The organism is Nocardia terrae (genome assembly GCF_009760405.1).
Taxonomy (GTDB): Bacteria; Actinomycetota; Actinomycetes; order Mycobacteriales; family Mycobacteriaceae; genus Nocardia; species Nocardia terrae.
On record NZ_WRPP01000013.1, the window covers coordinates 115,344 to 171,445 of the forward strand.

57 protein-coding genes and 1 pseudogene (1 of these 58 only partly in view) are annotated in these 56,102 nt (G+C 67.2%); 27 read left to right on the forward strand and 31 right to left on the reverse strand.

All coding sequences use genetic code 11. From position 1 onward, the window contains the following. Positions 1-115 precede the first annotated feature (115 nt). Positions 116-1,453 carry a MocR-like pyridoxine biosynthesis transcription factor PdxR gene (pdxR, locus tag GPX89_RS40065; RefSeq protein WP_328602881.1) on the forward strand — a complete coding sequence of 446 codons (1,338 nt, stop codon included), beginning with the start codon at positions 116-118 and terminating at the stop codon, positions 1,451-1,453. Here the strand turns inward: pdxR and GPX89_RS40070 are convergent. After that, positions 1,445-1,858, reverse strand: coding sequence for a cupin domain-containing protein (locus GPX89_RS40070; protein WP_157393092.1), 414 nt, complete (start codon positions 1,856-1,858; stop codon positions 1,445-1,447). The two genes, pdxR and GPX89_RS40070, sit on opposite strands and share 9 nt — an antisense overlap. A gap of 365 nt (positions 1,859-2,223) precedes the next feature. On the opposite strand from GPX89_RS40070, the gene GPX89_RS40075 reads away from it, so the two are divergent. Next, positions 2,224-3,081, forward strand: coding sequence for an NAD-dependent epimerase/dehydratase family protein (locus tag GPX89_RS40075; RefSeq protein ID WP_157392999.1), 858 nt, complete (start codon positions 2,224-2,226; stop codon positions 3,079-3,081). 28 nt (positions 3,082-3,109) lie between these two features. On the opposite strand, the gene GPX89_RS40080 is transcribed toward GPX89_RS40075, so the two are convergent. Continuing rightward, positions 3,110-3,814: a hypothetical protein gene (locus tag GPX89_RS40080; RefSeq protein ID WP_157393000.1), complete on the reverse strand. Its 705-nt coding sequence runs from the start codon at positions 3,812-3,814 to the stop codon at positions 3,110-3,112. A gap of 154 nt (positions 3,815-3,968) precedes the next feature. Further along, positions 3,969-5,342, reverse strand: a complete 1,374-nt coding sequence (locus tag GPX89_RS40085) for an aspartate aminotransferase family protein (RefSeq protein WP_157393001.1) — start codon at positions 5,340-5,342, stop codon at positions 3,969-3,971. Positions 5,343-5,389: 47 nt separating this feature from the next. Here GPX89_RS40085 and GPX89_RS40090 point away from each other — a divergent pair, with 47 nt between their 5' ends. Then, positions 5,390-6,229 carry an SDR family NAD(P)-dependent oxidoreductase gene (locus tag GPX89_RS40090; RefSeq protein WP_407939556.1) on the forward strand — a complete coding sequence of 280 codons (840 nt, stop codon included), beginning with the start codon at positions 5,390-5,392 and terminating at the stop codon, positions 6,227-6,229. Positions 6,230-6,398: 169 nt separating this feature from the next. Here GPX89_RS40090 and GPX89_RS40095 read toward each other — a convergent pair whose 3' ends face one another. After that, entirely contained in the window at positions 6,399-7,013 is a 615-nt protein-coding gene (locus tag GPX89_RS40095; protein WP_407939557.1) for a DUF6907 domain-containing protein, read from the reverse strand. A 324-nt stretch (positions 7,014-7,337) separates the two neighbouring features. On the opposite strand from GPX89_RS40095, the gene GPX89_RS40100 reads away from it, so the two are divergent. Next, positions 7,338-8,219, forward strand: coding sequence for a helix-turn-helix domain-containing protein (locus GPX89_RS40100; RefSeq protein ID WP_157393004.1), 882 nt, complete (start codon positions 7,338-7,340; stop codon positions 8,217-8,219). On the opposite strand, the gene GPX89_RS40105 is transcribed toward GPX89_RS40100, so the two are convergent. From GPX89_RS40105 to GPX89_RS40115, 3 genes are all read right to left on the reverse strand, one after another. After that, a complete protein-coding gene (locus tag GPX89_RS40105) occupies positions 8,188-9,003 on the reverse strand; it encodes an alpha/beta fold hydrolase (RefSeq protein ID WP_157393005.1) in 816 nt (271 codons plus the stop codon). The two genes, GPX89_RS40100 and GPX89_RS40105, sit on opposite strands and share 32 nt — an antisense overlap. A 108-nt stretch (positions 9,004-9,111) precedes the next feature. Next, positions 9,112-10,005 (reverse strand): 1,4-dihydroxy-2-naphthoyl-CoA synthase, encoded by an 894-nt coding sequence (locus GPX89_RS40110; RefSeq protein WP_328602866.1) that lies wholly within the window; start codon positions 10,003-10,005, stop codon positions 9,112-9,114. A gap of 1,020 nt (positions 10,006-11,025) precedes the next feature. Beyond that, positions 11,026-12,579, reverse strand: coding sequence for an acyl-CoA carboxylase subunit beta (locus tag GPX89_RS40115; protein WP_328602867.1), 1,554 nt, complete (start codon positions 12,577-12,579; stop codon positions 11,026-11,028). Between the two features lie 228 nt (positions 12,580-12,807). On the opposite strand from GPX89_RS40115, the gene GPX89_RS40120 reads away from it, so the two are divergent. Both GPX89_RS40120 and GPX89_RS40125 read left to right on the forward strand, forming a co-directional pair. Next, the gene (locus GPX89_RS40120) at positions 12,808-14,058 is read left to right on the forward strand and encodes a fatty acid desaturase family protein (RefSeq protein WP_157393007.1); all 1,251 of its coding nucleotides are present in this window, start codon (positions 12,808-12,810) and stop codon (positions 14,056-14,058) included. 34 nt (positions 14,059-14,092) lie between these two features. Beyond that, positions 14,093-15,163, forward strand: a complete 1,071-nt coding sequence (locus GPX89_RS40125; RefSeq protein WP_157393008.1) for a ferredoxin reductase — start codon at positions 14,093-14,095, stop codon at positions 15,161-15,163. Between the two features lie 292 nt (positions 15,164-15,455). Here the strand turns inward: GPX89_RS40125 and GPX89_RS40130 are convergent, their stop codons facing one another. Next, on the reverse strand, positions 15,456-16,193 hold the full coding sequence (locus tag GPX89_RS40130) for a GTP-binding protein (protein ID WP_157393009.1): 738 nt from the start codon (positions 16,191-16,193) through the stop codon (positions 15,456-15,458). 82 nt (positions 16,194-16,275) lie between these two features. On the opposite strand from GPX89_RS40130, the gene GPX89_RS40135 reads away from it, so the two are divergent. The 4 genes from GPX89_RS40135 (at position 16,276) to GPX89_RS40150 (ending at position 19,936) form a co-directional block, all read left to right on the forward strand. Continuing rightward, positions 16,276-16,722, forward strand: a complete 447-nt coding sequence (locus GPX89_RS40135) for a Zn-ribbon domain-containing OB-fold protein (RefSeq protein ID WP_407939558.1) — start codon at positions 16,276-16,278, stop codon at positions 16,720-16,722. Beyond that, positions 16,715-17,914, forward strand: coding sequence for a lipid-transfer protein (locus tag GPX89_RS40140; protein WP_157393011.1), 1,200 nt, complete (start codon positions 16,715-16,717; stop codon positions 17,912-17,914). The genes GPX89_RS40135 and GPX89_RS40140 overlap by 8 nt, the downstream gene beginning before the upstream one ends. 262 nt (positions 17,915-18,176) lie before the next feature. Further along, positions 18,177-18,995, forward strand: coding sequence for an SAM-dependent methyltransferase (locus tag GPX89_RS40145; RefSeq protein WP_198347811.1), 819 nt, complete (start codon positions 18,177-18,179; stop codon positions 18,993-18,995). Continuing rightward, on the forward strand, positions 18,992-19,936 hold the full coding sequence (locus GPX89_RS40150; protein WP_157393012.1) for a GGDEF domain-containing protein: 945 nt from the start codon (positions 18,992-18,994) through the stop codon (positions 19,934-19,936). The genes GPX89_RS40145 and GPX89_RS40150 overlap by 4 nt, the downstream gene beginning before the upstream one ends. Before the next feature lie 34 nt (positions 19,937-19,970). Here the strand turns inward: GPX89_RS40150 and GPX89_RS40155 are convergent, their stop codons facing one another. Next, complete coding sequence (locus GPX89_RS40155) at positions 19,971-20,576, reverse strand: hypothetical protein (protein ID WP_157393013.1); 606 nt, start codon at positions 20,574-20,576, stop codon at positions 19,971-19,973. Between the two features lie 361 nt (positions 20,577-20,937). Between GPX89_RS40155 and GPX89_RS40160 the strand changes: the two genes are divergently transcribed. The 3 genes from GPX89_RS40160 (at position 20,938) to GPX89_RS40170 (ending at position 23,553) form a co-directional block, all read left to right on the forward strand. Then, complete coding sequence (locus tag GPX89_RS40160) at positions 20,938-21,195, forward strand: hypothetical protein (protein WP_157393014.1); 258 nt, start codon at positions 20,938-20,940, stop codon at positions 21,193-21,195. 189 nt (positions 21,196-21,384) lie between these two features. Continuing rightward, on the forward strand, positions 21,385-21,978 hold the full coding sequence (locus GPX89_RS40165; RefSeq protein WP_328602868.1) for a GNAT family N-acetyltransferase: 594 nt from the start codon (positions 21,385-21,387) through the stop codon (positions 21,976-21,978). A 108-nt stretch (positions 21,979-22,086) separates the two neighbouring features. Continuing rightward, the gene (locus GPX89_RS40170; protein ID WP_157393015.1) at positions 22,087-23,553 is read left to right on the forward strand and encodes a glyceraldehyde-3-phosphate dehydrogenase; all 1,467 of its coding nucleotides are present in this window, start codon (positions 22,087-22,089) and stop codon (positions 23,551-23,553) included. Positions 23,554-23,621: 68 nt separating this feature from the next. On the opposite strand, the gene GPX89_RS40175 is transcribed toward GPX89_RS40170, so the two are convergent. The 3 genes from GPX89_RS40175 to GPX89_RS40185 form a co-directional block, all read right to left on the reverse strand. Beyond that, a complete protein-coding gene (locus tag GPX89_RS40175; protein ID WP_157393016.1) occupies positions 23,622-24,260 on the reverse strand; it encodes a hypothetical protein in 639 nt (212 codons plus the stop codon). Between the two features lie 110 nt (positions 24,261-24,370). Next, positions 24,371-24,607 (reverse strand): hypothetical protein, encoded by a 237-nt coding sequence (locus GPX89_RS40180; RefSeq protein WP_157393017.1) that lies wholly within the window; start codon positions 24,605-24,607, stop codon positions 24,371-24,373. 53 nt (positions 24,608-24,660) lie between these two features. Continuing rightward, a complete protein-coding gene (locus tag GPX89_RS40185) occupies positions 24,661-24,891 on the reverse strand; it encodes a maleylpyruvate isomerase N-terminal domain-containing protein (RefSeq protein ID WP_157393018.1) in 231 nt (76 codons plus the stop codon). A 45-nt stretch (positions 24,892-24,936) separates the two neighbouring features. On the opposite strand from GPX89_RS40185, the pseudogene GPX89_RS45160 reads away from it, so the two are divergent. Beyond that, positions 24,937-25,155: pseudogene (locus tag GPX89_RS45160) on the forward strand (MerR family transcriptional regulator); the annotation flags it as partial. Between the two features lie 642 nt (positions 25,156-25,797). Here the strand turns inward: GPX89_RS45160 and GPX89_RS40195 are convergent. Then, positions 25,798-26,715, reverse strand: a complete 918-nt coding sequence (locus GPX89_RS40195; RefSeq protein WP_328602869.1) for a cutinase family protein — start codon at positions 26,713-26,715, stop codon at positions 25,798-25,800. Between the two features lie 388 nt (positions 26,716-27,103). Here GPX89_RS40195 and GPX89_RS40200 point away from each other — a divergent pair, with 388 nt between their 5' ends. After that, positions 27,104-27,889: a helix-turn-helix domain-containing protein gene (locus tag GPX89_RS40200; RefSeq protein ID WP_157393021.1), complete on the forward strand. Its 786-nt coding sequence runs from the start codon at positions 27,104-27,106 to the stop codon at positions 27,887-27,889. Here GPX89_RS40200 and GPX89_RS40205 read toward each other — a convergent pair. Next, positions 27,858-28,358, reverse strand: coding sequence for a nitroreductase family deazaflavin-dependent oxidoreductase (locus GPX89_RS40205; protein WP_157393022.1), 501 nt, complete (start codon positions 28,356-28,358; stop codon positions 27,858-27,860). The two genes, GPX89_RS40200 and GPX89_RS40205, sit on opposite strands and share 32 nt — an antisense overlap. A gap of 302 nt (positions 28,359-28,660) precedes the next feature. Between GPX89_RS40205 and GPX89_RS40210 the strand changes: the two genes are divergently transcribed. From GPX89_RS40210 to GPX89_RS40225, 4 genes are all read left to right on the forward strand, one after another. Then, positions 28,661-30,244, forward strand: coding sequence for an MAC/perforin domain-containing protein (locus GPX89_RS40210; RefSeq protein WP_157393023.1), 1,584 nt, complete (start codon positions 28,661-28,663; stop codon positions 30,242-30,244). Positions 30,245-30,366: 122 nt separating this feature from the next. Further along, positions 30,367-31,866 (forward strand): alpha/beta fold hydrolase, encoded by a 1,500-nt coding sequence (locus GPX89_RS40215; protein WP_157393024.1) that lies wholly within the window; start codon positions 30,367-30,369, stop codon positions 31,864-31,866. A 46-nt stretch (positions 31,867-31,912) separates the two neighbouring features. Beyond that, positions 31,913-32,593: a response regulator transcription factor gene (locus tag GPX89_RS40220; protein ID WP_328602870.1), complete on the forward strand. Its 681-nt coding sequence runs from the start codon at positions 31,913-31,915 to the stop codon at positions 32,591-32,593. Then, complete coding sequence (locus tag GPX89_RS40225; RefSeq protein WP_157393026.1) at positions 32,593-33,993, forward strand: HAMP domain-containing sensor histidine kinase; 1,401 nt, start codon at positions 32,593-32,595, stop codon at positions 33,991-33,993. The genes GPX89_RS40220 and GPX89_RS40225 overlap by 1 nt, the downstream gene beginning before the upstream one ends. Before the next feature lie 536 nt (positions 33,994-34,529). Here GPX89_RS40225 and GPX89_RS40230 read toward each other — a convergent pair. From GPX89_RS40230 to GPX89_RS46125, 3 genes are read right to left on the reverse strand one after another with little or no spacing between them, the layout of a single operon-like run. Beyond that, the gene (locus GPX89_RS40230; RefSeq protein ID WP_157393027.1) at positions 34,530-35,261 is read right to left on the reverse strand and encodes a DUF7873 family protein; all 732 of its coding nucleotides are present in this window, start codon (positions 35,259-35,261) and stop codon (positions 34,530-34,532) included. Positions 35,262-35,308: 47 nt separating this feature from the next. After that, on the reverse strand, positions 35,309-35,656 hold the full coding sequence (locus GPX89_RS40235) for a C1 family peptidase (RefSeq protein ID WP_157393028.1): 348 nt from the start codon (positions 35,654-35,656) through the stop codon (positions 35,309-35,311). Beyond that, entirely contained in the window at positions 35,656-35,841 is a 186-nt protein-coding gene (locus tag GPX89_RS46125; protein WP_328602883.1) for a hypothetical protein, read from the reverse strand. Before GPX89_RS46125 ends, GPX89_RS40235 begins: the two co-directional genes overlap by 1 nt. On the opposite strand from GPX89_RS46125, the gene GPX89_RS45165 reads away from it, so the two are divergent. The 4 genes from GPX89_RS45165 to GPX89_RS40250 all read left to right on the forward strand — a co-directional run bounded on the left by GPX89_RS45165 (position 35,791) and on the right by GPX89_RS40250 (position 39,785). Beyond that, positions 35,791-35,973 carry a helix-turn-helix domain-containing protein gene (locus GPX89_RS45165; protein WP_407939562.1) on the forward strand — a complete coding sequence of 61 codons (183 nt, stop codon included), beginning with the start codon at positions 35,791-35,793 and terminating at the stop codon, positions 35,971-35,973. The genes GPX89_RS46125 and GPX89_RS45165 overlap by 51 nt on opposite strands. Further along, complete coding sequence (locus GPX89_RS46385) at positions 35,904-36,323, forward strand: LysR substrate-binding domain-containing protein (RefSeq protein WP_407939559.1); 420 nt, start codon at positions 35,904-35,906, stop codon at positions 36,321-36,323. The genes GPX89_RS45165 and GPX89_RS46385 overlap by 70 nt, the downstream gene beginning before the upstream one ends. Before the next feature lie 144 nt (positions 36,324-36,467). After that, a complete protein-coding gene (gene gndA / locus GPX89_RS40245) occupies positions 36,468-37,910 on the forward strand; it encodes an NADP-dependent phosphogluconate dehydrogenase (protein WP_157393029.1) in 1,443 nt (480 codons plus the stop codon). Between the two features lie 228 nt (positions 37,911-38,138). Then, the gene (locus GPX89_RS40250; RefSeq protein WP_328602871.1) at positions 38,139-39,785 is read left to right on the forward strand and encodes an alkaline phosphatase family protein; all 1,647 of its coding nucleotides are present in this window, start codon (positions 38,139-38,141) and stop codon (positions 39,783-39,785) included. A gap of 196 nt (positions 39,786-39,981) precedes the next feature. Here the strand turns inward: GPX89_RS40250 and GPX89_RS40255 are convergent, their stop codons facing one another. From GPX89_RS40255 to GPX89_RS40295, 9 genes are all read right to left on the reverse strand, one after another. Then, positions 39,982-41,625 (reverse strand): CocE/NonD family hydrolase, encoded by a 1,644-nt coding sequence (locus tag GPX89_RS40255; RefSeq protein ID WP_157393030.1) that lies wholly within the window; start codon positions 41,623-41,625, stop codon positions 39,982-39,984. A gap of 195 nt (positions 41,626-41,820) precedes the next feature. After that, entirely contained in the window at positions 41,821-43,800 is a 1,980-nt protein-coding gene (locus GPX89_RS40260; RefSeq protein ID WP_328602872.1) for a PTS fructose transporter subunit IIABC, read from the reverse strand. A gap of 387 nt (positions 43,801-44,187) precedes the next feature. After that, positions 44,188-44,904 (reverse strand): SanA/YdcF family protein, encoded by a 717-nt coding sequence (locus tag GPX89_RS40265; RefSeq protein WP_157393031.1) that lies wholly within the window; start codon positions 44,902-44,904, stop codon positions 44,188-44,190. Between the two features lie 55 nt (positions 44,905-44,959). Then, on the reverse strand, positions 44,960-45,592 hold the full coding sequence (locus GPX89_RS40270) for a TetR/AcrR family transcriptional regulator (RefSeq protein ID WP_157393032.1): 633 nt from the start codon (positions 45,590-45,592) through the stop codon (positions 44,960-44,962). Between the two features lie 133 nt (positions 45,593-45,725). Next, the gene (locus tag GPX89_RS40275) at positions 45,726-45,899 is read right to left on the reverse strand and encodes a hypothetical protein (RefSeq protein ID WP_157393033.1); all 174 of its coding nucleotides are present in this window, start codon (positions 45,897-45,899) and stop codon (positions 45,726-45,728) included. A gap of 140 nt (positions 45,900-46,039) precedes the next feature. After that, entirely contained in the window at positions 46,040-46,555 is a 516-nt protein-coding gene (locus tag GPX89_RS40280; RefSeq protein WP_157393034.1) for a gamma carbonic anhydrase family protein, read from the reverse strand. Positions 46,556-46,564: 9 nt separating this feature from the next. After that, positions 46,565-46,843: a helix-turn-helix domain-containing protein gene (locus tag GPX89_RS45170; RefSeq protein ID WP_235949170.1), complete on the reverse strand. Its 279-nt coding sequence runs from the start codon at positions 46,841-46,843 to the stop codon at positions 46,565-46,567. A gap of 199 nt (positions 46,844-47,042) precedes the next feature. Next, the gene (locus GPX89_RS40290; RefSeq protein ID WP_157393035.1) at positions 47,043-47,297 is read right to left on the reverse strand and encodes a Txe/YoeB family addiction module toxin; all 255 of its coding nucleotides are present in this window, start codon (positions 47,295-47,297) and stop codon (positions 47,043-47,045) included. Beyond that, positions 47,294-47,560 (reverse strand): type II toxin-antitoxin system Phd/YefM family antitoxin, encoded by a 267-nt coding sequence (locus tag GPX89_RS40295; protein WP_157393036.1) that lies wholly within the window; start codon positions 47,558-47,560, stop codon positions 47,294-47,296. Before GPX89_RS40295 ends, GPX89_RS40290 begins: the two co-directional genes overlap by 4 nt. Positions 47,561-47,706: 146 nt before the next feature. On the opposite strand from GPX89_RS40295, the gene GPX89_RS40300 reads away from it, so the two are divergent. Together GPX89_RS40300 and ald are read left to right on the forward strand one after the other, a co-directional pair. Further along, entirely contained in the window at positions 47,707-48,495 is a 789-nt protein-coding gene (locus GPX89_RS40300; protein ID WP_157393037.1) for an MBL fold metallo-hydrolase, read from the forward strand. A 97-nt stretch (positions 48,496-48,592) separates the two neighbouring features. Next, entirely contained in the window at positions 48,593-49,702 is a 1,110-nt protein-coding gene (gene ald, locus GPX89_RS40305; protein ID WP_157393038.1) for an alanine dehydrogenase, read from the forward strand. Positions 49,703-49,759: 57 nt separating this feature from the next. On the opposite strand, the gene sigJ is transcribed toward ald, so the two are convergent. The 5 genes from sigJ to GPX89_RS40330 form a co-directional block, all read right to left on the reverse strand. After that, positions 49,760-50,704: an RNA polymerase sigma factor SigJ gene (gene sigJ, locus GPX89_RS40310; protein WP_157393039.1), complete on the reverse strand. Its 945-nt coding sequence runs from the start codon at positions 50,702-50,704 to the stop codon at positions 49,760-49,762. Positions 50,705-50,896: 192 nt separating this feature from the next. Continuing rightward, entirely contained in the window at positions 50,897-51,940 is a 1,044-nt protein-coding gene (locus GPX89_RS40315; RefSeq protein ID WP_157393040.1) for a cobalamin biosynthesis protein, read from the reverse strand. A 243-nt stretch (positions 51,941-52,183) separates the two neighbouring features. Next, positions 52,184-53,116: an SURF1 family cytochrome oxidase biogenesis protein gene (locus GPX89_RS40320; RefSeq protein ID WP_157393098.1), complete on the reverse strand. Its 933-nt coding sequence runs from the start codon at positions 53,114-53,116 to the stop codon at positions 52,184-52,186. A gap of 17 nt (positions 53,117-53,133) precedes the next feature. After that, the gene (locus GPX89_RS40325; RefSeq protein ID WP_157393041.1) at positions 53,134-53,625 is read right to left on the reverse strand and encodes a low molecular weight protein-tyrosine-phosphatase; all 492 of its coding nucleotides are present in this window, start codon (positions 53,623-53,625) and stop codon (positions 53,134-53,136) included. A gap of 24 nt (positions 53,626-53,649) precedes the next feature. After that, entirely contained in the window at positions 53,650-54,894 is a 1,245-nt protein-coding gene (locus tag GPX89_RS40330; protein ID WP_157393042.1) for a tyrosine-type recombinase/integrase, read from the reverse strand. A 572-nt stretch (positions 54,895-55,466) separates the two neighbouring features. Between GPX89_RS40330 and GPX89_RS46390 the strand changes: the two genes are divergently transcribed. Beyond that, positions 55,467-55,634: a helix-turn-helix domain-containing protein gene (locus GPX89_RS46390; protein ID WP_407939563.1), complete on the forward strand. Its 168-nt coding sequence runs from the start codon at positions 55,467-55,469 to the stop codon at positions 55,632-55,634. 10 nt (positions 55,635-55,644) lie between these two features. Further along, positions 55,645-56,102 carry the 5' portion of a helix-turn-helix domain-containing protein gene (locus GPX89_RS40340; RefSeq protein ID WP_157393044.1) on the forward strand. It continues 391 nt past the right edge of the window, so only the first 458 of its 849 coding nucleotides appear in the window; the start codon lies at positions 55,645-55,647; the stop codon falls past the right edge of the window.

Sequence of the window (56,102 nt, forward strand, 5' to 3'; positions counted from 1 at the left end):
GCGACTATGCGGCGGGCTCGATCGATTCCTGGGATTGGCTCTACGCCTAGGGTGGGGGTCCGTGGTGGAAACTTGGGCCATTTCGGGCGGCGGTCTGTTGTTGGAGTTGCGGGGTGTGCGGCGGCGGGCTGCGTTGGAGGATGCTCTGCGTTCGGCGATCCGGGGTGGGAGGCTGGCTGCGGGGGTCAGGTTGCCGTCTTCGCGGGTGTTGGCGACCGAACTGGGCGTGGCTCGGAATACCGTGGCCGATGCGTACGGGCAGCTGGTGGCCGAAGGTTGGCTCGAGGCTCGGCAGGGCTCGGGTACGCGGGTTGCCGTGCATGGTGTCGAGACGGTTGTGCCCGGTTCGGCCGCGGTGGGCGCAGCGGGAGGCTCGGTTCGGTTCGATCTCTCGCCGGGTGTGCCGACGTTGGCCGGATTTCCGCGGTCCGGATGGAATGCGGCCGCCCGCCGGGCGATGACCGATGCCGCGGATGAATGCTTCGGCTATCCGGATCCGCGAGGGCACCCCGGACTGCGTCGTGCGCTGGTCGAGTATCTGGCCCGGGTGCGAGGCGTCCGGGCGGCACCCGAGCAGATCATCATCTGCTCGGGATTCAGGCAGGGGCTTGCCCTGCTCGCCGACGTGTTGCGCCGGGCGGGCACCGACCGAGTCGCGGTGGAGAGTCACGGTGTGGTCATTCACCATGATGTCCTGCGCGCCAACGGGATATCGACATGCCCGGTTCCGGTCGACGAATACGGTGCGCGGACCGATGAACTCGGCGATTGTGGCGCGGCTCTGCTGACGCCGGCGCATCAGTTTCCCTTGGGGGTCGCGCTGTCTCCCGAACGTCGCAATGCTGCGATCGGGTGGGCACGGGAGCGGTCGGCATGGCTTCTCGAAGACGACTATGACGGCGAATTCCGTTACGACCGTAGGCCGATCGGCGCGCTGCAGGCGCTCGCACCCGACCGGGTGGTGTACCTGGGTACCGCGAGCAAGAGTCTGGCCCCGGCGGTCGGGCTGGGTTGGATCGTCGCTCCCGCGGCACTCGTGGAGGAACTGGTCGAAGCGAAACGCCGGGCCGACGGGTTCACCGGTGTGCTGGAACAGCTGACGCTGGAACAGTTTCTGCGCAGCGGCGGCTACGACCGGCATGTGCGGCGTTGCCGGTTGCGATACCAGCAGCGGCGTGAGCAATTGCTGGCCGCGATGGCCGATACCGGTGCCACCGTCACCGGTATCGCCGCGGGCCTGCACGCCATGGTCGGGCTGCTGGATCTGCCCGCGAGCGAAGAACCGCGCTTGCGTCATCGCGCCGCGGCGATGGGGCTACGCATCCGCACGCTCACCGAGTTCACCGCGCAACCCGATCCGGCGGCGTCGGCGGCGGTGGTGGTGGGCTACTCGCGTCCGTCGGATTCCGCGCTGGCACCGGCTCTGGACCTGCTGGCCAGGACGTTACGCTAGGCCGTTCGGCGTCGGCAGGCCCCGGCGATCACGGCGAGCCTCCAACTCCTCCGGGGTCACCATGGTGAGCATCGGCTCGCCGGGCACTCCGATCATGACGACGACGAACCGGCTCGGCCGATCGGCGAGGTTGTTGGCCGCCTGGTAGTGGATGACATCGCCACCCGGCTCCCAGAAGCTCTCGCCCGCGTGAATCACATACGCGGGTGCGCCTTCCAGCTCGAACACCATCTCGCCCTCGAGCATGTAGCCGAACACCGGCCCGGAGTGACGGTGCGGCGGGGTTCCCGCGTCACCGGGCGCCAGTTCGACGATCACGGTCATGACATCGGCGCCGTCCGGAATATGCGGCGGCACAATGTGAGACAGGGTGGTGAGGAGGGTCTTCGATCCAGCCGGCGCCATCGCGGCGGCACAGTCGTTCGCGCCGTCGTGAGCTCGATCGGTCATGGCTTCCTGGTTCGTGCATTGACTCATGGCAAGCACGCTAGAAGCCGATCCATCCATGCGTGTGGTCCAGTTTTCGGTTCTTTTGCTGGGCCAATTCCGGCGGGTTCGCCCCTGACTGCTGCTCCGAAATCCCTTCCCCAAGGGGCCTGTCCGCCGGCCCACGCGGGCGGATCGCCTCCACTGGCCCAGATTTTGCACGCGCGAATGGACCGCGGTGTCGGGGCGACTCCGACCTACCGTGGGTACGCGGTGATCCGCCGCAAGAGGCGTAGTTCGCGCCCTTGCCGCGGAACGGTTTCGCAGAGTCAGGAGAGTGGGAGATGGATATTCTCGTCGCGGGAGCCAGCGGAGCGATCGGTACTCGGCTGATCCCACAGTTGCTCGATGCCGGCCACAAGGTCATCGGGACTTCGCGGACCGAGAGCGGCGCGCGACGGCTTCGGGAAACCGGCGCCGGTGCCGTCGTGCTGGACGTTTTCGACAAAGACGCGGTCGAGCAGAGCGTGGAGGTCACGGCCCCGGACGTGATCATCCATCAACTGACCGCCCTCAACGGCGGAACTTCGCACGACAACGCCCGAATTCGCCGCGTCGGGACCCGAAACCTGGTGGACGCGGCCCGGAAGGCCGGCGTGGAACGGATTGTGGCGCAATCGATCGCGTGGGCCTACGAGCCGGGCAGCACGCCGGCGGCGGAATCGACTCCGCTGGATCTGTCAGCCCCCGAGCCGCGTTCGGTCACGATCGGAGGAATCCGGACCCTGGAGGAAGCCGTCGCCGAGCTTCCACATCACGTGGTATTGCGCTACGGCACGCTGTACGGGCCCGGCACCTGGTATCACGCGGATGGTTTGGCCGCCGAGGTTCTGCGCGGTGACAGCAGCGCCCTCGGCGGGTTGCCGGCCAACGACGGGGTCAGTTCTTTCGTGCACGTAGAGGATGCCGCCCGCGCTGCGGTCGAGGCACTGAACTGGCCGAACGGAATTGTGAACATCGTCGACGACGAGCCTGCCCCGGCCTGGGAGTGGATGCCGGTCCTCGCCGCCGCCGTCGGTGTCGCGGCTCCCGTCCGGACGGCGGGAGGTGCGCGATGGGAACGCGGTGCGACCAATACCCTTGCCCGGTCGCTGGGCTGGACTCCGCGGTGGAGCACATGGCGCACCGGATTTCGTGCCTGACCGTGCCGTGTGCTCGACGAGCAGTCCGTCAGCACGCCGGTTGGAGGGGGAAGCACGGCGGCGGGGTCGACTGGGGAGGGCCGGATGAGGGCGCGGTCGGCTCGGCCGGTGGTTGCCGTTCAGGTGCCGCTGTTTCGGCTGAGGTTGTGGGCGGACGGTAGCTCGGGGCGTGGTCCGGGGTCAGTGCGGCACCTGCGCCGGCGGCGATGGCCAGCCAAAGCGCTGCTGCGGCAATCAGTCTCAGGGGTTGCCATCCGTGTGTGCGTCTCGGTGGCGGCCATGGCACCGAAACGGTCGATGGCGTCGTGTCCGGATCCGGGGTGTGCCGCGGTGATGTCGTGATCGGCCCTTCGATCGGGCCGGCCGGAATCGGAGTGCGCGGGGTCGGGGCCGCGGTTTCGGGAGGGAAACCTTGGTCGATGAGGGTCGAGATCGTCACGCTGCGCGCGAAATTCAGAGCGGTGATCAACGTGTGTGCTTGCTCAGCCGTCCAGATCGGTTTATGGCGGGCGTTGGTAGTGAACCACTGGCGCAAGTCGGGTTCACTGCCGAGGAGTACATCGATGCCGACGGGCAGGTCCTTCTTTTCGAGGGTGGGTCGGGGGCCCAGTGCGGGCATTACCAGAACCATTCCTGAAACGAACAGGTCGAGATCGAATTGTTTGGCGAGGTTCTTGATATTGAAAGTGTTCTCGCGGACTTGATCTATCGGGTTCGTGTCGTTCTGGCGCACGTGGACTGGACTGCCGGAGACGCCGGTCTGCGACCAGGGGCCGTTCGCCGGGCCCTCGGCGACATCGAAACCGGTGTCTGTACAACACGATATCCGCGGCATCCGACATTTCGGGCAGTGCGGGCTTGATGCCGGAATAGCGACGGGACGGGGATCAGCGGCGGACGGCTCGGGCTGTCAAGGTGCGGCCGAATTCCCAGGGGAGGCCGGTGGGTTTGGTGGCGTCGGTGAGGACGTCGGTGAAGGCTGTGAGGAAGTGGGCGGCTTGAGTGTCGGTGAGGGTCAGTGGGGGGATGAGTTTGATGACTTCCATGTGGTCGCCGGAGACCTGGGTGAGGATGCGGTGGCGGTGGAAAAGGCCCGCGACGATCATTTGGGAGAACAGGCCGACGCGGGCCTTTTGCATCGTCGACCAGATCGCTCGGGCGCGGCGCGGGGTGGGGCGGGTGAATTCGAGGCCGAGCATGAGGCCGCGGCCTCGGACGTCGCCGAGGATGTCGTGGTCGGCCGCGAGGTCGGTGAGGGCGGCGCGGAGGGTGGCGCCGAGGCGGTCGGCGTGGGTGGTCAGGGCCTCGGATTCGAGTACCGCGAGGGTTGCCAGGCCGGCGGCCATGGCGAGGGTGCCGCCCTTGAAAGTGCTGCTGTGCACCATCAGTCGGTCCATGGAGGAGTAGACCGAGGAGAAGATTCGGTCGGTGGTGAGCATGGCGCCGACGGGGACGTAGCCGCCGGAGAGGGCCTTGGCGACGGTGACCAGGTCGGGGTGGACGGGCTCGGATTGGTAGGCGAAGAAGGTTCCGGTGCGGCCCAGGCCGGTTTGGACCTCGTCGCAGATCAAGAGAGCGCCGTGGGAGTGGAGTAGGTCGACGGCGGTGGTGAGGTAGCCGGGAGGCGGGACGGCCATGCCGTGGCCTTGGATCGGTTCGACGATGAGGGCGGCGACGTCGCCGGTGCGGAGTCCGGCGGCCAGGGCGTCGAGGTCGCCGAAGGGGATTCGGGTCGCGGGGAGCAGGGCGCCGAATCCGGCACGGAACTCGTCGCTTCCGTTCGCTGAGAGAGCGCCCAGGGTCAGGCCGTGGAAGCCTCGGTCGCAGTAGAGGATTCGGTCTCGGCCGGTGGCGTGGCGGGCGAATTTCAGGGCGGCCTCGACGGCCTCGGCGCCGCTGTTGCAGAAGAAGACGCGGTCGAGGCCCGGTGCGTGGGCGAGGAGTCGTTCGGCGAGCAGGCCGGGCAGGGGCGGGCAATCGAACTGGACCCATTCGGCGAGGTTCGCGTCGAGGGCGTCGTGCAGGGCTCGGCGGACAACGGGGTGGTTACGACCGAGGGCGAAAACGCCGAAGCCGGAAAGGAAGTCGAGATACTCGTTGCCGTCGGCGTCGAACAGGCTCGCGCCCTCGGCTCGGACGTAGGTCTTGTCGAAGCCGATGGCGTGCAGCACCTTCGCCTGTTGCGGATTGAGGTATCGATCGTGCAGGGCGAACGACTCGCCGCGTCGGGCCGCCAGGAGTTCGGTCAGATCGAAGTCCATGCTCGAGCATTGTCCTCCGAAAGCGCTTCGGCCGTACCATGATCGGGGTGAGAGTCCACGGGTCGGTGGCGCTGGTCACCGGGGGTTCGTCCGGGATCGGCGCGGCCATCGCCGAACGACTCGCCGCGCGCGGTGCGCAGGTCCTGGTGCACGGTCACCTCGCCGAAGAGGTCGAGGCGATTTCGGAGCGCCTGGGCGGGCGCGGGCTGGTCGCCGATTTCGCGATGCCCGAGCAGCGGACCGGGCTTGCTCGCGAGGCGCTCGCCGCGTTCGGCCGCGTGGACATCCTCGTCGCCAATGCCGGGCTCGGCTGGTCCGGTCCCTTCACCGAGATGCCCCTGGATCGACTCCGCCGGGTGGTGGACGTCAACCTCCTGGGGCACATGGAACTCACTCGCCTCCTCCTGCCCGGAATGGTCGAACGAGACTGCGGCAGTGTCTGTTTCACCAGCTCCATAGCGGGCCGTCTGGGTGTAGCGGGTGAGGCGGTCTACGCGGCCTCGAAGGCCGGAATCGACATGTTCGCCGAAAGCCTGCGCGCCGAGGCCGCGGGCACCGGCGTCGAAATCGGTGTCGTGGTGCCCGCCGCCGTTCGCACCGGCTTCTTCGACCGCCGTGGCCGCCCCTACGACCGCACCCTGCCTCGCCCCATCGCCCCCGAAGTAGTGGCCGATGCGGCACTCCGGATGATCACGGACGGCACACCGGAAACCTGGGTCCCGGGCTGGCTCCGCGCGGCCGCCGCGATCCGCACTCTCGCCCCCGCCGGATACCGCCGCCTGTCCCGCAGATTCGGTGAGCCCATCCGCCTGACCGGACCGAACAGCGGGGACACCGCCTCAGGTGGTCGCGCTGCCACTGGTGATGCCGCTACAGGCCAAGGCTGACATGCCGCGCAAACTCGCCGTAGAACCGGCCGAGTAGTTCGGGATTGCCTTGGTACGGGCTGTGTTCGGGCTATGAGGCCCCGGGCGGATCCGCCGCGGTGTCCGCGGGTCGGGCTTGTTCCCGTCGTCGATGCGGGCTTTGTTCGATCAGGTTGTGCAGGTACGGGATTCAAGTGCGGTGAAGAGGGTTGTCGAGGTCATCGGCGGCATTCAGAAGCGCTGCCGCGGTGCGGCGGGCCTCAGGGCCGGTAAGCTCCACTGCTTCGTCGTCGCGCACCGTCAGGCACACGAACAGTCTGCGATCGAAACGGGTGTCCTTGGCGCACAGTCGTACTCGAACTCTGCTACCGCACAGTTGCGGTCCTATCACCGGCACCGTCCACGGTTGACCGCTGTGCCACTGTTCGGCCTTCGGATCCCTCGCCTCGTCGTGCTGGCTGCACCACAGGGGGCAGAGATGGGCCCACGGGATGCTGTCGGCCAGGATTCGGGAATCCCATAGGTCTCCGCAGGCAATGAGAGCTTCGGCAAGCTGCCGGGCCTGTGCCGCGGTCATTTCGGCATGGACACGGCTCGGCGCGACCAAATCGATCCAGCTGTAGCGCAGCCCATCACAGTCGTGAGCGTTCAACTGCACGAACAACACTGGAAGCCCGGGCCGTGCCGGTTCCTCGACCAGCACCGGCCGTGGTCGGCCGCAATGGTGGTCGCCGTCGCCGGGTGCGAACGGATCCGGTTCGTCGTGTTCTTCGCACCACGCCGGACACGGCATAACCGTGGACATCTCGTACCAATCCCTGTGTATGCCCTGCCACGAGGGCTGCGCCCCCTTCGCGCAGCCCTCGCATCGGGGTCCCCGCCCTCCTCGTACCAGGCCGGGAAACTCTCGGGCTCCGCGCCATTCAGGGCGCTACCGACATACACGGAGCCGAAGGCAACTACTTGCCGACTCCGATGAGCCGGCGCGAAGGAAATAAGAACACGCCGAGATCGCAGCGGTAAAGACGCCGGGCGCACGCTGTGCAGAGGTACCTCTGGTCAGAGGTCGGTCCGAAAGTAGGCGAGATCGGCGTTCCTTCTTGGACCTCCGGTGCGTGGGGGCTCAAACTTGTTCGGGCCGCGTCGCTGTCAGAAGAGTATTCTGCTCGCCGTGAACGCTGGCTACACCGCACTAGGGGAAACCGAGGTTGACCAGTTGCTGGCCCCCAACCTCGCCGATTTCGTCCGAGCCCACCGTACGGCTCCGAGGCATCCGGATCATCCCCGCGGTCTCAGCCGTCCGGCACTGGCCGGTCTCTGTGACGTCAGCGCCAGTTATATCGCTCAGATCGAGCAGCGCGAGAAGACCTCACCGAGTCCCGAAGTGGTGGACGCGATCGCCCGCGCCCTGCGGCTGACGCCCGCTGAGCGGCAACATATGCACAATCTCGCCGCTCCCAAGACCCCGGGCCCGCGTACCTATACGCCGATGCCGGTCGCCGAGATGCGTGAACTGATCTCCGATGACTTGCGAGCTGCCGCCGACGGCCTGATCCCACACCTGTCGGGATACGTCGACGAGCGATGGAACGTCTTGTGGGCCAACCAAGCCTACGACCGCGCGTATCCGCGGCTGTCGGAAGTGGAGAACATTCTGGTCTGGTTCTTCCTGGTCCCGGACTCGCACCAGGTAATGATCGAATGGGAGAACGAAGCCCGGCTGACCGTGAACTGGTTCAGATGGCACATGGGCAGATATCAGAATCCACAGTGGGCTCTGGATCTGCTCGGCAAGCTCGGTTCGTCGGCGGTCTTCCGGGCAATGTATCTGGCCGAGCGTGTCGACTACGAACGCCATCAACCCTTGATGCACCTGCGTGACCCGGCTACCGCGGAGCCCTACAGCGTGCGAGTCCGGATTACCGATGTGCCCAGCGTTGACGCACCGTTTCAGTGGTTCATCGGCATGCGTGAGAAGTTCAGCGGGCCGCCGAGCTTGCTAACCGACTGAGAAATCCGCCGATCGCGTCGTTGACCGGATCAGGAGCCGTCCAATTGGCCGCGTGACCGGCATCGGGAACCGTGATCACGGGACCGGCCCCGGGCAGTCCGGCGGCCAATGCGCCGGATTTGGCGGCGGTGCTCGACGCATCGTGTTCACCGCGCAACACCATTGCGGGGCAGTGGATCTCGCCCAACTGGTCGAGGACGGATTCTCGATCGATCAAGCAGGCGGCCGCCCGCTCGATCGACGAACGGTCACTGGCTGCCCATTTGGCGCGCCACGGCGCCTGATCGGCCGCCGTGCCGCCGATCAGCTGTGGCGCCAAACCGTCTGCCAGCATCGCCAAGGGCACTTCGGGGTTCGTCCAGGCGTCGAACAGCTCGCGATACTCGGCTTTCTGCTCGTCGGGTGAGGCACCGGCCTCCGTGTCGAGCAGGATCAGCGCCTCCACGCGCTCCGGTGCGAGCAGCGCGGTTCGCAACGCCGTGTAACCGCCCTGCGACATTCCTCCCACGATCGCACGGTCCACGCGGGCGGCGTCCATCACGGCCAGCAGGTCGCGCGCCGAATCCCAATAGCTGAAGGACCGATGGGGTTCCGCGGTGGTGCCGCCGTGCCCCCGGGCGTCCCAGCACAGCACTCGAAAACCCTTCGCCTCCAGATACTCCACCTGCGGTGCGAACATCGACAGGTCCATGAAGAATCCATGGCTCAACACGACGACGGGGCTGCTGTGATCACCGGAGTCGGTGTAGAAGATGCGAGCCCCATCGGTACTGACGTACGGCATTGCCGTAGCGTAACCGCGCAATCCACCGGCTGTCGCGGCCCGAGCACACTCTGTTCAGAGGTGGGTCCGACCGGACGGCCTGGGAAAACCGAAAGAGTGCAGGTCAGCTCAGAAGTAGTACGGGTAGGGCTTCCAGTCGGGCTGGCGCTTCTCGAGGAAGGCGTCGCGGCCTTCGACCGCTTCGTCGGTCATGTAGGCCAGGCGGGTGGCCTCGCCGGCGAAGAGCTGCTGGCCGACCAGTCCGTCGTCTTGGAGGTTGAAGGCGTACTTCAGCATTCGGATGGCCTGGGGCGACTTGCCGAGGATGTCGGCGGTCCATTCCAGGGCGACGTCTTCGAGTTGCTCGTGGTCCACGACGGCGTTGACCGCGCCCATCTGGTGCATCTCTTCGGCGGTGTAGGGCCGTCCCAGGAAGAAGATCTCGCGAGCGAACTTCTGTCCCACCATCTTCGCCAGGTACGCGCTGCCGTAGCCGGCGTCGAAGCTGCCCACGTCGGCGTCGGTCTGCTTGAACCGGGCGTGCTCGCGCGAGGCCAGTGTCAGGTCGCAGGTGACGTGCAGGCTGTGCCCGCCGCCCGCGGCCCACCCGTTGACCAGTGCGATGACCACCTTGGGCATGAAGCGGATGAGTCGCTGCACCTCGAGGATGTGCAGGCGTCCGGCGCGGGCCACGTCCACGGTGTCGGCGGTCTCGCCGGAGGCGTACTGGTAGCCGCTGCGGCCGCGGATGCGCTGGTCGCCGCCGGAGCAGAAGGCCCAGCCGCCGTCGCGGGGGCTGGGGCCGTTGCCGGTGAGCAGGACCGCGCCGACGTCGGAGGTCATGCGGGCGTGGTCGAGGGCGCGGTAGAGCTCGTCGACGGTGTGGGGGCGGAAGGCGTTGCGTACTTCGGGGCGATCGAAGGCGATCCGTACCGTGCCCTGCTCGACATGCCGGTGGTAGGTGATGTCGGTGAGGTTCTCGAATCCCGGAACGGGCCGCCACAGTGTCGCATTGAAGGTCACGGGTCTGACCTTAGCCACGTGTCCGACTCGAGATATCCGCGACCCCATACCCGTCCCGGCGCAGGCGAGCTGAAATGCGTTGCAATGCACCGCTTCTTGCCTGTCGAGACCCGTGTTGTTCGACGTGCGATCCGCACCGCCTGCGTGTCGACGCGCTCGATCTAATTGTGGTCCGGGTAGATCCAATGGGGATGTACGGCAGCGAGGTGGTCGTCGATCGCGGTCTCCACCAGCTCCCGCCAATGTGGATTGTTCTGTGTGGTGTCCTCGTCGCGGAACCACCGGCAACCAACCGAGGGGCACAAGAATCGGTAGGTGCCAAGATTGTCAATGCGGCCTCCCAAACTCACGGGGCGCTTGCGGCTCGCACCGGTGTTGAGAGGACTGCCGAAGGTTGAAAGTTCATCTCCCACTCCAATACTCAATCACAGTCGGATATCGGGGAGACACTTACGAACCGTGTGGTACGTGATCTTGTGACCGTCGCCTCGTGTCTCGAAGTGCGCAATTCCGCCGGTCTCGGCGATTCGGTGCGCTCCGCGGCGCTGGTTCGGTCGCTGCTGACGGTGCATGGAAATGTGCTGTACCGCGTTGTCGGTCAGCATGTTTCAACAATGTTGACCGATTTGCGCAAGTTGGTCGACACCCGTAAGGTTCGCCGTAGGACAACCTGCAACCCCCCAGCAGAGTTGGTCCGCAGACGGTGGCCAGTTCCAGCCTGAAGGCTGTCTGCCGCCGTTGATGCCGATGTCGCCGGGTCAAACTCCCCCCCTTCACCCGGCGGCATCGCTCCATCGAATAGGCTACTCATTCGAGCCCCGCTCATGGGTCATCCCCATGCTTCGGCACAGCCATTCGATTCGAAATACATGTGCCCCCACAGCGAATGCCTCGCCGGACAGGCGATGCGCGATGGCCAAATTGCCGGTGTCGATGTCGAACGTCACGGTGTGAATTACTCGGCCGCGGCCCTCACGCTGCGGCCGGGTGCCGCAGCGGTCGTGGCCGGGTTCGGGTTGGTCACATCGGGTAGATGGGGTGTTTGCGGGGGTTGAATTCTGGCTTGGTGGGGGCCTTGTCGCGGAGGAGGTGGAGGGCCTTGCGGATTTGGAGGCGAGTTTGGTGGGGTTCGATTACGGCGTCGATGTAGCCGCGTTCGGCGGCTATCCAGGGGGTGGCGACGGTTTCGTTGTATTGGTTGATGAGGTAGTCGCGGGCGGCGGCTCGGTGTTCTTCGGGCATGGCGGCGAGTTGGCGTTTGCCGAGGAGGTCTACGGCGGATTCCGCGCCGATGACGGCGATTCGGGCGGTGGGCCAGGCGAAGCTGATGTCGGCGCCTACCTGGCGGGCGGCCATCATGCCGTAGGCGCCGCCGTAGGATTTGCGGACCACCAGGTTGATGATGGGGACGGTGGCTTCGATGATGGCGCGGGGGGTGCGGCCGCCGCGGATGATGACGCCGGCGGCTTCCTCGGACAGGCCGGGCAGGACGCCGGGGGTGTCGGCGACGAAGATCAGCGGGATGTTGAAGGCGTCGCAGAGGCGGATGAAGTAGGTGGACTTGTCCGAGCAGGCGGCGTCGATCGAACCGCCCAGGACCAGTGGCTGGTTGGCGATCACGCCGACCGGATAGCCGTCGACGCGGGCGAAGCCGGTGATGAGGTTGGGGGCGAACTTCGCTCGGACCTCGTGGAATTCGCCGTCGTCGAACAGGCGCAGCAGGATCTCGTGCATGTCGTAGCCGCTGCGGTCGGAGTCGGGGATGATCTTGTCGAGTTCCAGGTCGTGGGCCGTGATCTCGGGCTCCAGACCGGGATTCACGATCGGCGGCTGCTCGAGGCAGCTGGTCGGCATGTAGCTGAGGTAGTTGCGCGCCCAGTCGTAGGCTTCCTGCTCGGTCTCGGCCACGTGGTGCAGGGTGCCGCGCTTGGCCTGCACCTCGGCGCCACCGAGGTCCTCGGCGCTCACGTCCTCACCATTGACGGCCTTGATCACCTCCGGACCCGTGACGAACATGTAGGAGTCCTTGGTGCCGATGAGCACATCGGTGTTGATCGGCCCGTACACTGAACCCGCGGCGCATTTGCCGAGGATGATCGACACCTGCGGGACATAGCCGGACAGCTTCTCCAGCACCCGGGAGATGTCGCCGAAGGAGGCGATGGAGCCCACCGCGTCCTGGATGCGCGCGCCGCCCGAGTCGTTGATCGTCACCACGGGGCACGCGTTGTCGAACGCGAATTGCAGTGCCCGCATGAACTTCTGCGCCGAGGTCACGCCGATCGACCCGCCGTAGACGGTTTGATCGTGGGAGATCACCACCACCGGGCGGCCGCCGATGAGCCCGCGGCCGGTGACCAGTCCGTCGCCGTAGAAGGCGTCCGCTTGGCCGGGCTGGCGTGCCAGCGCACCGGTTTCGATGAACGTCCCGGGGTCGAGCAGCATGTTCACCCGCTGCCGGACGCTGGGAATACCCTTCTTCTCGCGCTTGGCGATACCGGCCTCTCCGGCCGGTTCCGCCGCGATCTCGAGGATCTTGGTTAGTTCATCGAGCTTTGCCCGCGTACCGATCACGCCTACTGCCACCTTCTGAGCTGAACTTGTTGTGCATCAGCGAGGTTAAGCGGTATCGCCGCAAAACGGGGGCCCATCTTTCCGGCGGCACGGTCCGCGGAGTCGGCGCCGATCTCGAACATCGTTGCGCCAGGTCCAAATTGGGACAAAAGTCATGAGTTTCAGGACACAGTGAAAAAGCGGCTCGGAGAAACCTACGGGACCGTAACCTACGGTAGCGTAGGTCGCATGGCGATATCGGATGTCAAGCAATACGCTCATCTCAGCGCGGCCGATGTTGAGGCCATCGGGGCCGAACTGGATGAAATCCAGCGGGAGATTCGGAGCTCACTGGGGGAGCGGGACGCGGCGTATATACGGAAGGTGATCCGGCTGCAGCGCGGCCTCGAGATCGGCGGGCGCGCGGTGCTTTTCGCCAGTTTCCTGCCGCCCGCCTGGGTGGCGGGCGTGGCGCTGTTGAGCACCGCGAAAATCATCGAGAACATGGAGATCGGGCACAACGTCCTGCACGGGCAATGGGATTGGATGAACGATCCCGAAATTCACTCCACGAAGTGGGAATGGGATATCGCCGATCCGGCGGAACATTGGAAGATCACCCACAACTACCTGCACCACAAGTACACCAACGTGCTCGGCATGGATCGGGATATCGGGTACGACCTGCTGCGGGTCACCCGCGACCAGCGGTGGAAGCCCTTCCATCTGGGACAGCCGGTCTACAACCTGCTGCTGCAACTGCTGTTCGAGTGGGGCGTCGCCACCCAGCATCTGCAGTTGGGACGGCTGCTCACCGGGCGACTGCCCGAGGACGGGCCCGAGCGTGAGCAGTTCGAGAAGGACAAGCGGAAGGTTCTGAAGAAATCCGGGAAGCAGATCGCGAAGGACTATGTGATGTTCCCGCTGCTCACCGGCCCGGCCTTCCTCAGCACGCTGACCGCGAACTTCACCGCCAACATCGTCCGGAATATCTGGGCGAACACCGTCATCTTCAGCGGTCATTTCCCGGACGGCGCCGAAAAGTTCACCAAGTTCGATGCGGACAATGAGACCAGGGGCGAATGGTATCTACGCCAGATTCTGGGCGGCGCCAATATCAGTGGCGGCCCGATCATGCATTTCATGACCGGGAACCTGTCGTATCACATCGAACACCACCTTTTCCCGGATATGCCGAGCAACCGCTATGCCGAAGCGTCGGTGCGGGTCCGGAAACTGTGCGACAAGTACGACCTGCCGTACACCACCGGGCCGCTCCCGGTGCAGTACGGAAAGGCGTGGCGGACCATTCTGAAGCTCTCCCTGCCGAACAAGCTGCTGCGCCGCGGTAGCGACGATGCCCCGGAGACCAGGTCCGAGCGCGCCATCGGCGGCCGCCCCACCATCGATCCGATGACCGGGCGGCGTCGCGGCCTGCGCACCGCACTGCGGGAAGGCCGCCGCCGCGTGACCGACCGCCACCTCGCCGCGGTGAGCTGACCGCGAATCCGCCCACCGGAAAGGAACATTCGACATGGTTCCCACCATGCGGGACATGGCTGCCCGCTTCACCACCCCCTTGCTGCCCGACGACTATCTGCAGCTGTTCAACCCGCTGTGGTCGGCGCGCGAGCTGCGCGGGCGGATCGTCGAAGTGCGCAGGGAGACAGCCGATTCGGCCACCTTGGTGATCAGGCCCGGCTGGGGCTTCGACTTCGCCTTCACGCCCGGCCAGTACGTCGGCGTCGGGGTCCTGGTGGACGGCCGCTGGCACTGGCGTTCCTACTCGCTGACCTGCCCGCCCGGCTGGATTCACCCCGGGCGGCGCGGTGCGCGGCTCATCTCCATCACCGTCAAGGCCATGCCCGAGGGCTTCCTGTCCCGGCACCTGGTCACCGGCATCCCGGCGGGGACGATCGTGCGGCTGGCCGCACCGCAGGGCGGATTCGTGCTGCCGGAGCCGCCGCCGGCCAAGATGCTGTTCCTCACCGCGGGCAGCGGCGTCACCCCGATCATGGGCATGCTGCGCACCATGGATCGCCGCGGCGCCATGTCCGATGTCGTGCACATCCATTCGGCGCGCGCCGAGGCCGATGTGCTGTTCGGTCCCGAATTGCGTGGCCTGGACCGGAAATACGCGAACTTCACCTCACACCTGCACCTCACCGAGGAGCTGGGCCGGTTCACCCCGGCGGACCTGGACCGGCTCTACCCCGATTGGCGGGACCGCGAGACCTGGGCGTGCGGCCCGTTGCCGATGCTCGAGGAGATCGAAAACCACTGGGAGGACGCCGGTCTCGGTGACCGGCTGCGAACGGAACGGTTCGAGCTGGAGACCTCCGCCATCGGTGAGGGCGGCAGGGTGACCTTCGCCGACAGCGGCCGGACCGTCGAGGCCGACGGCGCCACCACGGTGCTGCAGGCCGCCGAGGGCGTCGGTGTACCCATGTCCTTCGGCTGCCGCGTCGGTATCTGCCAGACCTGCGTGGTCACCGTCACCGAAGGCCACGTCCGCGACCTCCGCACCGGCCTGGAACACCGCGCCGGCGACAAGGTCCAGTCCTGCGTCTGCGCCCCGGCGGGCGACTGCACGATCGTCGCCTAGCATCGCCCGCTACCGGCGGCAGGTGTCGTATCGCTCGCGCACCCTCTGCTGCGGGGCGATGGCAGCGGGGCTTACCTGCGGTTCTCTCCGATGCCGTGGATCCTGCGCGGGTGAATATTCGGTTGTGTCGGAATCGTCTTTCGCACAAGGTTTCTGGGGGAATTGTGTGATGTGCGGGGGTCGACCGTATGATCTTGCGCAGGCTGGCCGTATCCCCCCCACGGCCACCTGTACGTCGATGCCGCCGGGCCACTCCCCCCTTCGCCCGGCGGCATCGGCCTTTTCCGGGGCGTCAGTAGTCGAGGGCGTGTTCGGGTTGGCAGACATCCAGGGGGGAGGGCAGGTAGCGGACGATCGCGTCGAGGAGGCGGGTGGTGTCGTCGGTGTCGATGGCGGTGCCGCACAGGATGGGGATCACGTCGCCGATGCGGGTGAGTGAGCGGATGCGGTGGTGGAGCTGGGTGGGGTCCTGGGCCAGGACGGAATTCATGAGGGCGCGGTAGGACTGTTCGGCGAGTTGCCAATGGGGGCCGTAGATTTCGGCGGCCAGGGGTTCGAAGGCCCAGAGCGAGGGCAGGTCGATGATGGGCTCGAAGCCGGGGGCGGCGCCCAGGGGGAGTTGGAGTTTCAGCGGTGTCGCGCCGCGGGTTTCGGTGATGGTGCGCAGGCAGCGGTCGTAGTCGGCGCCGGGGCGGTCGAGGCCGTGGAGCAGGCACAGGCGGGCGACCTGGTGGTCGTCGGCGACGCGCAGGGTGGTTTCGAGGCGCGGGCGCCGGGGGAGCGTGGCGTCGACGAGGACGACGATGCCGTCGGCGACGCGGATGCCGCGTTCCAGTTCGGCCATGGGGGCGTGGATCGACAGTTCGGTCACGCGAACCATGTGGTCGGCGTGGTCGAGCGCCCAGTGGATGGTGTTCGAGCCGGTCGGCGCGCTGCGGCGCAGGCGGTGGGCTACCCGGGTCGTCTCGTCGGGGTCCCCGATGAGGGTGACGTTACGGATCGACTGCGGGTCAATGGCTTTGGTGCCCATCGCCATCACCGTACCTCCGGGGGCGGATTCGCGGAGCGGAATTCCTCGCCAAAATAGAACGTGTTCCTATACCGTCGGGGCTGTGCAGAAAGAACAACGCCCCGCCGTGGCCGACTGGTTCACCGCGGATGACGGTGTGGCGCGGCTGAAGGGAAGCCGCTGCAACGACTGCGGCACGCCGTACTTCCCGAAGAACACGCTGGCCTGCCGCAATCCGCGCTGCGCCGGTCCGAAGGACGGCTCCGAGCTGGCCGACTACCTGTTCTCCACGCGCGGCCGGATCTGGTCGTACGCGGACGCCCGGTACAAGCCGCCCGCGCCCTACGTGTCGGGGGATCCGTTCGAGCCCTATGTCGTCGCGGCGGTGGAGCTCGAGGCCGAGCAGATGGTGATTCTCGGGCAGGTCGTGCGCGGGTTCACCGTCGACGACCTCGCCGTGGGCATGCCGGTCGAGCTGGCCATCGGGACGCTGTACGAGGACGACGAGGCAGAGCACACGGTGTGGATGTGGAGGCCGGTCAATGACTGACACGAATCGCGATATCGCCGTCCTCGGCGCGGGCATGCACCCGTGGGGCAAGTGGGGACGCAACTTCGTCGAATACGGCCTGGTCGCCGCGCGCGCGGCGCTGGCCGACGCCGGGGTGGACCACCTCGACGTCGGATACATCGCGGGCGCGGACACCATCCGCAACGGCTACCCGGGGTTCGTCGCGGGCGCGACCTTCGCGCAGGCGCTGGGCTGGTCGGGCGCGCGCATCTCGAGCAGCTACGCCGCGTGCGCGTCGGGGGCGCAGGCCATCGCCAACGCGCGCGCCCAGATCCTGGCCGGGCTGACCGATGTGGCGCTGGTGATCGGCGCCGACACCACGCCCAAGGGCTTCTTCCAGCCGGTCGGCGGTGAACGCCGCGACGATCCGGACTGGCTGCGCTTCCATCTGCTCGGCGCGACCAACCCGATCTATTTCGCGCTGTACGCCCGCCGCCGCATGGCATTGCACGGCGCGACGCTCGATGATTTCGCCGCGGTCAAGGTGAAGAACGCCAGGCACGGCCTGAACAACCCCTACGCCCGATACCGCAAGGAGGTGTCGGCCGAGGAGATCGCCGCTTCGGCGATCGTGTCGGATCCCCTGCGGCTGCTCGACATCTGCGCGACCAGTGACGGCGGCGCGGCCCTGGTGCTGACGTCGATGGAGTACGCGCGCAAACACGGCGTCTCGGACCCGGTCCGGATCAAGGCGCTGTCGACGGTCACGCCGACCTTCCCGAAGACCGTGATCGATCTACCGGATTTCGCAACGGATTCCGCGGTGGCGGTCGAACCCCAGCCGCGCGCGTTCCGCTCCGCCATCGCGCACGCCGCCTACGAGGAGGCCGGACTCGGCCCCGACGAGCTGTCCCTCGCGGAGGTCTACGACCTGTCCACCGCGCTGGAGCTGGACTGGTACGAGGACATCGGGCTGTGTGAGGCGGGCGGCGCGGAGGCGCTGTTGCGCAGCGGCGCAACGACATTGGGCGGACGGGTGCCGGTGAACCCGAGTGGCGGGCTCGCCTGCTTCGGCGAGGCGATTCCGGCGCAGGCCATCGCCCAGATCTGTGAGCTCACCTGGCAGCTGCGCGGTCAGGCCGATGGCCGGCAGGTCGAGGGCGCCCGTGCGGGCATCGCGGTGAATCAGGGCCTGTTCGGCCACGGTTCGGCCATCATCGCCACGCGCTGATACCGCGCACCGCGCTTCCACACCGAAGAACACTGCGGTTCCACGCCGAAAACCCGGTCCCGAACCGGGTTTTCGGCCACGGCCCGGCGCGGTGTCCCCCGGCGGACCGATGGCGTGAATCACTTGATGATTCAACATCTTTACGCCTCTGGTCAGCGGTTTCGGTGCCGCACCGCACACATGTCGGGGGTTCTCGGTACGCTGATCTTCGGATTGTGTGAGTGCGGTCTGCGCGGTGGGGGCCGGTGAGCGGGGAGGTTGTGTGCCGAAAGAACCCGAGAACGTCGATGCTCGGCCGGAATGGGCCCCGTTGACGGTCGATCTCGATCGGCCGAGCGCGGCCCGGGTGTGGGACTTCTTTCTCGGCGGCTCACACAATTTCCAGGTCGATCGCGCCTTCGCCCGCGAGGCGATGAAGCAGGTCCCGGAGGGACAGGTCATCGCCCGGGAGAGCCGGGCGTTTCTGCGGCGCGCGGTCCGGTACCTGGCCGAGCGAGGGGTTACCCAGTTCCTCGACATCGGGTCCGGGATTCCCACGGTCGGCAATGTGCACGAGGCGGCGCGGGAGATCCGGCCCGGCGCGCGAGTGGTCTACGTCGACAACGACCCGGTCGCCGTCACCCACAGCCGGGCGCTGTTGCAGGGTGATCGCGACACCCTCGTGCTGGAGGCCGATCTGCGGCGGCCCGAGGAGTTTCTCGGCGACGACGGCGCGGGGCTGCTGCTCGATTTCTCCGAACCGGTCGCGGTGCTGCTGGTCGCGGTGCTGCATTTCATTCCGGACTCCGATGATCCGGTCGGCCTTCTCGCGCGGATCCGCGACCGGCTGGCCCCCGGCAGTCATCTGGTCATCGTGCACGGGAGCATCGAGAACGACGGCCACCAGGCCGTGGCCGAGATGTACAAGCGCATGCCGACGCCGCTCACCATGCGCGATTACCGGGAAGTGCTGCGCTTCTTCGACGACTTCGAGATGGTCCCGCCCGGACTGGTCAGGATGCCGGAGTGGCGGCCGGATCCGATGCACGGGTCGCCCGGACTGCGTATCCCGGGATACGCCGGTGTGGGGCGACTGCCATGATCGTGCGGCGGCTGGGAGTGACACCACCGGGTCTACGCGACCGCGAGCGCGTACTGCGACTGGCCGCTGACGAATACCTCAGGCTGCTCGCCACCGTCGGTTACGTCGCGCCCGACCGTCCCGCGGCCGTGAAGCTCACCACCGGCTTCCTGCGCGGCATCGACCGCATCAGCCAGGACGGCGTCGAGAACGCAAGTGAGGCAACGCTGCTCGGCGCGGAGCTGGCCGGCAGCCTGCCGGGACTGCTCACCAGCTCGCGCTTCGTCGGCCCGCTGGTCACCGCGACCCTGTTCGCCGCGCCGCCCGCGCCCGCCGGGGTGTGGACGCTGCACGCGGGATACGCGGTGGCGGGTTACGCCGAGGTCCTCGCCGAGCGGGCCCTCGGCGACCACGAGACCATCCTGCGGGCGGCGGTCGCGGCCCGCGAACATCGGATCACCGAATTGCAGGATCGGCTCCAGCACGCCGCCACCCACGATCGGCTCACCGGGCTGCCCAATCGCGCCATGCTCGAGGAGCGGATCGCCGAATTGCTGTCCACCGGGCGGACTTTGGCGGTGCTGCTGGTCGATCTGGACGGCTTCAAGCAGATCAACGACATGCACGGCCACGCGGTCGGTGACGAGCTGCTCGTGGCGGTCGCGGAGCGGTTGAGCTCGGTCACGGGCGCGCAGGACTGCGTATGCCGTTACGGCGGAGACGAATTCGTCATCGCCACCGCCGGCGGAGACGAAGCGGCGCTGGTGATCGCCGACGGCGTACTCGCCGAGATCGCCCGCCCGTTCTTTTTGTCCACCGGTGCGGTTCGCGTGCGCGCCAGCATCGGCATCGCGACCACCGCCGGGGGCAGCCGTGATGCCGCGGCGCTCATCCACGCCGCGGATCGCGGCATGTACTCCGCGAAATCCAGTGGCGGCCACCGCCATCACACCGAGCGTTGAGGCGAAGCCCAGGACACCGAGCGCTGAGACAAGCTCAGGGGAGCACGTTCGGAATGAGCTGCGGCGCTTGCTGCGCCACCCAGGTGCCGATGAACGAACCGGCGTAGTAGCCGATATAGGTTCCGGCCACACCGCCGAGGACGCCGCCGCCGATCAAGCCGATGGGCGTGGCCAGGCCGCCGGACAGCGCACCGGCCAGGCCCGCTCCTGCCGTGCCGCCCAGTACGGCTCCCGAGATGCCGCCGATGATCTGGCCCGCGGTCGAGCCGATGTAGGTGCCGTTCTCCATGGGACTCGCGATGGGGGTGGCGTAGGCGACCGGGGCGGCGTGCGGGACGGGCTCGGGCGCGGCCGATCCGATGTGGTCGACGGCCGGGGCCGAGTCGGCGGCCCCTGGGGCGAAGCTCATCGGTGCGGAGGCCGTGGCGAAGTTTTCGGACGCGGCGATCTGGTTCGCGGTGGGAGCGGCGGTCGGGTTCGCGTCGGGCCGGGCGCTCGCGGCGGAGGTCACGACCGGTGCGGGCTGGGCCGCAGCGGTTCCTACACCGGCGATCCCGACCGCGGCGGGTACCACCACGGCCACCGGAAGTCCGCGCAGCAACTTGCCCCGGGTGCTCACCGCACGATGCCGACCTGCCATGTCCATCCGCCTTTCCGAACCTGGTGTGCTGTCGATCCACCATCGTCGGCGCGGGGCCGGGCACAACAGGATTGTGATCGGCTTCGCAGAATGTCTCGGCGGCTATCGGTTTTCGCGTGGGCAAAATCTTCGCGTCGGCATCGCGTCGGCTGAACCACGTTGTTCGGTAATCGTCGCCGCATTTTTCCGGTGCCGGCGACTTATTCGTTACTCGCGGTAAACCGCACGGTGCGTTGGGAATCGGCGGAGCTCGGGATACCAAACGGTCCAAAACGCTCATCTGAATAGCCGATATTTCATATGCTCCGGACCGCGAGCCGGGACTGTGCCCGCCTCGGCATCTGGATAAGAGGACAGCTCTATGAAACGAACCATTCTCGTGGGTATCGCCGCCTGCGCCCTGCTGGGTAGCGGTGTCGGAACGGCTGCGGCGGAGGGCATCCCGCTGACAGCGCAGGACGTGGATATCTCACCCGGGTCCGCCGCGGACCTCGGCAATGCCGTGGGCGCCGGATCCGTGGACGCGGGCAGTGCGGCGCTGGTGCTGGGCGGCGCCTTCGGCAGCGGCTACGCCGACGGCGCGCTGAACCAGATCCTCAGCAGCCTGTCCGCCCACTGAACCGGGCCCGCTGAGATGTGCGCACAACCCCCTTCGTCGTGCGCACATCTCACCAGGCTCGACGCGTGGGTGAGCGGAACGGTTGTGCGACAACGATCTTCGGTACCCGATGAGGCGTAGGTCATGGGATCGTGGTCTTGTCACCGCCGCAAGGTTTTTCGTTAGATATCTGGCGTGCACACTACCCGCGTGGCCACTGCGGCCGATCTGACCGCCTGTGCCGAGGTGCTCGCGGAATCCTTCGCCGAAGATCCGCTCATGGCCGCGATCTGGCCCGACCCAGCACGCCGGTACGCCGCGCTGCCCGCGTACTTCACGGCCACGCTGCGGCATTTCCATCTCCCGGCCGGCGGGGTGCAGGTCGCCTCCGACCGCGACGACCGGATCTGCGCTGTCGCGGTGTGGGATCCGCCCGGCGAATGGGAGCAGCCGGCCGGGCGCACGCTGCGGGCGCTCCCGGATCTGGTGCCCGCGCTGCGTTTTCGCGTGCCCGCGGCCATCGCGGTCCGGCGCGTGCTCGAAGCACACCATCCTCGCGACCCCCGGCACTGGTATCTGGCCAACCTGGGCACGGCCAAGAGCCATCGCGGTCAGGGCTACGCGGCGGCGCTGCTGGCCGATCGCGCCGACACCGCGCCGAACTGGGCCCAGTTTCTGGTGTGCACCCAGCAGCACAATGTCGCGTACTACGAGCGCCACGGATTCTCGGTGACCGAGGAATTCGAGCTGCCCGGCGCTGCCCGGCCCACCATGTGGGCCATGTGGCGGGAGGCGCGGATCTAGACCCCGGCAGCGATCTGGGTCTCACATGCGGGTAGCCGGGGTTTGTGATATTGCGGCGCTGGTTAGCATCGGTTCACGTACGCATCGAGGAAACCCCGAGGACTTGTGTTGACTACCGACCATCTGGACCGCTGGAACGCTCACGAGGCAGCAGCGGAGGCGATGATTCCCCTCATCGGGAAGCTGTATCGCGAAAAGGGGGTGACGATCCTGCTGCACAGCCGGTCGCTGGTGAACAAGTCGGTGATCAGCATCCTGCGGACTCACCGGTTCGCGCGGCAGATCGAGGGCGAGGAGCTCTCGATCGACGAGACCTTCCCGTTCCTCGAGGTGCTCAGCGCGATGGACCTGGGCCCCAGCAAGATCGACCTCGGCCGCCTGGTGATGGCCTACCGCGCCGACGAGCGCGGGCTGTCGGTGCCGGAGTTCACCGCCGACGTGCTGGCCGACATCACCGACGGCAACAAGGCGCAGGCGCAGGGTCCGCGCGATGTCGTGCTCTACGGCTTCGGCCGCATCGGCCGCCTGGTGGCCCGGCTGCTCATCGAGAAGGTCGGCTCGGGCAACGGGCTGCGGCTGCGGGCCGTGGTGGTGCGCAAGGGCGGCGAGGAGGACCTGGTCAAGCGGGCCTCGCTGCTGCGGCGCGACTCGGTGCACGGCAAGTTCAACGGGACCATCAAGGTCGACGCCGAGAACTCCACGATCATCGCCAACGGCAATGCCATCAAGTTCATCTACAGCGATTCCCCCTCGGCGATCGACTACACCGAGTACGGCATCGACAACGCGATCCTGATCGACAACACCGGCAAGTGGCGCGACCGCGAGGGCCTCGAGAAGCACCTGCGCCCCGGCATCGCGAAGGTCGTGCTGACCGCGCCGGGCAAGGGCGACGTGCCGAACATCGTGCACGGCGTCAACCACCGCGAGCAGGACCTCTCGGCCCAGATCTACTCGTGCGCCTCGTGCACGACCAACGCGATCGTGCCGCCGCTGAAGGCGATGGAGGACGAGTTCGGGATCGTGCGCGGGCACGTGGAGACGGTGCACTCGTTCACCAACGACCAGAACCTGCTGGACAACTACCACAAGTCCGATCGCCGCGGCCGGTCCGCGCCGTTCAACCTGGTGCTCACCGAGACCGGTGCGCAGTCCGCGGTGAAGAAGGCCATGCCGGACTTCACGGCCAAGATCACCGGCAGCTCGATTCGCGTTCCCACGCCGGATGTCTCGGTCGCGATCCTGAACCTGCAGCTGCGCCGCGAGACCACCAAGGCCGAGGTGCTCGAGTACCTGCGCGAGATGTCGCTGTCGGGTCCGTTGAGCCGCAACCTCGATTTCACCGCCGCCACCGATGTGGTGTCCAGCGACTTCATCGGGTCGCGCGCGGCCTCGATCGTGGACGCCAACGCCACCATCGTGGACGGGGACACCGCGATCCTCTACCTCTGGTACGACAACGAATTCGGTTACTCGTGCCAGGTCGTGCGGACCGTGCAGTACATCTCGGGCGTCGAGTACCCGACCTACCCGCAGCTGGGTGAGGACGTGCTCGTGCCGGTCGCCGTCGGCTAGCGAATCCCGCCTCCGCGCAAGCGAAACGGGCCCGGACAGCCATGCTGTCCGGGCCCGTCGCCGTTCGGTCAACTGGCGGTCTGGACCGGCTTCCAGCACACCACGCGCGGGGGCTGGGTGGTGACCATCGCGGCCTGCGGGATCACGCACCCGGCGGGGTCGGTGATGCCGTCGAATCGGTTGTCGACCTTGACGGTGACGCCGGGGCCGCCGGTGGCGGCGCAGTCGACCGGGGTGAGCTGGTTGACCGTGTCCTGCAGGCTGAAGCAGTCGCCGACCTTGACATTGGGGGCGAAGCACAGCGAGTGGCTGCCGTCGGTCAGCACGAAATAGCCCGCGTCGCGCAGCTTCCCGTCCGGGCAGGTGCCGCCGTCCTTCACCGCGGCGGCCAGCTCGTAGACGGCGGTGTGGTCGTCGCAGGGGGTGGGCTGGATCTTGCCGAGCTGGGCGGTGCGGTAGTCCTTGGAGGTGACGCAGTTGCCGACGGCCAGCTCGACGTGCGCGGTCTTCGCGGTGGAGCTGTGGGTGAAGCTCGCCAGCAGTCCGAGCGCCAGGACCAGGACTCCGGCGATGGCGATGAACGCGCCGCTGTTCTTCGGCAGTCGTGCCAGCGGGGAGGGAGCGGCGTCGGCGGGCGCGGACTTCGGCCGCAGCACCAGGACGAGTCCCGCGACCAGCAGGACGACTCCGATTGCTGCAATGATCACTGTCTTTTCTTCCTTCCGGGTCCGGTGACGGACACCGGCAGGCAGGAAGGTACCCCGAGACAGGGACCGGCCGGGCTGTTTTTAAATGAACTCGTTCCTGATTTTCGGGCTTACTGATCGGCCAGCTTGCCCGCGGGGTAGCGCAGGTGGTCGGCGGCGGTGGCCTTGATCCGCCACTTCATCAGGTTCACGGCCGACAGGATCGCGGCGACGACCAGGGCGGTCAGCAGGAACAGCTGATCGCGGGGGTCGAGGACGGCGAGAATTCCCAGCCCGACCAGGAAGGTGACGATATTGATCATCGCGAACCCCACCTGCTGGTTCGGGGTCAGGGCCTTCGCGGACATGTGGTGGCTCCTCGGATCACGTACTGCGCCATGGGAAGTTGACTGATCCGACGCTAACAACGGAAACCGGCCGCGCTAAGGGACAAACGCCCTCGAACCGCGCCCGTCCGCACGGCCGGTGGCGAGCAGCAGCAGGGTGGCGATGGGTGGGCCACCACGTCGCGGATTCGCCAGCTCTCGCAGAGGGATTCGTGATTCCACTGGGCCTCGGTGAGGGGCGCCAGCTGGTCGTGGAGGGTGCGGCGTTCGGTCGCCACCGCTTGCCAGATCTCGTCGGGTGTCATGGTGGATACGGTAGGAATTCCACCCGGGTGGAGGTGCAAGTGAATGTGAGGCAGGCCACGGGCGGGCGGCGTCGGGTTGGGATCGGCGAGCTGTCGCGGCTGACCGGGGTGCCCGTGCGGACGATTCGGTTCTATTGCGACGAAGGGGTTTTGGCGGCGGAGCGGACTTCGGGTGGGCATCGGGTCTTCGATCCGGCGGTCGCCGTCGAGCGGGTGGTGCTGGTACGGCGGTTGCGGCGACTCGGGCTCGGGCTCACGGCGATCGTGGAGGTGATGGGCGGCTGCGATGTGGTGGACGCGGTGGAGGCCGAGCGACGCGCGGTGGACGAGGAACTGGCCGCGTTGCTGCGGCGGCGGGAAGCGCTGACCGCGGTCGCCGAGCCGCGGCGGGTCCATGCGTCGATGGTGGCGTTCTGGCGCGGGCTGCTCGAACCGCTGCCGCCGGACCTGTTCGAGGCGTTCCTGGTGATGAACGTGCCCGCGCCGCCGGCCGGGCGGGACGCGCGTCGGCTGGTGGCCTATGCCGAAATCGGCGGGGTGCTCGCGGATCCCGGGCTGCGGACCGCGGTGTCGCGGCAGCTGTGGCGGACGGATCCGGGCGGTATCCGGCACCCGCGCGCGCTGCTCGTCGGCGTCGCCGAGGCGTGTCAGGAGGTCGACGTCCTGCTGCGGGCGAGCGCATCGCCCCGACCCGGGCCCGCTCTGGATCGGTTCGTGGCCGCGCACGCCGCGGCGCGCGGCCTGCGCGACACTCCCGCCTTCCGGCGGCTGTTGCTGTCGGGTGCGACCGATTCCGATCAGCGCATCCATCGGTACTGGGACCTGACCGGCGAGATCACCGGGACCACCACGACGGGTGCGGCACAGCACTGGCTGTTGCTGGCGCTGTGCCGATCCGCTTACGCGTCAGGAGTTCTCGCTGGCGGTGTCGGAGAGCCAGTTGCGCAGCCAGGCGGTGGCGGTGGTGCCGCTGCCGTCGACGACGTAGCGGGGGTAGGACTGGTGGACGCCGGAGGCCAGGAAGGTCTGGACCTGGCGCAGCCACTGCTCGCCCGCGGGGTCGTCGGCGGGGGCCGAGAGAATCGCGGACCAGCCCGGCATCAGGGCCTCGGCGAGGATGGACTGGAAGGTCAGTAGGTAGCTGGGGATCTGCAGCGGATCCTGTGCGGTCAGCTGGGTGAGCAGGCCCGCGGAGCGGCCGGCGAGATCGTCGGTGGGGACCGAGCAGTAGAGGTCGCCCGCGGCGCAGAAGGTCCGCACCTTGGGGCTCAGCCAGCCGAAGCCGCCCGCGCGAGCGCCGCCCGCGCCGGTGCCGGGGACCTGGGGGCCCACGATGGCGTCGGTGGGGGAGCGGCGGGGATCGGAGAGCAGGCCCACCGCGGCCACCTTGTCGGGCGGGACCACGCCGAGGCCGGTGCCGATCTCGGAGGCCAGGTCACCGGCCGCGTCGGCCCCCTGGCTGTAGCCGATGAGCGCGAAACGCGTTGCGTCGCAGCGCGATGCCATGCTCGACATGAGCCCGCGCGCGGCATCGACGGCGGCGTGCTTGGACTGGCCGTAGACCTCGCCGTCCCAGGGGAAGGCGGTGGCCGGGTAGGCGACGTAGTCGGTGCGGACCGTGCCGGGCAGGCCGCGGGTGACCTGGGCGAGCATGCCCTGATGCGGGTCGTCCTTGGAGGTCTCCCAGGTGCCGGGGACGGCGATGACATTGAGGCCCGGGCAGTCGGCGGGGGCGGCCGCGGCGGGCGGTGCGCCGAGCGCCGTGCAGATTCCGGCGGCCGCCGCGAGGGCGGCCACGCCGCTCAGCGTTGTGAAGGATCGCACTGTTCGAATGGACAAGGTCCACATCCCTTGTTCGGCTCGTTCGGTCGACTTCGAGGCGAAGATACCAAAGGAACTGGCTGGTCTGGCGGTGGTCGGGGCAGAAACGCCGAGAGCCGGACAAACCGGATTCGTGAACTGTCCGAAGGTTTTCGGTGCGGTGAATTCCTTCGAATTCCGAGAGCGGCGTCACTTATGCGGAACCGCTGTTGCTGTGAGTCGAGCTACTCGCGGTGCCGACCGTTTGCCGATTCGAATCCGCTATGGCCGATCGGGCCGTTCGTTGCGCGACACGCCACCGGAATTTGTGGGAACATCCCTGCTTGGGAGTTACCCCGCCGACCATTCCGAACGGTGCGCAGGCGGGGTTTCGGGAAGGGAACCGATATTGATGGCGGGCCGCACGGGCGATTTCGGAAAACGTTCGGGAATAACGCTTCCCACCTTCGGCGACCTGCTGCGGCGGCTGCGCGAGGATCGCGGGGCCTCCCGGGAGCGGCTGGCCTTCGGGGCCGGGGTGAGCGCGAGCTACATCACCCAGCTCGAGAAGGGTGGGAAGGGCAAACCGACGCAGGCGGTGGTGGCGGCGCTGGTGCGGTGCCTGGAGCGCTGGAAAACGCTGTCGGCCACCGAGCTCCGTCATCTCCAGGATCTGGCGGGCCTGGCGCCCCAGGGGTATCCGACGGTCGAGGAGTTGCGGAATTCGCTCGGTGAGGACGCGCTGCGCACTCTCGCCATGCATCGGCCGAATCTGGCCGCCCTGTACGACACCCGGGGAAATGTGCTGGCGGGGAACGAGGATTGGGCGGCCGCCTTCCCCGGTCTGCGCGAGGATGGAAATCTCTATCGCTGGATGTTCGCGGACCCGGTGGCCCGACATGTGCTGTACGAGTGGGAATTCGAGGTCCGGCAGGCGGTCGGCTGGTTGCGTGGAATGGTGGGCGCGGCACCCGATCCCGCCGGATTCGACGAATTGATGGCCGAGCTGGGCCGTTTTCCCGCATTTCGTGCTTTCTGGTGCGAGGGCGGCGTGGGATTCGCGCCGCCGGTGCGCACCCTGCGACTGCGGGATCGAAATACGGATGTGGTCCGCCAGATCCGGGTGCAGGTCGGATTATTGCGTGACACCGTCCACGTGGGTCACATCATCGCGACGGTGGGGCTGCTGCCGGGGTGAGGATCACGACCGGGATCTCGCGCTCGGTCCAGGCCTGGTAGGTGTCGAAGTCGGCGTAGGCCGCCACCAGGCGGGGCCACAGGCGGGCGCGCTGTTCGGGATCGGCGGTGACGGCGTGGACCGCGAAGCGGCGGGGGCCGATCTGGATGTGGGTGTCGGGGTGGGCGACCAGGTTGCGGTACCACTGCGGGTGCTTGGGCAGGCCGCCCTGGGAGGCGACCACCACGGTGTCGGGGCCGTCGGAGATGTAGAGCAGGGGAACGGTGTAGACGGTCGCGGTCTTGCGGCCGCGATGTTCGAGCAGCAGCGTCGGCACGGGTTTGCGGAACCCGGCTCCGATGCGCCACTTCCCGCCGATCCGGCCGCCGGTGCGCCGGTATATCCAGACCTGCGCTCTGCCAACGTATTTGAAGATCTTGGGCAGGACGGGGGAGTCGAGTTGAGCGGGCCGGGGCGGGATCGTGGTCATGGGGCTTCCTTTCGCGCCTCATGACCATACAGTCATCGTCATGTGTGTATGGTCACGGAGGGCTCATGGAGCGCGCGTGGCCACCGAGCGACTCTGCGAAATCGAGTATCGACGACTGTCGCGGCGGGGCACGGAGATTCGCAGCTATCTCTCGAGATAGAGAGCGCCCGCAATTGTTTCACGTGACTGAACACGTGCTTCTAATGACCTGGGGTATGTTTTCTTAATTCCTTGGAGTTCAACGTGTTTCGACCGTGTAAACCCTACCATTGCCGTGGGGACGACAACGGAAGGATCACACCATGTCGTTGATACCCGGGGCATCCGCGGTCGGTCGCGGATTCAATATCTTGGGGACCTACAGCACCAAATCCCTCATGCCGCAGATCATCGCCCTCGGTCCGGACGATGGCACGTTCGAATATCCGCCGACCGGGATCACCTATCAGGTGCCACAGAATGCGCAGGCCGTGCAGTCCACGCATACCACCGGTTCGTCCTATGTATACAGCACGGTCGAGCAGTTCCAGTCGCATTTCTCGAGCAAGGCCGGGGTCAAGGCGTCCTATGGCGCGTTCAGCGGCCAGTTCGATGTGGCCTACCAAAAGACCGTAAATACCGACCAGTCATACTATTACGGCATTTATGAAGCCGATTACACCGCGTGGGACCTGTTCCTCAACGACAGTTCTCCCGACGCGCAGACTCCGGCCTTCCGCAACGACCCGGACGTGAAGAACCTGCCCGACAACTTCACGCCGCAGAATCAAGAGCAATTCTTCGCGGTGTTCCGCAAGTGGGGAACGCATTTCGTCGGCTCGGTCGTCGTGGGCGGCAGCCTGGACTACTACGAGGCGGTGCAGACCAGCTACTCCTCGAACCAGCAGTCGGTGAGCGCCAATATCCAGCTCGAGTACAAGGCCGTGTTCACCTCGAGCAAGGCCGAGTCCAAGACGCAGTGGGACGAGCTCGGCAAGACCTGGTCCAACAGCCGGCTGGTCACGGTCAGCGCCACCGGCGGCGACAACTCGATCCTCGACGCCCTCAATCCCAGCTACGGCGACAATCACGTCGGCATCTTCACCCAGTGGTCGAATGCGGTCATGAGGAATCCGGCGGTCATCGAGTTCCGGCTGAAGCCGCTGACCGACCTGTTCTCCGGCAATCAGGCCGGCGCGGTGTCGGATGCGCTCGAGGCGTACACCAACGGCGCGATCCTGGTCTTCGCCGACACCGATTACACCCCGGGCCTGGCGCCCGGCGGCGGCAATGTGTCCACCGATTGGGGCATCATCGCCAATGGCAATGTGGCAGTGGTGTCGCCGCCGGTGGAACCGCCACCGCCCTACGTCGTCGCACCGGGGCAGGTCGCGCCCGTCGGCGGATATCAACTGGCGCTCTATGATCCGCACACGTATGAGCCGATCATGGTCCACCTCTATTACCAGACCTACGTACCGCAGACATTGAAACCGAATCCGTCGATCTATCACGCCATGATGACCGATTTGAACAAGGTCACCCAGCACGGATATGTCGCCGCCGTCAGCGGTTTCGGAGTCGACCTGCAGAACTACCCCACGCAGGAATTCTCGCACTGGCTGATGAGCATCGGCGCGACCATGGATCCCTGGAAGAAGTTCAAGGGCTATTCCGACAAGGCCGGATCGTGCTGCTATGTGGTGCTGGGCAAACAGGGATCGGTCCAGGGGCACGCCGTCGAACTCATGCAGGCGGTGTACTCGCCGTCGAACTGGATGGAGCAGCCGTATCTGTTCAATATGAATCCCTCGGTGCTCGGGCTGACCTATGCCCGCACCGCCAGTAAGGTCGCCGGGCAGCACGGCTACGGCTCGCTCGCACTACCGGAGGCGGGCCCGCAGTAGCGTCCCTCCGCGGATTCTTACCCGCCTTTGTCATCGGTTTGAATCCGGTTTGATCTCCGGTGCGCAGGATGCCTGTGAGCCGCTCGGAAGTGCCGGGCGGGCACGGGTGAGGGAGTGACCGAATGCGCACCGGAGTGCGGGCATGGGCGAGTTTCGCGGCGGTCGCGGCCATTACGGCCGGTTTGATCACGGGATGCGATGCGGGAGCGAAGAATTCGAATGCGGCAATCCCGTGGTGTCCGACGGTGGAGGGCTACGCGGTGGACTGCGGCAGTGTGTCGCGGGCGCTGATCGAGGGGCGGCCGGACCTGGGGACCGTCGACGTGGGGTACGCGCGGATCAAGAATCGCGGTGCGGGACCGGCCGCGGGCACCATCCTGCCGAACCCGGGCGGGCCGGGAGTACCGATGATCTCGCATGCCGCGGAGGCGGTCCAGGTCACCGCCGATCTGCTCGCCGACCACGACGTACTGCTCATCGATCCGCGCGGGACCGGGGTGTCGGGGGCGATCGACTGCGGCGTGGGAGCGGACGAGTTCCAGCTGGGAACCCGTGCGCAGCAACGTGATGCGGTCGCGCGCTGCGCGGATCGGCTGGGGGACAGGGCGGCCGCGTACACCACCGCGGCCACCGTCGACGACTTCGACGCCGTGCGCGCGAAACTGGGGATCGACAAGGTGATTCCGTACGGCATCTCCTACGGGACCTTCCTGATGCCGGTCTACGCGCAGCGGCATCCCGAGGCCATCGCCTCCATGGTGCTGACCGGTGCCTACGCGTCCGATCACGACCCGTTGCAGCGGCCCAACGCGGCGGCGGTCTCCCTCGCGCTGCAACGGATCTGCGATCGCAGCCGCGCGTGTGACGGCGCGACGGCGGTCGAGGATCTGCGCACGGTCGCCGCCCGACTGCGCGAGCATCCGCTGCCGGTGGCCGCGAAGCAGCCGGTGGTGGTCGACGAGGCGAAGCTGGCGACCTTGGTGTTCGAGGCGGCGACCAGCAGTGTCGGGGCCGCCCCGCAGTCCATGACCCCGCTGGGCATGCTGCCCGCCGCTCTGCACGCGGCGGTGCGCGGCGATGACGCCGGGCTGACCGAGTTCGTCCGGCTCACCACCGAGGAGCCGGCCTACGAGAACATCGGACTGTATATGACGCTGTCCTGCAACGACTATCCGCCGCTGTGGTCACGGGAGGCCGCGTTGCCGGAGCGGGAGCGGCAGTTCCGGCAGCGGGTGGCCGCCGCGGCGGGCGAGTTCGGGGCGTTCAGCGCCGAGGGCTTCGTCGCGGGGCAGCGCGACGGCGGCGACGTCTGCCTGCGCTGGCCGGGGATCGCGGGGCATCAGCGGCCGGACCAGGTGACGACCCCGATGCCGGACATCCCCGTGCTGGTGCTCTCCGGTGACCTGGACGCCGTCACCCCCGATGCCAACGGCAAGCAGCTGGCCGCGAAGTTCGCGCGCTCGACCTTCATCTCGGTCCCGAACACCGGGCACGTGCCGGATCTCGAGCCGTCCGGCTGCGTGAGCGGAATCGTGGCGCGCTTCGTGCGGACGGGCACGGTGCAGGGCGCGGAGTGCGTCGCGTCGGTTCCGCCGATCGTCGTGGCCCCGGTCACGAACTGACGGGTGGCCTGCGATGACGAGGTCCGCCACCGATCAGACTGGCGCGGTGACATCAGCGAAAGTGCTCGTGGTCGAGGACGATCCGAATGTGCGCAGCACCCTGGACCAGCTGCTGCGGTTCGAAGGGTACGAGGTGCGGCTGGCCGGGGACGGCCGGGAGGCCCTCGACCTGCTCGAGACCGACCGGCCGGATCTGGCGGTGGTGGATGTCGTCATGCCGCGCATGGACGGGCTGTCCCTGTGTCGGACCCTGCGGCGGCGCGGGGATCGGCTGCCGATCCTTGTGCTCACCGCGCGCGGCCAGGTCGGCGACCGGGTGGCCGGACTCGACGCCGGCGCCGACGACTACCTGGCCAAGCCGTTCGACACCGAGGAACTGCTGGCCCGCCTGCGAGCGCTGTTGCGGCGCAGCGCACCCGACGAGCCCGCGGTGCTCGCGGCCGCCGATCTGACCCTGAACCCGGCGACCCGCGAGGTCCGGCGCGGGGATCGACTGCTGGACCTCACCCGCACCGAGTTCGACGTGCTGGAGCTGCTGCTGCGCAACGCGCCCGTCGTGCTCACCAGAAGCCAGATCTACGAACACATCTGGGGCTTCGACTTCGACACCGAATCGCGGTCGCTGGACGTGTACATCGGCTACCTGCGCCGCAAGACCGAGGAGGGCGGCGGGTCCCGCTTGATCCAGACCGTCCGCAATGTCGGCTACACGGTGAAGGCGGTGTGATGCGCACCCGGCTGACCTTGGTCGCGCTCGCGACGACGGTGGCGGCCATCCTGATCGCCATGCTGACCGCGTACCGCAGCGTGTCGCCGCTGATCGCCGATCAGGTCGAGCGGGGGCTCGAGGATCGGGCCGCCACCGTGCGGTCACTGCTCGACGCGGGCGCACCGCTGCCGGTGCGGCCCGACACCACCGAACAGCTGCTGTTGCCCGACGGCACCGTGCGGGTGCTGACGCCCGGCCGAGAACCCTTGCCGGTCAACGATTCCGACCGGGCCATCGCGCGCACCGGGCAGGGCGGGTCGTCGACCGAGGTGGAGATCGGGTCGCAGACCCACGGCGTGATCACCGAGCCCCGGCCCGGCGGCGGCGCGCTCATGGTCGGCCAGAACTACTCGGAGGTGCTGCGCATCGATCGCGAATTCTTCTGGCGCACCGCCTCGATCACCGTGGCCGCGGTGCTGGCGGCGGCCGTGATCAGCTGGCTCGCCATCGGCGCGGTACTGCGCCCGATGCGCCGCCTGGCCGCCGCGACCCAGCGCATCACGACCACCCGCGACCTGTCGACGGTGCTGCCCGACGCGGGCCGCGACGAGGTCGGCGAACTCACCCGCGACTTCAACGCCATGCTCGCCGCCCTGAGACTGTCGCGTGCACAACAGCATCGACTCGTCCAGGATGCCGGGCACGAGTTGCGCACGCCGCTCACTTCCGTCCGCGGCAGCGCCGAGCTCCTACAGCGCGCGCAGGGCAGGCTCGGCCCGGCCGACGAATCGCAGGTGCTGACCACCCTGGTGCAGGAGGCCAAGGCGCTCGACGCCCTGGTCGGGGAGCTCGTCGAACTCGCGACGGACCAGCATGTCACCGAACCGACTGCGCCACTGGAGCTTTCGGTGTTGGCCGAAGACTGCGCCCAGCGTTTCCGGCGCCGTACCGGCCGTGTCATCACGGTGCGCAGCGAGGCCGTCTCCCCGCGTTCCGCGGCCACTGCCTCGGTCCCTTCGGATCGGGCTGCGACCGATCCGTCGGCTGCCTCCCGCGACGCGGAAGCCGTCGGGCAGGCCGCGGCCGCGGCGACCGTCCTCGCGCGACCCAGGGCGCTGGCTCGCTGCGTCGACAACCTGCTGGACAATGCCACCAAGTTCAGCCCGGCAGACACCGAGGTCGAAGTCCGGGTCCGCGGAACCGAATTGGCGGTGCTGGACCGCGGCCCCGGCATCGACGCCGCCGACCAGCGAGCCGTCTTCGACCGCTTCTACCGCGCCGACCGCACCCGCGCCACGCCGGGCTCGGGCCTCGGCCTGGCCATCGTGCACGACATCATCACCGCCCACGCGGGCACCGTCTACACCGCCGACCGCCCCGGCGGCGGAGCCGAAGTCGGCTTCCAGCTACCGGGCTGACGAAGCCCGCGATACACGGCTCATCGACTCGGCTCAGGCCGGCCATCGTGAATCCGGTGAGATCCGGCGCGCCCCTGTTGTGCCGGGTCCGAAGGAACGTGGGGTGGGGTCGGGGATGTCGGTTGCCGGTTGACCGGGGCGGAGGAATGGGGAAACCCCGGGGCGTAGCCTGCCCCGGGGTTTCGGTGGCCACCCATTTGCGGCACGCCGACACGTTTAAGAACGGCGTTAGTCTGAAGTTAACGTGACGCTCTACGATTGAGCTACGGCCCAATGAGTGGCTGGGCCGGGGAGAGTTGAACTCCCAACCTTCACGCTGACAAACCGTTCCCTCGATTCGGCGTTCGGCGGCGAATACTGAAACTGGAGCGATAATGTGAGTTTGAGGGCACGGTGCCTCTGCCATTTGGGCTACCCCGCCGTGGATGGCGGGGGGAGGATTCGAACCTCCACTGGGCCGCTTCGCCTGTCACACTGAGCTTCTGCTTCAGTTTGCGCTCCTTGCGCAGTGCCGACTGTAGTCGCCGCCGCGCGGTTCAGCCAAACAAATATCCGAAGACGTCCGCGCCCAGCTTGCGCTGGGTGATCTCGGCGTTGTTGGCCTCCTCGCGCGCGAATTTCACCGCCTGCTGCAGCTTTTCGACGCGTTCGGTCAGCTCGTGCACTCGCTTGGCGGGCAGTGCGCCGGAGAACTTGATGGTGCGCCAGTAGCCCACCACCACATCCTCGTGGTACACCTCCACCTGCGCCGGATGCTTCTCCGTCGCTTCGGCTTTCACGTGGTTGCGCGGAATCTTCTTGGTGCGCACCGTCTGGACCGGCTCGGTGGCGTAGCAGTCCGCGGCGGCGTCGTACTCCCACGACTCGGCCGCGTCGAGCACCGGCAGCTTGCGCACGAAGGTGTGCAGGTCCACCAGCTGCTTCTCCAGGAACAGCAGATAGGTGATGGGCGCGTCCTTCACCAGGGTGCGCCCGTCCACCACCACGTCCGCGGCGGCGGTCGTATTGGCCCAATCCTTGGTCGCGACAACGTCGAACAGTTTGGTGAGGATCTCCGCCGTGGTCGCCAGGACCTCCTCGGATCGCACCTGCACGCGCGTCGACTCGGGCGGCAGCTGCTCACCCTCCTCGTCCTTGGGGCGATAGGTGCGCGAAATACCGCTCAGCAGCGGGTTTTTGGCCAGCTTGTGATGGGCCTCGGTGAGGTCGGAGAAGGTCCGGGACTTGATCCCTTTCTCGACGGCGACGATCTGGTTCAAACGTGTCATCGTGGCAATGTAACCGGGCTTACACGGTCGCGGCCACGGGTTTTCGGCTAGCCCCGGACGGTGCGGATGGTCCAGAAATCCGAGGCGATGCGGGACAGCAGATAGGCGTAGGGCATCGTGCCGTAGCCGTTGTCGCCCCAGGTTTCGCCCCAGGAATTGCGGATTCGGAAGACCTGTCGGCTGTCGTCGTAACCGACGGCCACCACGCAGTGCCCGCCGACCACTTTCTCGCTGTGGTGCGGGAGCGGGATCGCGCCGGTCTTGTCGACCGCCGGGGTGAAGATGCTTTCGTAGGCGGTGAAACCGAAGACGAACGGATATCCGTCGGCCAGGCAGCCACCCAGTGCAACCCGGGGCCGCGGGCGTCGGAAACGAGCGAATTCGGAATACGTCATCACTCGAACTGATCGAAGCGCGCGCCGTAAATCGGTGTAGCCGACCACTCGTTACCCTGCCGCTCGTTCGCGCGATATTCGATAAAGCACGCGAAGGGGGAAAGGCCGTGGAGTTGCGGCAACTGCGTTACTTCGTGACGTTGGCGGAGGAACTGCACTTCGGGCGCGCGGCCGCGCGTGAGCACATCGTGCAGTCGGCGCTGAGCCAGCGGATTCAGCGGCTGGAACGCGAATTGCGGTCCCGCTGGTGGAACGCAGCACCCATCATGTGCGCCTCACCGCGGCGGGCACGCTGCTGCTGGGCGAGGCGCGGCTGATCCTGAACCATGTCGACCGGGCCGCGGCGGCCGCGCGCACCATGACCGGCACCGACGCCATTCTGCGGGTCGCGGTGGGGGACCCCGGTTTCGACACCATGCCGGTGGTGCTGGCCGCGGTCCGGCATCACCATCCGAATCCGGTGGAGGTGCATCAGATCGAGGCGGGAGTCCCCGAGCAGTGCCGATTGCTCGCCCAGGGGCGGCTCGACGTCGGGATCGGGCGGGCCACCCACCCGCCGGAGGGGGTGGCCTCGGAGGCCCCGGCCGAGCGGCTCGGCTGGACCGCGCGCCGCGAACCCGGGGACGCGGCGGCGATCGCACCGGTCACCGCCCGCCGGGCCGGGTGAATTCGCGCCGGTGCCCGGGGTCCTTCGGTGTGACCCAGGCCGACCGGGTAGAAAAGGTATGGCGTCGTGGACGCGTTCCGGGATGCCGCCGCCGAGGACTATTCGTGCGGTCATCAATTCTGTCGAACGGAGAGAGGCTGTTTCATGGCGACCTCGGAAGCGCGCGCCCAGATCGGCGTGACCGGCCTGGCGGTCATGGGTAGCAATATCGCCCGCAACTTCGCACGGCACGGCTACACCGTGGCCCTGCACAACCGCAGCATCGGCAAGACCGACGCGCTGCTCGAGGCGCACGGCGGCGAGGGTGATTTCGTGCGCACCGAGACCGTCGAGGAGTTCGTGGCGGCGCTCGAGAAGCCGCGCCGGGTGCTCATCATGGTCAAGGCCGGTGACGCCACCGACGCCGTGATCGAGGAGCTCGCCGACGCCATGGAGCCCGGCGACATCATCATCGACGGCGGCAACGCCCTCTACACCGACACCATCCGCCGCGAGGCCGCCATGGCCGCGCGCGGGCTCAACTTCGTCGGCGCGGGCATCTCCGGTGGCGAGGAGGGCGCGCTGAACGGCCCCGCCATCATGCCGGGCGGGCCGAAGGAGTCCTACGAGTCGCTGGGTCCCATGCTGGAATCCATTGCGGCGCAGGTCGACGGCACCCCCTGCTGCACCCACATCGGCCCCGACGGGTCCGGCCACTTCGTGAAGATGGTGCACAACGGCATCGAGTACGCCGACATGCAGCTCATCGGTGAGGCCTACAACCTGTTCCGCGACGCGCTGGGCTTCGACGCCAAGCAGATCGCCGACGTGTTCACCCAATGGAACACCGGTGAGCTGGAGAGCTACCTGGTGGAGATCACCGCCGAGGTGCTGAACCAGGTCGACGCCAAGACCGGCAAGCCGCTGGTCGACGTGATCGTGGACGCCGCCGAGCAGAAGGGCACCGGCCGCTGGACGGTCAAGTCCGCGCTGGATCTGGGCATCCCCGTCACCGGTATCGCCGAGGCCGTATTCGCCCGCGCGCTGTCGGGCTCGCGCACCCAGCGGGCCGCCGCCAAGGGCCTCGCTTCCGGCGTGCTCGGCGAAAAGCCCACGGATGTCGCGGAATTCACCGAGGCCATCCGCCAGGCGCTCTACGCCTCCAAGATCGTCGCCTACGCGCAGGGCTTCGACCAGATCGCCGCCGGTTCGGCCGAGTACAACTGGGACCTGCACCCCGGCGACCTGGCCACCATCTGGCGTGGCGGCTGCATCATCCGGGCCCGCTTCCTCAACCGCATCAAGGAGGCCTACGAAGCCGACCCGGCGCTGCCGTCGCTGATCCTGGCCCCGTACTTCCGCGAGGCCATCGAGAAGGCCATCGACAGCTGGCGTCGCGTGGTCGTGGTGGCCACCCAGCTCGGCATCCCGGTCCCGGCCTTCGCGTCCTCGCTGTCCTACTACGACGGCCTGCGCGCTGAGCGCCTCCCGGCCGCGCTGACCCAGGGTCAGCGCGACTTCTTCGGTGCGCACACCTACGAGCGCATCGACGCCGAGGGCAAGTACCACACGCTGTGGAGCGGTGACCGCAGCGAAGTTCCCGCGTAAATCGCGGTAGCGCAAGAGTTTTCACACGGAAGAGCGGAGCGGCGCCGAATCGGCGCCGCTCCGCTCTTTTTGTCCGGAAAGGTTCCGGCCGAAATAAACACCGTTAGTTCACTCTGTCTCCTCTGTTATTCGCCGGTCATTCGGCAACGCGCCCGCACTCGGTAATCCCGGGCCGTTAGCAATAACGCCGCGACGCAAGAGGTTTGCGTCGCGTGATGAGGAGGAACCGTGTCCCGCAAGAAGATCGGCTTGGGCGCTGCCGCCGGCGCACTCGCGTTGGCCTGTACGGCAACCGGTATCGCCCATGCCGCCCCGGGCAACGGCGAGAAGAAGGAAGACAAGCACGTGCTGTTGATCTCGGTCGACGGCATGCACCAGGCTGATCTCGCGTGGTATGTCAAGCAGCACCCGAATTCCACGCTGGCTCAGCTGGCCGACAACGGCGATCAGTACACCAACGCCAAGACCACCAACCCGTCGGACTCGTTCCCGGGCATGGTCGCTCAGTTCACCGGCGCCACCGCCGGCCAGTCGGGCGTCTACTACGACGACACCTTCAACCATGACCTGCTGCCCGCCGGCACCACCGACTGCAAGAACACCCCCAAGGGCGCCGAGGTCTCCATGACCGAGGCGATGGACAAGGACCAGAACGCCCTCGACGCCGGGCAGGGCCTGCCGGGGCTGCCGGGCAGCATCCTGGGTATGACCGGCGACCCGAAGACGGTGCTCAACCCGGCCGCCATGCCGGTCGACCCGGCCACCTGCAAGCCGGTCTACCCGAACCAGTACCTGCAGGTGAACTCGGTGTTCGACGTCCTGCACGACGCGGGCAAGCGGACCGCCTGGTCGGACAAGCACCCGGCCTACTCGATCCTGGACGGCAAGTCCGGCAAGGCGATCGACGACCTGTTCACCCCGGAGATCAACTCCGCCTCCCCGATCGCGGGCAAGGACTGGACCAAGGACGACAAGTCCACCCAGCAGTACGACGGCTACAAGGTGCAGGCCGTCCTCAACGAGATCGACGGCAAGGACCACTCCGGCGCCGAGCAGGTCGGTGAGCCGGCCGTCTTCGGCATGAACTTCCAGAGCGTCTCGGTCGCGCAGAAGCTGCCGACCTCCGACGGTCAGACCGGTGGCTACCAGGCCGACGGCGTGACCCCCGGCCCGCTGCTGTCCGGCGCGCTGGACTACGTCGACGGCCAGCTGGGCAAGCTGCTCGCCGAGCTGAAGGCCAAGGGCGAGGACAAGACCACCACCGTCATCCTCTCGGCCAAGCACGGCCAGTCGCCCACCAAGCCCGGCGATCTGACCCGCATCGACGACGGCCCGATCATGACCGCGCTCAATGCCGCCTGGAAGGCGAAGCACCCCGACGCCAAGGCGGACCTGGTCGCCTTCAGTGTGAACGACGACGCGATGCTGCTGTGGCTCAACGACCGTTCGCAGGAGGCCGCCGATTTCGCCAAGGGGTGGCTGCTGAACAACAACGGCACCGGTAACGACATCAACGGAAACGCCAAGGCGTACACCAAGTCCGGCCTGACCGAGATCCACGCGGGTGCTGACGCCGCCTCCTACCTGGGCGCTCCCGCCAACGATCCGCGCCACCCCGACCTGGTCGGCGTCGCGCGGGTCGGCACCGTCTACACCGGCGGCAAGGGCAAGATCGCCGAGCACGGCGGCGCCAACCCCGCCGACCGCGACGTCCCCCTGCTCGTCTTCGGCCCGGGCGCACACAAGAAAGTCCACACCCAGGAAGTCCAGACCACCCAGATCGCCCCGACCATCCTGAAGCTGCTGGGCGAGAACCCGGAGAAGCTCGACGCCGCCAAGGCGCACGGCGTGAAGGTCCTCCCGGACCTGCGCTGACCCGCGTAACGCGTGGTAGCACAGGCTGTTTCATCGAGAGGGCGGAGTCCGTGTCACCGTGCCGGACCCCGCCCGCTCGGCGTGGCCGCTTCGGTGACGAGTACCCCCGGTCGCGGGGACTCTGACGCCGTGGGCGCACCGACCCGCCGGTCGGGTGCCGCGGATCGGTGCGCCGGTGGCCGTTTCGTACTCCGGATCAGGGTGCGATCGGGATGTCGATGTAGGACGGGCCGGTTTCGCTCGACAGGGTGACGATGCCGGTGGGCGGATTTTCGTCGCCGAGATAGAGGTGATCGACGGTGTCGATGACCATGATCAGTCTGTGCAGGGCGGGGAGCTGGTAGTCGGTCGCCTGGAGGCGGACGCGCAGGGATTTGGGTTGGGCGGCTTGGTCATTGGTGATGGTGGCGGCCGCGTGGGTGATGATGCGCAGGCGGTTGAAGGGATCCAGGTCGAACAGGTAGGTGATGAGGGTGGCCGTCTTCCCGGACGGGGTGACAGTCACCGAGAGTTCGGGAGTGCCCGCGATGTGATGCGGTTTCAGGAAGATGTGCGGGGTGCTCCAGACAGCCGCCTTGGTGCGATCGATGTCCTTGAACGGCTGCCGGTTGGGCATGAGCAGGCGCTCGAACATGCCGTCGAAGACAAGGGTTTTCGCGGCCATGACCTGTTCGCTGCCCGCCTGGAAGCTCTGGCTCTGGCTGGCGGGCTGTTCCACGGTCAGCCTGCCGTCGGGGGAGCCGGTGGCGGGTGCGTGCAGGTAGTAGCGGCGGGTCGACTTCGACCAGGTGGCCAGGTCGGGGGAGGAGGTCATGTCGAAGCCGTGCATGGTTTCGGTGTGGACCGCGCCGTCCTGGTCGATGCCGTTGGCCATGCCGAGGACATAGCGGTCGAGCCAGTCGTAGGCGGCCTCCGTGGTCCGGGTGTAGACGCCGGTGAGCAGACCGGCGACCTCCACGGACGAGTGGTCGCCGATGGCCAGATCCAGGCGCTTGGGGCCGGGATAGCGTTCGAAGTACGCGAGCAGCTGGTTCTGCGGGAAGATGGTCTCGTGCCAGAAGCTGGTGAAGAAGGTCGGAACGGGTTCTGGCACCGTGCGTTCCGCGTGGGCCGGTGACCTGGGCTTCGCGTAGTCGAGTACCTCGCCGATGTTCGTGTTGGCTTCGAAGTATTCGAGCATCTTCGTCAGCTCGGCGCTCGGGTTCTCGCTGATATTGCCGAGTGCCCGCGCGGCCGCGATGTGCCGGGTGCCGTTGTCGTAGAGGGCCTCGCCCAGATCGGCCCAGGTGCTCAGCGCGACAACGGCTTTGACCTTGTCGTTCTGATGGGCGACGAGTTGGCTGATACCGGAGCCGTAGGAGATGCCCATCATGCCGATCCGGTTCTCGTCGGCCTCGAGTTCGCTGTGCTGCAGTGCCCAGGCGATGACCGCGTGCCCGTCCTGGACGTCCTCGGGACCGGCGACGGTGAGTTCGCCCCCGGATCCGGGCAGGCCGCGTTCGGTGTAGGCGACGACCGCGTAGCCGCGCATCAGCAGTCGAATGACCGCGCCGCCATACATCTTCCAGCCGGTCGGGTCGAGGCCGGCGGGCATGACGATCAGGGGATGGGGCCCGTCGGTGCGCGGCCAGGCGATGAGTGCGTCGAGTTGGACGCCTTCGTGGCCCGGGATCTTGACATTGCGGATTCCGCACCGGCTGCGGACCGCGTCGACGTCCGAGGTGAGATAGGTGGACACACCTGTGGCGTCACCGGTGAGGAGGTCTTGCACGAGCGCGAGAACAGCGGCTTCCTGATCCGGGGTTATCAGGCGCAACTGACCCGAATTTGCTTGCGACATGTCCTATTCCCTTTCCGTGTGTAAAGGGAATTCGCGAATTCTCAAGGGTTGGAAGGCTTTTGCCGTTCCGGTGTGTGCAATCGTACAACGCCCGGATGAGGTCGCGGGCGAATTCGGAATGCGCGAGTTCCCTTGTCTGCCAGTGATTTCGGCAAAACGACTCGTCGGTATTTCAGATATCCGGAGGTGGTGCGGCTAAACGTGTTCGGCCGGTTGCCGAATTTCGCCGAGAATCTCGAGGATCGCCGCGCGGTCCGGCGCGGCGAGCAGCCGCTCACGGAAGGCCGGGTCCATGAGCTTGCGGGCGAGCAGGGCCAGGATGCGCAAGTGCTCGTCACCGGCGGCGGCCAGCGGGACGGCGATCATGAAGATCAGCTTGGCGGCATTGCCGTCGGGGGAGTCCCAGTCGATGCCCTGCGGGGCGCGGGCGAAGGCCACCACCGGGGCGGTGACGGCATCGGTTTTGGCATGGGGGATGGCGATCTCGTCGCCCAGGCCGGTGACGCCCTCGGCCTCGCGGCGCAGTGCGGCCGCGAGGAGTTCGTCGGCGTCGGTCACCTTGCCGCTGCGGCTCAGCAGCGTCGCCATCTCGCGGATGGCGGCCTGCTTGTCGGTGGCCGCGAGGACCGGCTGTACCGTGCGCTCGGTGAGCGCGCCGTCGAGGATCTCGGATTCGCCGGTGGCGGGGGCCTTTTCGGTGACCATCACCGGGGCCGCGGTGTGGGACCGATCCTTTCGCCGGTTCCGGAACTCGATCAGCGCGATCGTGAGGACGGCCGTCACCACCGTGCCCGCGACCACCGCGACGAAGAACATCGGAATCCCCTTGATCGCGCCCAGCAGGGCCACGATCGGCCCGCCGTGCGGCACCGCGTCGCCCACCCCGGCCACACCGGCGATCGCGCCCGCCACCGCCCCGCCGATCATATTGGCCGGAATCACCTGGGCGGGACGGGAAGCCGCGAACGGGATCGCGCCTTCGGAGATGCCGAAGAACCCCATGAACATCGACGCCAGACCGGCCTCGCGCTCCTGATCGTCGTAGAGCGGCCGGCGCAACAGCGTGGCCAGGCCCTGACCCAGCGGCATAACCGGAATCGCGGCCGCGGCCATACCCATGACCGACAGGTTGCCGGTCGCGATGAGGCCCGCGCCGAACAGGAAGGCCGTTTTGTTGACCGGGCCGCCCATGTCGAAGGCGATCATCAGGCCCACGATCGCGCCGAGCGCGATGGCGCTGGTGCCGGTCATGCCGCCCAGCCACGAGGTGAGGTGCTCGAAGACGTAGGCGATGGGGTGGCCGATGGCGTAGATGAAGAACAGGCCCACGCCGAGGGTGGCCAGGATCGGGATCACGATGATCGGCATGATCGGCTGGGCGAACCGGGGCACCTTGACCTTCTTGATCCACAGCACCAGATACCCGGCCAGGAACCCGGTCACGATCGCGCCCAGGAAGCCCGCGCCCGCCTTGGAGTCGTAGAGCGCGCCGGTGTTCGCGATCCAGCCGCCGATCATGCCGGGCACCAGGGCGGGCCGGTCGCCGATGGCGTAGGCGATATAGCCCGACAGGATCGGCACCATGAGGGTGAATCCGATGCCGCCGATCTGGTTGACGCTGTACCAGATCGAATCCTTGGGAACGACCAGTCCGCCCGACGGATCGGTGTGCCCGCCCAGCGACAGCGAGATGGCGATGAGCAGACCGCCGACCGCGACGAACGGGATCATGTAGCTGACGCCGTTCATGAGCGCCTTCAGCGCGACGCTGCGCTCGCCCGCCCCGGCCGCGGGACCCGAGCCGTGTCCTCCGCCCTGTTGAACGGGCGCGGACCGGACATCCTCGATCAGCTTCTCCGGATGGCGGATGCCCTCCGCCACCGGCACGATCAGCACCCGCTTGCCCGCGAACCGCTCGAGGTCGACATCCTTGTCCGCGGCGATGATGACACCGTCCGCGGCGGCCACGTCGGCGGTCGTGAGCGCGTTCTCCACGCCGATCGACCCTTGCGTCTCGACCTTCATGTCGATGCCCAGCGCCGCGGCCGCCTGCCCGAGTTTCTCGGCGGCCATATAGGTGTGCGCGATCCCGGCGGGGCAGGCCGTCACCGCCAGCAGCCTCCGGCGTGGTGACGAGTTTTCGATTTCGGATTCCGTTTCGACCGAACCGCCCACGCCGCGATCTCCTTCGAACGCATGCCCGTTGCTCCGACGGTTTGCATTCTGCTCGGCGCGCGAGGCGATGGCAAAGACTCAGCTATCACAATTGTGTCCGGTGGAATTTGCGGTCGAGCCGACGCGCTCACCACGTGATCGGCGAGCGGGGAACTGTGAAGCTGCTGCGTATCGCCATACAGTCGGCCCAGAATTCGGGCTCGGGTCTCGTCGAAGGGGATTGGGCGGCAGTACTTTCCGATGCGTCTTCAATGATTCGCAGTCGAAAGGTGCTGGAAATGTGGGCTCTTATTCTCGCCGCCGTCGGACTCATGGCGGGTAGCGCGGTCGCCGCGGGCGGACTGGGCAGCGCGGGCATGGCCGCCGGGAACGTCTAGAAACGACGGCTCATCGCGGTGAGTCGGCCGCCATGGCGTCGCGGACCGAAGTTTCTTGCTTGCCAAGGAACTTCGGTTCGGGGCGGACGAGGATCGAATAGACGGCCTTGGTGTCGGCCAATTGATCGCGCAGCCAGTTCTTGCGGTAGATGTCGCTGTGGGGCTGGGTGTCGTCGCCGACGCCGGTGGCGTCGATGCCGACCGCGCGGCACATGGCGACGGTGCGGGGCAGGCTGAAGTCCTGGGTGACGGCGATGGCCGAGGTGACGCCGAAGATGTCGTGGGCGCGCACACAGGACTCGTAGGTGCTGAATCCCGCGTAGTCCAAGGCGATCTTGGCGGCGGGGACGCCGTGGTCGATGAGCCAGGCGCGCATGGCGGTCGGCTCGTCGTAGTCGGGGCGGCCGTTGTCGCCGGTGAGCAGCAGGGCTTTCACCTTGCCCGCCTCCAGCAGCTTGCGGCCGAGTTCCAGGCGGGCGGCCAGGTAACCCGACGGCTTGCCGCCGGCCTTGACCTCCGCGCCGAACACGATGGCCACATCCGCGCTCGGGGCGGAATCGACGCTGAATTCGTACTTCCGTTCCGCGAGCCGGATACCCAGGTCGGAGCCGATCAGGACGACGAGGACCAGAACGAATCCGATGAGGCAGATCTTCGCTACGCGGCGCGCCGGAAACCAGGTGGCCACCCGTTTCCGGGCGGAGCTGAGGGCGGCGCGGAACTGCATGATCATGAGTCTGCCGGAAATCTCCGGATCGGCCGAATGAGTTTTCCGGCCGGAATCAGACCGGCTGCACGCCGATCATGGGCAGCACGGTGCGGCGCGCGAAATCCCGGGCCGCGGTCTCGTCGGTCAGGGGGATCAGGCCGTCCGGCGTCAGCACCAGTGACTGTCCCAGGCGGGCAAGCACTTCCGCGACCAGGTCCGGGTCGAAGTCGGGCACGTCGCCGGACGCCTGCAGGGCGCGCAGCTTCTCGGCCAGGTAGCCGCGCCCGACCGCGAGGATCGGACCGGCGTCGGTGGTCAGGCGCGGCAGGATAGTGTCGGGTTCGGTGCGCAGCAGCCGTTGCAGCAGTTTGTTGTTCGCCAGCTGGGTGATGAAGGCGACGAAGATCTCGACCAGCTGATCGTTGGCGGTGTGCCCGCCGGTGGTGGCCTCCTGCACCCGCTTGTCGATCTCGGCGATGAACAGCTGCGCCTCGCGCACGCCCACCGCGGCCACCAGATCGTTCTTGGATTCGAAGCGCCGGTACAGCGTGGCGGGACTGATGCCCGCGCGCCGGGCGATCTCACCCATGCTGGTGCGCTTGATCCCGAAGTCGAGGAAGGCCGACAGCGCGCTCTCGAGCAGCTGTTCGCCTTCGGCCCGCGGCTTCTCCAGGATGCGTTGCAGGATGGTGGGCACGGACGGCATCGAGTCTCCAGTCGATCGGGTAGCGACCGCGACGGTGCGGTGAACGGCCAAGGCGCGCAAGGCCGTCCCGCATTATCGCATCGAGGGATCGTAGCGATTCGCGCCGTGCCCGATCAGGTCCATTCGGTGCCGATCAGCGGACGTTCAGTGCCGTCATTTCCCATTCGATGGCATTGGCCGCGAAATCCCGGCCGTTGGAACGTAGTTCGTGAACTCGGCGCTGCAGCGCCTCGATTCCCCCTGGCTGTGCGGCGATATCGGCCACGCTGATCCGCCGTCGGTGCATACCGTCGTGCTCGTACGACACCGTTGAAACCTCCTGCTAGCCCGAGCGCGCACCCGGCAAACGGCGGCACAGCCCGGGCCGCCGGGAACGCTTCGCCCGATGCTAGCAGCGGCCTTTATGGTCGCTTGTTCAGTGTGGGCTTTCTCACACGCCCCCTTCAGTCACGCCTCTTGACCCTGCTGGTGCAGCGACATGTTGTGCAGGTACGCAGCCGCATTCAAGCGAATGTGATCACGCTCGGACTCACTCAGCTCCCGCCGCACCTTGCCCGGCACACCCGCCACCAGCGACCCCGGCGGAATCTGCGCGCCCTCCGGAACCAGCGCATTCGCGGCAATCAAACTCCCCGCCCCGATGACGGCCCCGTTCAACACGGTCGCCCCCATCCCGATCAGCACATCGTCCTCGACCGTGCACCCGTGCAGAATCGCGTTGTGCCCCACCGAGACCCCTTCACCCACGGTGCACGGAAACCCCGGATCGGCATGCAACACACACCCATCCTGAATATTGCTGCGCGCCCCGACGGTGATCGAGTCCATATCCCCGCGCAGCACCGCCGAATACCAGACGCTCACTTCGGCTTCCAGCCGCACCCGCCCCACCACGGTGGCATTAGGCGCAATCCACGCACTCTCGTCGACCTGCGGCGCATGCTCACCCAACTGAATCCTCATGGCCCGAACCTAGCGGCGGAAGAGGGCGCGGTGGGCGGCGGGGGTGGTGCCGAGGAGGCGGTGGAAGTGGTGGCGGAGGTTGACGCTGGTGCCCAGGCCCGCGTCGGCGGCTATGCGGTCCATGGTGTCATCGGTGGATTCGAGGAGCAGGCGGGCGTGGTCGACGCGCTGCTGGAGCGGCCACCGCTGGGGACTCGTGCCGGTGCGGTCGCGGAAGCGGCGGGTGAGGGTGCGCCGCGACATGAGGGCGGTGCGGGCCCAGCCGTCGAGATCGAGGGGCTCGTCCAAGTGTGTTCGGGCCCAGACCGTAGCGTGCTCAGCGGGGTCCTGACCGGACTGGGTCGGATCGCGATCGGGATGTATCGGACCGGTAGGTGCTGCGGTGCGGGCCACCGCGGGCGGCGGGTGAGTTCGGCGACGACTCGGCCGCTGGAAGATCGGCCGCCCCGGCCGCCCGGCATTGCGGTCGGGGCGGAAGCCGTGTTGCTCAGTAGTGGTAGCGCGCTTGGACGATGATGGGCGTGTCGCCGGCTACTGAATAGACCAGGCGATGTTCGTCGTTGATCCGGCGCGACCAGTAGCCGGACTCGTCGCCTTTCAGGGGCTCGGGTTTACCGAGGCCGTCGAATGGGTTGCGTTGGATGTCGCCGATCAGGCGGATGATACGTAGCGCCATCTTGCGATCGGTGCCCACCCAGTGCTCGAAGTCTTCGAATGCGGTCTTGACGAAAGTGACTTTCATTCAAGCCCTTTCGCCAGATCGTCGATGTCGACTTCCACGGTTTCTCCGGCCTCGGCCTGTGCGATGCCCTCGGCGAGCCGGGCGGCGTTGGCGGGGGATCGGAGCAGGTACAGGGTCTCGCGTAGGGAGTTGTACTCGTCCTCGGAGATCAGGACCGCGTTGCCGTTGCGGCTGGTGATGTGGATGGCGACGGCGTCGTCGTTGACCTGCTCGATCAGCGGGTACAGCTTCGCCCGCGCCTCGCTGGCGGACATGGAAGTCATGGTGGTGTCCTCTCGCAGGGTGTTGAGCTAATGGTACCGGATTGTGGTACGACTTAGTGGCGAGGCTTGGTGAATGACTTGATCTCGTCACATATCGGCCCACAGGTCACTGTTGGTGGCCGCGTCGAGCCGCGAGACTCGTCGGCATGACGAACACGATCGACACCGCGGCCACCACCCTCGAGCTCCTTCACATCGGCGGGCCCACCGTGCGATTCGGCTACGGCGACCTGACCTGGCTGACCGATCCGACGTTCGATGAGCCGGGCGACTACCCCGGTCCGGTCACGCTGTACAAGCTCACCGGTCCCGCCGTGCCGGTCGCCGAGGTCGGCCCGATCGATGTGGTGCTGCTGTCACACGACCAGCACGCGGACAATCTCGATGCCGCCGGGCGGGCGCTGCTGCCGAGCGTCGAGCATGTGCTGTCCACGCCGGATGCCGCCGGGCGGATGGAAGGTGTTCGGGGACTGGCGAACTGGGAGTCGGTGCGGATCGGGGCGGTGACCGTCACCGGAGTCCCGGCGCTGCACGGACCGGAGGGGTGCGAGACGTTCACCGGTGTGGTCACCGGATTCGTGCTGCAGGCGGATGGACTGCCGACGGTGTATGTCTCGGGCGACAATGCCTCGGTCGAATACGTGGAGCGGATCGCGGAACGCTTCGGGCGCATCGATATCGCGATCCTCAATGTCGGTGCCGCGAATACCGACCGGTTCGGCGACAGTGATCTGACCCTCAACGGCCGCACTGCCGCCCGCGCGTCGGCGGCACTCGGTGAGGCCGCGATCGTTCCCGTGCACGCCGAGGGCTGGGCGCACTTCTCCGAGCACCTGGACTACCTGACGCACCGGTTCATGCTGGCCGAGCGCGAGCACCTGCTGCGGATTCCGACGCCGGGCGAGGTGCTGGCGGTCGAGGTCCCGGCGCAGTGATCGAACGCCCCGGCCCGGTTTGCGCCCGGGTTGCCGAAAGCGAAATCGGGCCGTGGCGCTCATGGCGGGCGAGGCCGTCCGGGTCCACGATGGCGGTATGAGAATCGGGGTTCCGCGGGAGGTCAAGGAGCAGGAGTATCGGGTCGCACTCACCCCGGCCGGTGCCGGGGAGCTGGTGGGGCACGGGCACGAGGTGCTGATGGAGGTGGGGGCGGGCGTCGGGTCCGGGTTCCCCGATGCCGACTATGTCGCCGCCGGTGCCCGGATCGTGCCCACTCCGGAGGAGGTGTGGGGTGCGGCGGAGCTGGTGATGAAGGTGAAAGAGCCCATCGCCGAGGAGTATTCGCGGATGCGGGACGGGCAGGTGCTGTTCACCTTCCTGCATCTGGCGGCCTCGCGGGAATGCACCGACGCGATTCTGCGGTCCGGGATCACCGCCATCGCCTACGAGACCGTGCGCGCCGCGGACGGCACCCTGCCGCTGCTCGCGCCCATGAGCGAGGTCGCGGGGAAGCTGGGCAGTCAGGTCGGGGCCTATCACCTGATGTCGCCGCAGGGCGGGGCCGGTGTGCTGCTCGGCGGGGTGCCGGGCGTGCGGCCGGCGGACGTGGTGGTGCTCGGCGGCGGGGTCGCGGGCAGCAACGCGGCGGTCGTCGCGGTCGGGCTGGGGGCGCGGGTCACGGTGCTGGACACCAATATCGCGCGATTGCGGGAACTCGACGCGCGGTTCGGCGGGCGGGTCACCACCCTGGGATCCAATGCCGCCGAGGTCGAGAAGGCGGTGCTGGCAGCGGATCTCGTGATCGGGTCGGTGCTGGTGCCCGGGGCGCGGGCGCCGAAGCTGGTGTCCGACGCGCTGGTCGCGCACATGCGGCCGGGCTCGGTGCTGGTGGACATCGCCATCGATCAGGGCGGGTGCTTCCAGAGCTCGCATCCGACCACCCACGCCGAACCGACGTTCCCGGTGGCCGATTCGCTGTTCTACTGCGTGGCGAACATGCCGGGCGCGGTGCCGCACACCTCGACGGTGGCCCTCACCAATGTGACGATGCACTACGCCCGCGCGATCGCCGACCTCGGCTGGCGGGACGCCTGCAAGGCCGATCCCGGTCTGGCGCAAGGACTCACGGCCCATGCGGGCCAGCTGTACTCGCCGGAGGTCGCGGCCTCCCACGGGCTGCGGCCGGTGACACGCGTCGCCTCCTGAAATACGGGCGGGCCCGCGATCGGAGGAATCCGAGTGCGGGCCCGTCGTTTTCGTCGCTCAGTGCGACTCGCCCAGCGGCCAGTCCGGTTCCTTGTCGTCGGGCAGATGGATCTTGTCGGGATTGCGGACCACGTCGATCTTGGTGATCCGGCCCTCGTCGATGGTGAACGAGAAGACGCCGGTGTACTTGCCGTCGAACACCACCAGCCCCGGACGGCCGTTGACCAGTACCGAACGGCCCCACGCGCCACCGATATTCGACGCGAACTCCAGGAAGCCGAGCAGCGTCTTGGCCACCTTGTCCGCGCCGTGCATCGGATGCAGGAAGGCCTGCACCTTGCCGCCGCCGTCGGAGGTGAAGGTGACATTGCTGTCGAGCAGGCCGAGCAGCGCGCTCAGGTCGCCCGAACGCCAGGCGACCGCGAAGGCGGAGACCACCTTCTCGTGCTCGTCGGCGCTGGCCGGGAAGCGGGGCGTGCCGTTCTCCACGTGTTTGCGGGCGCGCGAGGCCAATTGCCGTACGGCCGCCGGGGTGCGGCCGACCACCTCGGCGACCTCCGGGCCGGTCATGCCGAAGACGTCCTGCAGCACGAAGGCGGTGCGCTCGGCGGGGGACAGGGATTCCAGCACCACCAGCAGGGCGGTGGTGACGCGCTCGTCCTGGGAGATGCGGTCGGCCGGATCGTCCCAGGCGGTGATCTCCGGCTCCGGAAGCCATTCGCCCACATACTGTTCGCGCCGGGCCCGCGCGGAACCCAGCTGGTCGAGGGCCAGGCGGCCGGTCACCGTGGTCAGCCAGGCGCGCAGATTCTCGATCTCCGCGCCCTCCGGGCTGGTGTCGTAGTAGCGCACGAGTCGCAGCCACGCCTCTTGCACCACGTCGTCGGCGTCGCTGAGGCTGCCGAGCGTGCTGTAGGCGACCCGCCGCAGATAGCCTCGGTGTTCCTCGAACTGCCGGGCCAGCTCGGCCTGATCGGGCCCGTTCCGCCGCTCGTCACTCATCGCACCCTCGCTCACTCACGCTCGCCCGGTCGGGCGAGCCGTCTACAGAACCGACGAATCTGCTCGGCGGACTGTGACATTCTCGCGGAAATCTATCGAAGTCGACCGCGCGGTCTGGTTATTGGGACCGGCCGGACGCCAGTCCCGCGCACCGGATCAGTGGCGGCATTCGATTCGGTGTCGGCGCGGGATTCAGCGTCGACGCGGCCAGGTGGTCGCCGCGGCGGCCAGCACCGCGACCACCTGAACGGCTTCGGACAGCCGCACCGCACGCCGCAGATCGCGCACCCGGGGCACCGGCCCGTCGCCGAGCGTGGGGCGCATCTCGACCCCGTGCCGATACTCCGTCTTCCCGCCGAGCGTCACGCCCAGCGCCCCCGCCATCGACGCTTCCGCCACACCGGCGTTCGGACTCGGATGCTTCGCCGCATCCCGCCGCCACGCCCGCCACGCGTTCGCGGGCCGCCCGCCGACCACCGGCGCCAACGCGGTCGTGATCAGCCCACTGACCCGAGCCGGCACAAGATTCGCCACATCATCGGTCCGCGCCGCCGCCCACCCGAACCGCCCGTACCGCTCGTTCCGATACCCCACCATCGCATCGAGCGTGTTCACCGCCCGATAAGCCAGCAACCCCGGCACCCCCGCGACCGCACCCCAGAACAGCGGCGCCACAGTCGCATCCGAGGTGTTCTCCGCGATCGACTCGAGCGCCGCCCGCGCCAAACCATCGGCATCCAGCAACGCGGGATCCCGCCCACACAACGAAGGCAACAACTCCCGCGCCCCCGCGACATCCCCCGCCTCCAGCCGATCCGCCATCTCCCGCCCGGTCTTCGCAAGCGTCGTCCCGCCGAGCACGGTCCATGTCGCAGCCGCCGTCACCACCACCTCCCCGAGCCCTCGGGCCAGACCGCGATCGGCCCGGATCGTGCTGCGCCGCCGGGACATTCGACTCACACTGTGGTCCGGCCGGTAGACGCTTTGCCGCCGCAAGACCCGCGACCGAATCCCGCCCCGGCCGCTCACCGCCCCTCGCAGCCCGATCCCCACCCCGGCCACCGCTCCGACCAACAGCACCTCGTGCACCACCCCGGCAGCGCGACCATCCCGATAGGTGAACTCCTCCACCTTCATCGCCACCGACCCGAACCCCGCCACTGGATGCCCCCGCCGCGGATCCCCGAACACGCGGTCCACCCCGAACCCGAGCACCAGTCCCACCGCAGTAGCCATCCCGATCCGCACCCCGCGAGGCTATCCGAGCCCCATCCCGCCCCCACGCGCCCTACCGTCGAGGACTCGGCCCGATGCGAACCCTCGCCCTCGACTCGGTCACCTCCGGCCCGCCCTCGTGCCCGACGGTAACCTCCCGCCTCCCGCCAATTTCGTCGAGTGGCACACCACCGAGGGGATTTGTCCGTTCCCCCCTCGCTGGTGTGCCACTCGACGTCGCTGGTCGGGTGGGCTTGCGGCGGGTCAGCGGCGGGTGCCGCCGTAGCGGTCGGTGAGGCGGGCCTCGTTGGTGGTGGGTTTCGTGGCGGGGGGCGGGTCGTTGGGTTTGGTCGGTTTCGAGGCGACGGGCGATTCGGCTGCGGCAGTGGCGGGCTCGTTCATGTCGCGGGGCGCGGCGGGTTGGGTGGCGGCTTCGGCTTTTTCGCGGCGGCGGGCGCGGATTTCGGCCCAGATGAAGTAGCCGAGGCCGAGGGGGGCCATGACGCCGAAGGCCAGCCATTGCAGGCCGTAGGAGAGGTAGGGGCCGGCGTCGAGTTGGGGGAGGGGGTCGGGGGTGAAGGCGCCGGGCTGGTTGGGTTCGAGTTGGAGGTAGCCGCCGAGGCCGTCGGTGGGGATGGGGGTGAGGGGCAGGCCCATCACCGTGGCTTCCTGGGCGGTGTCGGTCGTATAGACCTGGCGGTAGCCCTCTTCCGTGGTGGGGGGCTTCTTGTCGATGACGCCCTCGGAGGCGCGGACGCGGGCCTCCAGATGCTGGGTGCCGGTGGGCGGGGCGGCGATGACGGCGGGCGGATGGGTGCCGCCTTCGGCCGCCGCGAGATTGCCGCGATCGACCAGCAGGGTGCGGCCGTCGTCGAGGCGGAAGGCGGCGAGCACGGTGTAGGCGGGCTGGCCGTCGAGGTGGCGCAGCCGCACCAGCACGGTCGAATCCGGGACGTAGGCGCCGTCCGCGGTGACGCGCCGCCACTCGGTGTCCTTGCCGCTGCCCGAGAGCATGGTGGTGATGTCGACCGGGGCGGCGTGCACCGAGTTCGCGATGCGGTCATTGCGTGCGGAGGTCCGCGTGTTCTTGCCGAGCTGCCAGGGCGCGAGCACCGAGAAACACAGGTAGGCGAACCCGACCACGACGACCGCGAGAATCAGCCAGCTGGGCCGCAGCAGAAAGGTGAGGCGCCGCAGCACGGAAGTCTTCGAGCTCATGCGGTCCGGCCTCCGGACTGTTCGCCGAGTTGCTCACGCACCCACTCGAGGAGTCCCGGCATCGCCGCCTCGATCTGCTCGCGCACCGACGCGAAGTCGGCCTGGTCCCCGTAGTAGGGGTCCGGCACCGACCGCCCGGTGGCGGACGGATCGAAACTCCGCAACAGCCGCCGTCGATCCGAGGGCACCCCCAGCCGCGCCAACTCCCGCTCGTGCCCGGTGTCCAGCGCCACCAGCAGATCGGCGTCCCGATGCTCGGGCCCGATCACCGCCGCACTGTGCCCGATCGGATACCCGTGTGCCACCAGCTCCTTCGTGGTCCGGTAGTCGGCTTCGTCCCCCACGTGCCAACTCCCGGTCCCGGCACTGCTCACCCGCACCCGATCCGCCAGCCCGTCCCGTTCCAGGTACGCGGCGAAGATCTTCTCGGCCATCGGGGACCGGCAGATATTGCCGGTGCAGATAAACGTGACGTGAAGTTCACCCATGGTTGCCCAGCTCAGACATGGTTTTCAGGCTGCTTTCGTCTCCGCATTTTCGGCCTTGGCAAGGTTTTGGCAAGGTGCAGGGCTGTAAGCCTTGTCCATGGCAACCGCCACCCGGTCTAGGTCGGTATCGAACAGGTCCGCGTACGTCTTCAAGGTAATCGACGGGTCAGAGTGACCGAGCATCCGCGCCAGCGCCAGAACGTTAGCCCCAGCCGACACAGCGAGGCTCGCGCACGTGTGGCGGAGATCGTGGGGAGTGACCCGCTGAATCTTCGCCCGCTTAACCGCGCCAGCGAACCAGCCGTCACCATGCTTGGACCGAGGTAGGTACTCGTCAGGGTCGCCAGGGTGAGGGAACAGCAGGGCGTCACCTAGCTTGCCCTTGGTGCGTTTCTTCAGCTCCACCATGACGAACAGCGGCACGGGAACGGTCCGCCACTTGTCGCTCTTGGTAGTGCCTACCTCGATGCCGTCTGACAGCTGTACGGCGTTCTCAGACACGATGAGCCTGCCCCTGGTGGCGTCAACGTCACGCACCCGCAGCGCTACCGCTTCACCCCAACGCAGACCGCAGTACGCGAGGACAAGCACCAGCGTTCGATGCTGCCCGGCTTCCTTCGCTAACCGCTGTACGTCGTCGTTGGTGAGGTATACGTGCCGCTTCTTGGTCAGCTTGGGCACGCCATCAATCCCACGGGCAGGGTTGCCCTTGATCGCTCCGCGCTTCTTAGCAAGGTCGAGAATGCCGACCAGCGTTGTGTGTGCCTGCCGGATGAGGGAAGCCCCATCGGAGACCTTCCCGCCGCGTGCTTTGGCCTTCTCCGCTCGTTCCTGAGCTTCAAGGAGCAGGTCTGTAATCCAGGCTTCTACCGCGTCACTGGTGATCGCTGAGACCTTGACGTTCTCCCACCTGGGTTTAACGTGCAGTCGCCACGATCCTTCGTTCGCGGTGTAGCTGGATTTCTTGTTCGCGGCCTTCTTCGCCTTCAACCAGTCGGGGGCTAGCTCTCCTACCGTGATCCTGCCCTTGGACGGCGCTACGTACTCGCCAGCGTCAATGCGAACCTTGTTGTTGGCCTTGAAGGTTCGTGCGTCTTCCAGGCGTTCAAACCCTCGCTTCTGGGACTGCTTCCCTTCGGGGGTCTGGTAGACGACTCGGTAGCGAATTCCTTTGTCGCCGGGTCGCTCTGGCTTCACCCGGTAGGCGTAGATTCCTGGGTCTTTGACCTCCGGTAGTGGTGGGAGCTTCTTCGCTGCCTTGGTGGTCATTCGGCGTTTCCTGCCCTCTCGTGGTTCTAAGCGTTCACGTTCGCCGTACTGAGGGGCACGGCTAGGTCTGACGCGGTGAGGTGGCCGGTTGCGTACAGGCCAACGATTACGGGATGGGCGTAGGCGCGACAGATCGCGATCACTGTTTCCGGGTTGGGTTTTCCGCCGCTGGTGTTGAGTCTCTTGTACAGCGTCGTGTGTTCGACGCCGATTCGAGCGGCTACGGTCCTGTAGCTGTCGCCGCCTGTGACCTCCTGATACCAGGAGCGCCAGGCTTCGACGGGTTGGTTTGCTGGCATGTTTCCAGACCTACAGTGTTGCCAATCTTCAACGCAAACTAAACGGTCGGTTTAGTGGCGTGGACAACAAGGCTGTTCGGTCTGTGTGCGACCGCATGACGACACGGATCGAATGGGGAGCCGGTCAACACCGCCCGCAAAGGTCGTTGACCAGGTGTTATCCCCTGTTCTCCCTGGTCGAGCCGGGCGCACTGTCGGACAGGTGGTGTGAACTCCTCTCGTCCACAACGGACCACAGAAAAGCCGAGAGGAGCACACGCAATGCCTACGACCATGACACCCGCGAAGGCCGCAGAGATTGCCGGATGTCACCTGAATTCAATCTACGCAGCACTACTGTCCGGCGAACTGAAGGGCTATCAGAGGAGGGCTCCCCGAGGACGTTGGCGAATCTTCCCCGAAGACTTGACCCGCTGGATTCGCGGCGAAGCCCCAGCCTGAGGTGGTCGAGTTGTCCAAGGAGCAAGACCCGCCACGGTTCGAGGTGAAGCGCCACAACAAGCCAAGAGACGGCTTCACGGTGATTCGCAACGAATTTCACCGAACGCGCCTGTCCCTCAGGGCGAAAGCTGTCATGTGTTTCCTGATGACCCACGATGAGCGTTACCAGCTCTCCAAAGCCCTGGTAGCCGAATGTCTGGGCTTAAACCGAAGGACGGTCATGGGAGCTATAGCGGACGCGGAGAGAAGTGGGTACCTGGTTAGACAGCCGGTTACCGGTCTGCGTAACCAGCTAGTGAACATGAACTACCACGTTTCGGATATTCCATTCACTGACGCGGAGAAGGCGGACTTGCGGTGCACTCTGAGGACTGCGCGGGAGGTTCCGGAGGCTTCTCTATCCGAGCGGCTGAACTCGATGGCAGTGTGTACACAATACACACCAGACCTACCAGAGGAGTATGCAGA

Excerpts from the sequence above, each read along its gene's own strand:
- GPX89_RS40330 (WP_157393042.1), bottom strand. The coding sequence starts at position 54,894 with ATGACCACCAAGGCAGCGAAGAAGCTCCCACCACTACCGGAGGTCAAA.
- GPX89_RS40295 (WP_157393036.1), bottom strand. The coding sequence starts at position 47,560 with ATGACTTCCATGTCCGCCAGCGAGGCGCGGGCGAAGCTGTACCCGCTG.
- GPX89_RS40160 (WP_157393014.1), top strand. The coding sequence starts at position 20,938 with ATGAAACGAACCATTCTCGTGGGTATCGCCGCCTGCGCCCTGCTGGGT.
- gndA (WP_157393029.1), top strand. The coding sequence starts at position 36,468 with ATGGCGACCTCGGAAGCGCGCGCCCAGATCGGCGTGACCGGCCTGGCG.
- GPX89_RS40095 (WP_407939557.1), bottom strand. The coding sequence starts at position 7,013 with ATGTCCACGGTTATGCCGTGTCCGGCGTGGTGCGAAGAACACGACGAA.
- ald (WP_157393038.1), top strand. The coding sequence starts at position 48,593 with ATGAGAATCGGGGTTCCGCGGGAGGTCAAGGAGCAGGAGTATCGGGTC.
- GPX89_RS40290 (WP_157393035.1), bottom strand. The coding sequence starts at position 47,297 with ATGAAAGTCACTTTCGTCAAGACCGCATTCGAAGACTTCGAGCACTGG.
- GPX89_RS40120 (WP_157393007.1), top strand. The coding sequence starts at position 12,808 with ATGGCGATATCGGATGTCAAGCAATACGCTCATCTCAGCGCGGCCGAT.
- GPX89_RS40075 (WP_157392999.1), top strand. The coding sequence starts at position 2,224 with ATGGATATTCTCGTCGCGGGAGCCAGCGGAGCGATCGGTACTCGGCTG.
- GPX89_RS40255 (WP_157393030.1), bottom strand. The coding sequence starts at position 41,625 with ATGTCGCAAGCAAATTCGGGTCAGTTGCGCCTGATAACCCCGGATCAG.
- GPX89_RS40215 (WP_157393024.1), top strand. The coding sequence starts at position 30,367 with ATGCGCACCGGAGTGCGGGCATGGGCGAGTTTCGCGGCGGTCGCGGCC.
- GPX89_RS40085 (WP_157393001.1), bottom strand. The coding sequence starts at position 5,342 with ATGGACTTCGATCTGACCGAACTCCTGGCGGCCCGACGCGGCGAGTCG.
- GPX89_RS40155 (WP_157393013.1), bottom strand. The coding sequence starts at position 20,576 with ATGGCAGGTCGGCATCGTGCGGTGAGCACCCGGGGCAAGTTGCTGCGC.
- GPX89_RS40105 (WP_157393005.1), bottom strand. The coding sequence starts at position 9,003 with ATGCCGTACGTCAGTACCGATGGGGCTCGCATCTTCTACACCGACTCC.
- GPX89_RS40185 (WP_157393018.1), bottom strand. The coding sequence starts at position 24,891 with ATGACACCCGACGAGATCTGGCAAGCGGTGGCGACCGAACGCCGCACC.
- GPX89_RS40205 (WP_157393022.1), bottom strand. The coding sequence starts at position 28,358 with ATGACCACGATCCCGCCCCGGCCCGCTCAACTCGACTCCCCCGTCCTG.
- sigJ (WP_157393039.1), bottom strand. The coding sequence starts at position 50,704 with ATGAGTGACGAGCGGCGGAACGGGCCCGATCAGGCCGAGCTGGCCCGG.
- GPX89_RS46390 (WP_407939563.1), top strand. The coding sequence starts at position 55,467 with ATGACACCCGCGAAGGCCGCAGAGATTGCCGGATGTCACCTGAATTCA.
- GPX89_RS40070 (WP_157393092.1), bottom strand. The coding sequence starts at position 1,858 with ATGGCGCCGGCTGGATCGAAGACCCTCCTCACCACCCTGTCTCACATT.
- GPX89_RS40270 (WP_157393032.1), bottom strand. The coding sequence starts at position 45,592 with ATGCCGTCCGTGCCCACCATCCTGCAACGCATCCTGGAGAAGCCGCGG.
- GPX89_RS40235 (WP_157393028.1), bottom strand. The coding sequence starts at position 35,656 with ATGACGTATTCCGAATTCGCTCGTTTCCGACGCCCGCGGCCCCGGGTT.
- GPX89_RS40265 (WP_157393031.1), bottom strand. The coding sequence starts at position 44,904 with ATGCAGTTCCGCGCCGCCCTCAGCTCCGCCCGGAAACGGGTGGCCACC.
- GPX89_RS40180 (WP_157393017.1), bottom strand. The coding sequence starts at position 24,607 with ATGTCCGCGAAGGCCCTGACCCCGAACCAGCAGGTGGGGTTCGCGATG.
- GPX89_RS40200 (WP_157393021.1), top strand. The coding sequence starts at position 27,104 with ATGGCGGGCCGCACGGGCGATTTCGGAAAACGTTCGGGAATAACGCTT.
- GPX89_RS40150 (WP_157393012.1), top strand. The coding sequence starts at position 18,992 with ATGATCGTGCGGCGGCTGGGAGTGACACCACCGGGTCTACGCGACCGC.
- GPX89_RS40315 (WP_157393040.1), bottom strand. The coding sequence starts at position 51,940 with ATGGCTACTGCGGTGGGACTGGTGCTCGGGTTCGGGGTGGACCGCGTG.
- GPX89_RS40325 (WP_157393041.1), bottom strand. The coding sequence starts at position 53,625 with ATGGGTGAACTTCACGTCACGTTTATCTGCACCGGCAATATCTGCCGG.
- GPX89_RS40125 (WP_157393008.1), top strand. The coding sequence starts at position 14,093 with ATGGTTCCCACCATGCGGGACATGGCTGCCCGCTTCACCACCCCCTTG.
- GPX89_RS40300 (WP_157393037.1), top strand. The coding sequence starts at position 47,707 with ATGACGAACACGATCGACACCGCGGCCACCACCCTCGAGCTCCTTCAC.
- GPX89_RS40280 (WP_157393034.1), bottom strand. The coding sequence starts at position 46,555 with ATGAGGATTCAGTTGGGTGAGCATGCGCCGCAGGTCGACGAGAGTGCG.
- GPX89_RS40225 (WP_157393026.1), top strand. The coding sequence starts at position 32,593 with ATGCGCACCCGGCTGACCTTGGTCGCGCTCGCGACGACGGTGGCGGCC.
- GPX89_RS40210 (WP_157393023.1), top strand. The coding sequence starts at position 28,661 with ATGTCGTTGATACCCGGGGCATCCGCGGTCGGTCGCGGATTCAATATC.
- GPX89_RS40230 (WP_157393027.1), bottom strand. The coding sequence starts at position 35,261 with ATGACACGTTTGAACCAGATCGTCGCCGTCGAGAAAGGGATCAAGTCC.
- GPX89_RS40140 (WP_157393011.1), top strand. The coding sequence starts at position 16,715 with ATGACTGACACGAATCGCGATATCGCCGTCCTCGGCGCGGGCATGCAC.
- GPX89_RS40130 (WP_157393009.1), bottom strand. The coding sequence starts at position 16,193 with ATGGGCACCAAAGCCATTGACCCGCAGTCGATCCGTAACGTCACCCTC.